4 protein-coding genes and 1 pseudogene (1 of these 5 running past the window's edge) are annotated in these 57,671 nt (G+C 74.8%); all 5 read left to right on the top strand.

The window, feature by feature from the left end; all coding sequences use genetic code 11:
• Positions 1-11,815, top strand: the 3' portion of a protein-coding gene (locus ACIG3E_RS30955; protein WP_399622871.1) for a type I polyketide synthase. 3,215 nt of this gene lie to the left of the window's left edge; only the last 11,815 of its 15,030 coding nucleotides appear in the window; the start codon falls outside the window, past its left edge; the stop codon is at positions 11,813-11,815.
• A 121-nt stretch (positions 11,816-11,936) separates the two neighbouring features.
• A complete protein-coding gene (locus tag ACIG3E_RS30950; RefSeq protein ID WP_399622981.1) occupies positions 11,937-26,066 on the top strand; it encodes a type I polyketide synthase in 14,130 nt (4,709 codons plus the stop codon).
• 231 nt (positions 26,067-26,297) lie between these two features.
• Positions 26,298-41,879 (top strand): type I polyketide synthase, encoded by a 15,582-nt coding sequence (locus tag ACIG3E_RS30945; RefSeq protein ID WP_399622870.1) that lies wholly within the window; start codon positions 26,298-26,300, stop codon positions 41,877-41,879.
• A 24-nt stretch (positions 41,880-41,903) separates the two neighbouring features.
• Positions 41,904-52,106: pseudogene (locus ACIG3E_RS30940) on the top strand (type I polyketide synthase); the annotation flags it as partial.
• Positions 52,107-52,197: 91 nt separating this feature from the next.
• A partial coding sequence (locus tag ACIG3E_RS30935) for an SDR family NAD(P)-dependent oxidoreductase (RefSeq protein WP_399622869.1) occupies positions 52,198-57,671 on the top strand: 5,474 nt, incomplete at its 3' end.

Raw genomic sequence — 57,671 nt, 5'->3', positions numbered from 1 at the left:
GGCCCAGTGGCCGCCGCGCGGCGCGGAGGCCGTGGGCGTCGAGGGCCTCTACGAGGAGTTCGCGGCGGCGGACGTCCAGTACGGCCCCGCCTTCCAGGGGCTGCGCGGCGCCTGGCGGCGCGGCGACGAGGTGTTCGCCGAGGTGAGCGTCCCCGAGGACCGGCGCGACGAGGCGGGCCGCTTCGGCCTGCACCCCGTGCTCCTCGACGCGGCGCTCCAGGCGGCGCACCTGGCACAGGACGGCTCGGACGGCTCGCACGGGCCGGACGGTTCGGACGGCGACGAAGGCGGCGCGCCCCGGCTGCCGTTCTCCTGGAGCGACGTCTCCCTGTACGCGACCGGGGCCAAGTCCCTGCGCGTACGCCTGACCCGTTCCGGAAGCGGCGGCGACACCGTCTCCGTGCTGCTGGCCGACGAAACCGGCGCGCCCGTCGCGCGCATCGGCGCGCTGGTGTCCCGCACCGTCGACGCCCGCCGGAGCCTCGCCGCGCAGCGCACCCGTGTCCCGCACCTGTACCGCGTCAACTGGGTCGCGGCGCGGGCCGACGGCACGGTCCGCGCCGACTCGTGGGCCGTCTTCGGCGCGGGCGCCGAGCGTGTGGCCCGCGCCCTGAGCGAGGACGGCGTCGACGTCACCGCGTACCCGGCCCTCGCCGACCTGGCCGCGGCGGTCGCCGACGGCACCGCGCCCGCGCCGGGCGTCGTGGTCGCGGCCCCGGACCTCACGGCGGCCCCGGACCTCACGGCCCCGGACCTCACGGCCCAGGACCCCACGGCGGCCGCCGACGACATCGCGGCCGCCGTGCACGCCACCACCCGTGACGCCCTCGCCCTCGTCCAGGCGTGGCTCGCCGACGCGCACCTCGCCGACGCGCGCCTGGTCGTCCTGACGCGCGGCGCCGCCGCCGTCACCCCCGACGAGCCGGTACCCGGCCTCGCCCACACCGCCGTGCTCGGTCTGCTGCGCTCCGCGCAGTCCGAGGAGCCCGGCAGGTTCGTCCTCGCCGACGTGGACGACGCGCCCGAGTCGCTGCGGGCGCTGCCCGCCGCGTACGCGCACGGCGAGCCGGAGTGCGCCGTGCGCGCCGGTGCCGTGCTCGTCCCCCGGCTCACCCGCGACCTCGGCGAACCCGCCGAGGCCCCCGCCGCCCTGAACGCGTCCGGCACCGCCCTGGTGACCGGCGCGCCCGGCGGTCTCGGCGGCCTCGTCGCCCGGCACCTCGCCACCGCGCACGGCGTACGGCACCTGCTGTTCCTCGGACGCCGCGGCCCCGAAGCGCCCGGCGCCACCGAACTCGCCGCGCACATGGCGGAGTTGGGTGTCGGCATCGACATCGTCGCCTGCGACGCCGCCGACCGGGACGCCCTCGCGGCGGCCCTGGCCCGCGTACCCGACGAGCACCCGCTCACCGCGGTCGTCCACACCGCGGGCGTCTTCGACGACGGCATCACCTCCTCGCTCACCGCCGAGCAGCTGGACCGCGTCCTGCGGCCCAAGGTCGACGCCGCCGTGAACCTGCGCGCGCTCACCGCGGCCGCCGACCTCGACGCGTTCGTCCTCTTCTCCTCCGTCGCGGGCGTCCTCGGCGGCGCCGGACAGGGCAACTACGCGGCGGGCAACACCTTCCTCGACGCCTACGCGCACGCCCTGCGCGGCCAGGGCGTGCCCGCGACCTCCCTCGCCTGGGGCCTGTGGGCCGAACGCGGTGGCATGGCCGGGCAGATCACCGCCGAGGACCTGGACCGGATGACCCGCTCCGGCGTCGCCCCGCTCGCCACCGAGCAGGGCCTCGGCCTCCTTGACGCCGCGCTCGGGCTCCGCGCCGCCGCCCTCGTGCCGGTGCGCCTCGACACCGCCGCGCTGCGCACCGCGCACGGCCCGCACCTGCCGCCGCTGCTCGGCGGCCTCGTCCACGGCCCCGCCCGGCGCGCCGTCGCCGACCGGGGCGGCGCGGACGGCGACACGCCCGCCCTGGTCCGCGGCCTGCGCGGCCTCGCCGCCGACGAGCGCGAGCGCGCGCTCCTCGACCACGTGCGCGGCCAGGCCGCCGCCGTCCTCGGCTACGCCTCCGGCGACGACGTGGACGCCGAGCGCGCCTTCCGCGACCTGGGCTTCGACTCCCTGACGGCCGTCGAGCTGCGCAACCGCCTGAAGGAGACGAGCGGCCTGCGGCTGCCCGCGACCCTCGTCTTCGACTACGCCAACCCCCTCGCCCTCGCCCGCCACCTCGCCTCCGAACTGACCGACGGCGACGGCGACAGCGAGACGACGGCGGGCACGACGCCGGGCGGCGCCCTCGCCGCGCCCGCCCACGCGCACACCGACGAACCCATCGCCATCGTCGCCATGAGCTGCCGCTTCCCCGGCGGCGTGGCGAACCCCGAGGACCTGTGGCGGCTCGTCGGCGCGGGCGCCGACGCCACCTCCGGACTGCCCGAGGGCCGCGGCTGGGACACCGCCAACCTGTACGACCCCGACCCCGACCACCAGGGCACCACGTACTCGCGCGGCGGCGGCTTCCTGCACGAGGCGGGCGAGTTCGACGCCTCGTTCTTCGGGATCTCGCCGCGCGAGGCCCTGGCGATGGACCCCCAGCAGCGGCTCCTCCTGGAGACGGCGTGGGAGGCCTTCGAGCGCGCCGGGATCGACCCGGCGACCCTGCGCGGCAGCGCGGGCGGCGTCTTCGTCGGCGCCTCGTCGCAGGGCTACGGCGAAAGCCTGCGGGAGGTCCCCGACGGCCTCGAAGGCCACCTGATGACCGGCAACTCCACCAGCGTCATCTCCGGCCGCCTCGCCTACTCCTTCGGCCTCGAAGGCCCGGCGGTCACCGTCGACACGGCCTGCTCGTCCTCGCTCGTGGCCCTGCACCTCGCGGCGCAGGCCCTGCGCCAGGGCGAGTGCTCCCTGGCCCTCGCGGGCGGCGCCACGGTCATGTCGGCGCCCGACACCCTCGTCGCGTTCAGCCGCCAGCGCGGCCTGGCCGCGGACGGCCGCTGCAAGCCGTTCGCTGAAGGCGCCGACGGCTTCGGCGTCGGCGAGGGCGTCGGCATGCTCGTCCTGGAGCGCCTCTCCGACGCCCGCCGCAACGGCCACAAGGTCCTCGCGGTCGTACGGGGCTCCGCCATCAACCAGGACGGCGCCAGCAACGGCCTCACCGCCCCCAACGGGCCCTCGCAGCAGCGCGTGATCCGTGCCGCCCTCGCCAACGCCCGCCTGACGGCCGCCGACGTGGACGCCGTCGAGGCCCACGGCACGGGCACGTCGCTCGGCGACCCCATCGAGGCCCAGGCCCTCATGGCCACGTACGGAAAGGACCGGCCCGGCGACCGGGAGCCCCTGTGGCTCGGCTCCGTCAAGTCCAACATCGGGCACGCCCAGGCGGCCGCGGGCGTCGCGGGCGTCATCAAGATGGTCATGGCGATGCGGCACGGCATCCTGCCGAAGACGCTGCACGCCGAGACGCCGACGACCGAGGTCGACTGGTCCGAAGGGGCCGTCGAGCTGTTGACCGAGGAGCGCGAGTGGACCGCGCCGGAGACGGGACGGCCGCGGCGCGCGGGCGTCTCCTCCTTCGGCATGAGCGGCACCAACGCGCACGTGATCGTGGAGCAGGCACCGGTGGAGGAAGCCCTTCCCGCCGACGCCGGCGACGGGCCCGCACCGACCCCCGCACCGTCGGTGGTCCCCGGCCTCGTCCCGCTGGCCCTGTCGGCGAAGAGCGAGAACGCGCTGCGCGCACAAGCGGACCGGCTCCGGGAGCGCTTGCTCGCCGAAGCGGACCACGACGACACCGAGAAGATCGGCCTGACGGACCTCGGCTGGTCCCTGACGATGACCCGTTCGCGGTTCGAGCACCGGGGCGTCGTCCTCGGCCGCGACCGCGAGGAACTCCTCGCCGCCCTTGAGCGGCTCGCCGAGGGCGACGCCACGGCCGATGGCGTGGTCACGGGCCGCGCGGTGAGCGGTGCGGGTCGTACGGTGTTCGTGTTCCCGGGGCAGGGGTCGCAGTGGGCCGGGATGGCGCGCGAACTCCTCGATGAGTCGCCGGTGTTCGCGGAGCGGATGCGGGAGTGCGCCGATGCCCTGTCGGAGTTCGTGGACTGGGATCTCCTTGAGGAGCTGGGCGGGGAGCACTTCGACCGTGTCGACGTGGTTCAGCCTGTGCTCTTTGCGGTGATGGTGTCGTTGGCTGCTGTCTGGCGTGCGGCGGGTGTGGAGCCCGCCGCTGTGGTGGGTCACAGTCAGGGTGAGATCGCGGCCGCGTGCGTGGCAGGCGCGCTGTCGCTGCGGGATGCCGCCCGCGTCGTCGCGCTGCGCAGCCTGGCGATTCGTGAGCTGTCGGGCAAGGGCGGCATGGTGTCGGTGCCGCTGCCCGAGGCCGAGGTCCGTGAGCTGATCGCGGGCTGGGAGGGCCGGATTGAGGTCGCGGCCGTCAACGGACCTGCCCAGGTGGTGGTGTCCGGCGAGCCGGAGGCCTTGGAGGAGCTGGTCGCGCAGTGCGTGGGCCAGGACGTTCGCGCCCGTACGATCCCCGTGGACTACGCGTCGCACTCCTCGTACGTGGAGGAGATCGAGGCGCAGATCGGCCAGGCGCTTGAGGGTGTGAGCCCGCAGGAGGCTCAGGTCCCGCTGTACTCCACGCTCACCGGCTCGTGGCTGGACACAACGCCGATGGACGCGGGTTACTGGTACCGCAACCTGCGCCAGACCGTCCTCTTCGAGCACGCCACCCGCGGCCTCCTCGCCGAGGGCCACGGTCTGTTTCTGGAGATGAGCCCCCACCCGGTCCTCACCGTCCCCGTTCAGGCCACCATCGAGGCCGCCGGGCGCGAAGGAGCGGCCGTCGCCCTGGGGTCCCTGCGGCGCGACGAAGGCGGGGCGGCCCGCCTCACGGCCTCGCTCGCCGAGGCCCACGCGCGCGGTGCCGAGCTGGACTGGAAGGCGTTCTACCCGGGCGCCGGAACCGTCGTCGACCTGCCCACCTACGCCTTCCAGCGCCAGCACTACTGGCTGACCGAGGACGAGGCGCCGGGCGCGGAGCCCGTACTCGCCGTGGACGAGGTGGAGGCGCGCTTCTGGGAGGCCGTGGAGCGCGAGGACCTGGCGGAGCTGACGGCGGAGCTGGAGATCGCGGAGGACTCGGCCGCGGGCCTCGGGTCCGTCCTGCCCGCCCTGTCCTCGTGGCGGCGGCAGCGGCGCGAGCGGTCGGCCCTGGACGCCTTGCGCTACCGCGTGACCTGGAAGCCGCTGGCGCACAGCGCCCTGCCGACGTCCGGGCTCACCGGCCGGTGGCTGGTGGTGCTGCCCGAGAACGCCGCGAAGCACTCGTGGGCCGCGGGCGCCGTCGCGGCCCTGACGCGGGCCGGTGCGGAGGCGGCCGAACTGCGGCTCACCTCGGACGAGTTGACGCGTGAGGCGCTGGCCGAGCGGCTGCGTGACCTCCCCGGCGGGGAGCTCGCCGGTGTGGTCTCGCTCCTCGGTCTCGACGAGAGCCCCGTCGACGGGCACGAGGCCGTGTTCGCCGGGCTCGCGGGGACCGTCGCGCTGGTGCAGGCCCTCGGCGACGCCGGGATCGGCGCCCGCCTGTGGACGGTGTCGCACGGCGCCGTCGCCACCGGCCGCGGCGACCGGGCCGTCAGCCCCGACCAGGCCCAGCTGTGGGGCCTCGGCCGGGTCGTGGCCCTGGAGCACCCGGACCGCTGGGGTGGTCTGGTCGACCTGCCGCCGTCGTACGACCCCCGCACCGGCGCGCGCTTCGCCGCAGCCCTCGCGGGGCCCGGCGGCGAGGACCAGCTCGCGGTGCGGAACACCGGCGTCTTCGTGCGCCGCTTCGCGCACGCCCCGCTGCCCGAGGACCGGGGCGCGGAGCCCCAGTGGTCGCCGCGCGGCACCGCCCTGATCACCGGCGGTACGGGCGCGATCGGCGGCCACGTGGCGCGCTGGCTGGCTCGCGAGGGCGTCGAGCACCTCGTGCTCACCAGCCGCCGCGGCCTCGATGCCCCGGGCGCGGCCGAACTGAAGGCCGAACTGGAGGAGCTGGGCGCCGACGTCACCGTCGCCGCCTGCGACGTGGCCGACTGGGACGCCGTCGCGGGACTCCTCGACGAGCTGGCGGCGGACGGGCGCACCGTGCGCTCCGTCTTCCACGCGGCGGGCGCCGGTCAGGAGCAGCCGCTGCACACCATGACCACGGCGGACATCGCCGCCGTCCTGGAGGCGAAGGTCGCGGGCGCCGCGCACCTCGACGAGCTCCTCGACACCGGTTCGCTCGACGCGTTCGTGCTGTTCTCCTCCAACGCCGGAGTGTGGGGCAGCGGCAGCCAGGGCGCCTACGCGGCCGCCAACGCCCACCTCGACGCCCTCGCCGAGTGGCGCCGCGCCCGCGGCCTGACCGCGACCTCCGTCGCGTGGGGCCTGTGGGGCGGCGGCAGCGGCATGGCCGGTGCCGAGGCCGAGGAAGCGCTGCGGCGCGTCGGCGTCACGGCCATGGAGCCGGGGCTCGCGGTCGCCGCGCTCGCCCAGGCGGTGGCGTACGACGAGACGTTCGTGGCCGTCGCGGACGTGGACTGGGAGCGGTTCGCGCCCGCCTTCACGTCGGTGCGGCCCAGCCCGTTCATCGGCGACCTGCCCGAGGTGCGGCGCGCCCTCGAAGGACCGGAGACCGCCGCCACGCCCGCCGCGGCGCACGCGGCCGCGGGTTCCGAGTGGGCCGAGCGGCTCGCCGCCCTGCCGGTGCCGGAGCGTGAGCGGGTGGCCCTCGACCTCGTACGGGCGCACGCCGCGGCCGTACTCGGCTACGCGGGCGCGGAGGCCGTCGAGCCCGACCGCGCCTTCCGCGAGCTCGGCTTCGACTCCCTGACGGCCGTCGAGGTCCGCAACCGGCTCACCGCCGCGACCGGCCTCAAGCTGCCCACCACCCTCGTCTTCGACTACCCCAACGCCCGGCTGCTCGCCGCCCATCTGCGCCGCGAGGCGCTCGGCGACGCGCCGGGCACCACCGGGACGCGCGCCGTCGCGCCCGCGCCCGCCGACGACCCGATCGCCATCGTGTCGATGAGCTGCCGCTACCCGGGCGGCGCCACCAGCCCGGACGCCCTGTGGCGGCTCGTGTCCGAGGGCACGGACGCGATCTCGGTGTTCCCCGCCGACCGGGGCTGGGAGACCACCGGCGCGGCGGCGTACCGCGCGGAGGGCGGATTCCTCTACGACGCCGCCGAGTTCGACGCCGCGTTCTTCGGCATCTCGCCGCGCGAGGCCCTCTCCATCGACCCCCAGCAGCGCCTCCTCCTGGAGGCGTCGTGGGAGCTGTTCGAGCGCGCGGGCATCGCCCCCGCCTCCGTACGCGGCCACCAGACCGGCGTCTTCATCGGCTCCGGCTACCAGGGCTACGGCGAGGGCGTCCAGGACCTGCCCGAGGGCGTCGAGGGCTACCTGCTCACCGGCAGCGCCGGAGCCGTGGTCTCCGGCCGTCTGTCGTACGCGTTCGGGCTCGAAGGCCCGGCGGTCACGGTCGACACTGCCTGCTCGTCCTCGCTGGTCGCGCTGCATCTGGCGGCGCAGGCGCTGCGCCAGGGCGAGTGCGACATGGCCCTCGCGGGCGGTGTCACCGTGATGTCGACGCCCACCGCCTTCGACGAGTTCAGCAAGCAGCAGGGCCTCGCTGCCGACGGCCGGTGCAAGCCGTTCGCCGAGGCGGCGGACGGCACCGGCTGGGGCGAGGGCGTCGGCCTGCTCCTCCTGGAGCGCCTCTCCGACGCGCGCCGCAACGGCCACGAAGTCCTCGCGGTGGTCAAGGGCTCCGCCGTGAACCAGGACGGCGCGAGCAACGGCCTGACCGCCCCGAACGGGCCCTCCCAGCAGCGCGTCATCCGTGCCGCCCTCGCCAACGCCGGGCTTTCCGCCAGCGATGTGGACGCGGTGGAGGCCCACGGCACGGGCACGACCCTGGGCGACCCGATCGAGGCCCAGGCCCTCCTCGCCACGTACGGCCAGGAACGGCCGGAGGACCGGCCGCTGTGGCTGGGTTCGGTGAAGTCCAACATCGGCCACACCCAGGCCGCTTCGGGCGTCGCCGGTGTCATCAAGATGGTCCTCGCCCTGCGTGAGGGCGTCCTGCCGCAGACGCTCCACGTGGACCGGCCCAGCTCGCACGTGGACTGGTCGGCGGGTGCCGTCGAGCTTCTGACGGAGGCCCGTGAGTGGGCCGAGCGTGCGGACGCACCGCGCCGCGCGGGCGTCTCGTCCTTCGGCGTGAGCGGTACCAACGCCCACGTGATCGTCGAGCAGGCACCGGTCGAAGAGCCCGCTGAGCTCGTGGAGTCCGTCGCGCCGGTGACGGCCGTGCCGTGGCTGGTCTCGGCGCGCAGCGCGGACGCGCTGCGGGCGCAGGCCGAGCGGCTCCGGAACCACATCACGGACGACCCCGCCCTGGACGCCGTCGACCTGGGCTGGTCGCTCCTGTCGGGCCGGTCGCCGCTGGAGCACCGGGCCGTGGTCCTGGGCCACGGCAGGGAGGACCTCCTGACGGGCCTGGAGTCGCTCGCGTCCGGCGGGCGCGGGGCCGTCACGGGCTCGGTCGTCGAGGGCCGCCTCGGTGTCGTCTTCACCGGCCAGGGCAGCCAGCGCATCGGGATGGGCCGTGAGTTGTACGAGACGTTCCCGGTGTTCGCGGATGCTTTGGACGAGGTGTGCTCCCATATTGACCAGTGGATAGAACGTTCGCTCCAGAGCGTGATGTTCGGTACGGACGCGGACCTGCTGGAGCAGACCGGTTACGCCCAGCCCGCATTGTTTGCCGTCGAGGTCGCCCTCTACCGTCTCGCCGAGTCCCTGGGCGTACGCCCGGAGATCGTGGGCGGTCATTCGATCGGTGAGCTGGCTGCCGCGTACGTAGCCGGGCTGTGGTCCCTGGAGGATGCGGCTCAACTGGTCGCTTCTCGGGGCCGGTTGATGCAGGCCCTGCCCGAGGGCGGCGCCATGCTGGCCGTGCAGGCCACGGAAGCGGACGTGCTTCCCCTCCTGACGGACCGCGTGGGCGTGGCGGCGGTGAACGGCCCCGCTCAGCTGGTGCTCTCCGGTGAGCGCGCGGCTCTGGAAGGCTTGGAGGAGACCCTGCGAGGCGAGGGCCGCAAGGTGAAGTGGCTGAAGGTCAGCCACGCCTTCCACTCGCCCCTGATGGACCCGGCCCTGGATGACTTCCGCAAGGTCGCGGCCAAGCTGACGTACCAGGATCCGACACTCCCGGTCGTCTCCAATCTCACCGGTGAACTGGCGGATCCCGCAGAGCTGAAGGACCCGGAGTACTGGGTCCGTCACATCCGTGAAGCGGTCCGTTTCCACGACGGTCTGAAGGCGCTCCAGGGGCAGGGTGTCTCGACCCTGCTGGAGCTGGGTCCGGACGCCGTTCTGACGGCCATGGCGCATGACACGCTCACGGATCCGGCCGCGCAGGCGGGCCTGGTCGGTGCGCTGCGCAAGGACCGCCCCGAGGCCGAGGCGTTCCTCGCTGCCCTCGCGCAGCTGCACGTACGCGGCGTAGAGGTCGACTGGGCACCGCTGTACGCGCCGGTCGAGACGCGGCGCCGTGTCGAGCTGCCCACGTACGCCTTCCAGCGCGACCGCTACTGGCTGACGTCGGGCCCGGCCGCCACCCGTATGGGCGGGGTCGCCGCCGACGAGGTGGAGGCGCGGTTCTGGGAAGCCGTGGAGCGGGAGGACCTGGAGTCGCTGAGTGCCGAGCTGGGCGGCGGAGCCGACGGTGGCGCGCTGGGCGCGGTGCTTCCGGTCCTGTCGTCGTGGCGGCGGCAGCGGCGTACGGCCTCGACGTTGGACGCCCTGCGCTACCGCGTGGCCTGGAAGCCGCTCGGCCACGCGCCCGCCGCGCGGCTCGACGGCACGTGGCTGCTCGTCGTGCCGGACGGCGGCGCGGACGCCGCCGACTGGGCGGCCTCGGTCGAGCACGCGCTCGACGGGCTCGGCGCCGAAGTGCGCACGGTCGTCGTACCGGACATCGAAGGCGCCGACCGCGACGGACTCGCGGAGCGGCTGCGCAAGGAGGTGGCGGCCGGAGACGGCGCGCTGACCGGCGTGCTCTCGCTGCTGGCCGCGGACGAGGAGCCGCACGCCGTGCGCGGCGGGGTGAGCCGCGGGCTCGCCGCGACCGTGACCCTGGTGCGGGCCCTGCACACCGCGGACCTGGACGCCCCGCTCTGGCTCGCCAGCCGGTCCGCGCTGACCGTCGGCGGCGTGGACCCCGCGCCCCGGCACGCGCAGGCGGCCCTGTGGGGCCTGGGCCGCGTGGTGGCCGTGGAGTACCCGCGGCTGTGGGGCGGCCTGGTCGACCTGCCGGAGACCGTCGACGAGCGGGCCGCCGCCGGGCTCGCCGGTGTCGTCGGCGGCGCGTGGGCCGGTGAGGACCAAGTGGCCGTACGAGGCTCCGGGGTGTTCGCGCGCCGCTTGGAGCGGGCACCGCTCGACACCGCAGCGGCGGGGGAGTGGACGCCGGACGGCACCGTCCTGGTGACCGGCGGCACGGGCGCCATCGGCGGACACGTCGCGCGCTGGCTCGCGGAGCAGGGTGCCCGGCACCTCGTCCTGACGAGCCGCCGGGGCGCGGAGGCCCCGGGTGCCGCCGAACTCCGGGCGGAGCTCGAGGAGTTGGGGGCCGAGGTCACGATCGCCGCCTGCGACGTGGCCGACCGCGACGCGCTGGCGGGCCTGCTCGACGCGATGCCCGACACCGCCCCGCTGACCGCCGTCTTCCACACGGCGGGCGTCCTGGACGACGGCGTACTCGACGGAGTGACGGCGGAGCGGATCGCCACCGTCTTCCGTGCGAAGGTCGAGTCGGCCCGCCACCTGGACGAGCTGACGTCCGGGCTCGACCTGTCGGCGTTCGTGCTCTTCTCGTCCTTCGCCGGGCTCTCCGGCGGTACCGGGCAGGGGAGTTACGCCGCCGCCAACGCCGCGCTCGACGCGCTCGCCGAGCACCGCAGGGCGCGCGGCCTCACCGCGACCTCCGTCGCCTGGGGCGCGTGGGACGGTGGCGGCATGGCCGCCGACCGGGCGCGGGGCGGCGCCGTGCCGCCCATGGAGCCGGGGCTCGCGGTCGCCGCGCTCGGCGGGGCCCTCGGCCAGGACCAGGCCGTCACGGTCATCGCCGACGTCGACTGGGAGCAGTACCTGGCAGGCGGCCCGGCGCTCGCGCCCAACCCGCTCTTCGCCGACCTGCCCGAGGCCCGCGCCCTCCAGGAGCGCACCGCCCGCACGGACGGCGAAGCGGCCGACGGCACGGAACCCGACCTCGTACGGCAGCTCGCGGCGCTCTCCGGGCCCGAGCGGGACCGGCTCCTGGAGGACCTGGTCCGCACGCACGCAGCGGACGTCCTCGGCTACCCGGGGCCCGAGCGGGTCGAACCCGGCCGTGCCTTCCGGGAGCTGGGCTTCGACTCCCTCACCGCCGTCGAACTGCGCAACGCGCTCGGCGCGGCCACCGGGCTGCCCCTGCCCACCACCCTCGTCTTCGACCACCCCACGCCCGTGGCGCTCGCCGCCTACCTCAAAACCGAACTGGCCTCGGGCGACGGCGAGTCGGCGGCGCTCCTGTCCCAGCTCGACACGCTGGAGCTGGGGCTCGCCGAGAGCGCGCCGTCGGACGACGAGCTGGCCACGATCGCCGAGCGGCTGCGGGCGCTGCTCGACCGGTGCACCCGTGGCGCGGACGACGACGAGGACGCGCAGGTCGCGGAGGAGCTGGAGTCCGCGACGGACGACGAGATGTTCGACTTCATCAGCAAGGAGTTCGGGATCTCCTGATGTGCCGCCCCGCCTTCCCCTGACGCGGCACCCCGCAATCCCCTGATGTGCCGCCCCCGCCCCGGCGCGGGGGCGGCGCACCGCACTCTCCCCCCCTTGTCTCTAGGAGCTAGGCCAGATGGTGAACGACGACAAAATCCGCCGCCTTCTCAAGCAGGTGACGGCGGATCTGCACACGACTCGTCGGAGAGTGCGCGAACTCGAGTCGAAGGACGCGGAGCCGGTCGCGATCATCGCGATGAGCTGCCGCTTCCCCGGCGGCGCGAGCACTCCCGAAGCACTGTGGGAGCTGGTGCGGGACGGTGTGGACACCGTGTCCGCGTTCCCCGGCAACCGCGGCTGGGACGTGGCCGGGCTCTACCACCCCGACCCCGACCACCAGGGCACCACGTACACCCGCGAGGGCGGGTTCGTGTACGACGCCGACGCGTTCGACGCGGGCTTCTTCGGGATCTCGCCGCGCGAGGCACGCGCCATGGACCCGCAGCAGCGGCTGCTCCTGGAGACCGCGTGGGAGGTCGTCGAGCGCGCGGGCATCGACCCGCAGAGCCTGCGCGGCAGCCGCACCGGCGTGTTCACCGGCACCAACGGCCAGGACTACACGGCCGTCGTCGCCGAGGCCGCCGACAGCGTCGAGGGATACTCCGGCACCGGCAACACCGCGGCCGTCGTCTCCGGCCGCCTCTCCTACACCCTGGGCCTGGAAGGCCCGGCGGTGACCATCGACACGGCCTGCTCGTCCTCGCTCGTCGCGCTGCACCTGGCCGCGCAGGCGCTGCGGCAGGGCGAGTGCGGTCTCGCCCTCGCGGGCGGCGTGTCCCTGATGTCGACGCCCACCGCGTTCGTGGAGTTCAGCCGCCAGCGCGGCATGGCCGCCGACGGCCGCTGCAAGGCCTTCGCGGAGGCCGCGGACGGCACCGGCTGGGGCGAGGGCGTCGGCCTGCTCCTCCTTGAACGCCTCTCGGACGCGCGGCGCAACGGCCACGAAGTGCTCGCGGTCGTACGGGGCTCCGCCGTCAACCAGGACGGTGCCAGCAACGGCCTGACCGCCCCCAATGGGCCCTCCCAGCAGCGCGTCATCCGCGCCGCCCTCGCCAACGCCCGCCTCACGGCCGCCGACGTGGACGCCGTAGAGGCCCACGGCACCGGCACCACCCTCGGCGACCCCATCGAGGCCCAAGCCCTGCTCGCCACGTACGGGCAGGGACGGCCCCGCACCCGGCCGCTGTGGCTCGGCTCCGTCAAGTCGAACATCGGGCACACCCAGGCCGCCGCGGGCGCGGCCGGTGTCATCAAGATGGTCATGGCGATGCGCGACGGGGTCCTGCCGCAGACGCTGCACGTGGACCGGCCGAGCATGCACGTGGACTGGTCCGCGGGCGCCGTCGAACTCCTCATCGAACGCCGCGCGTGGCCGCGGCAGGAGGACGCGCCGCGCCGCGCGGGCGTCTCCTCCTTCGGCGTCAGCGGCACCAACGCCCACGTGATCATCGAAGAGGCCCCCGCCGCCGAGCCGCAGGGCCAGCCGGACGAAGGCCGCGCCCCGGCCGCCGAAGCGGACACCGGCGCGGCCGCCGCCCCCGCCACCGCCCCGGACGCGCGCCCCGCCGTCGGCCCCACGGTCTGGCCGCTGTCCGGCCGCACCGCGAAGGCCCTGCGCGCCCAGGCCGCCCGGCTGCGCGAACGGCTCCTCGACGACCCCGCCCTCGCCGCCGACGCCGACGCGCGCGCCGACCTCGGCTGGTCCCTCGCCACCGGCCGCTCCGCCTTCGAGCACCGGGCCGTGCTCATCGGCGAGGACCGCGACCGGCTCCTCACCGCCCTGGAGTCCCTCGCCGCCGAAGGGCCCGCCGCCCCCGGCACGGTGACCGGCTCGGTCGCCGAGGGCCGCCTCGGCGTCGTCTTCACCGGCCAGGGCAGCCAGCGGACCGGCATGGGCCGTGAGCTGTACGAGGCCTTCCCCGTCTTCGCGGCCGCGCTCGACGAGGCGTGTGCCCATATAGATCCGTGGATAGAACGTTCGCTCCAGAGCGTGATGTTCGGTACGGACGCCGAACTCCTGGAGCAGACCGGCTACACCCAGCCCGCCCTCTTCGCCATCGAGGTCGCGCTCTACCGGCTCGCCGAGTCCTTCGGCGTACGCCCCGAGGTCGTCGGCGGCCACTCGATCGGTGAGCTGGCCGCCGCCCACGTGGCCGGGCTCTGGTCGCTCAAGGACGCGGCCCGACTGGTCGCCGCGCGCGGTCGGCTGATGCAGGCCCTGCCCCGCGGCGGCGCCATGCTCGCCGTCCAGGCCGCGGAGGCCGACGTCGCCCCGCTCCTGGAGGAGGTCGCCGAGTGGGCGGGCATCGCCGCCGTCAACGGCCCCGCCCAAGTGGTGGTCTCCGGCGACCGCGGCGTCCTGGAGGACCTCGCCGTGCGGCTGCGCGCCGACGGCCGCAAGACCCGCTGGCTCAAGGTCAGCCACGCCTTCCACTCGCCCCTGATGGCCCCCATGCTCGACGAGTTCCGGCAGGTCGCGCGGGAACTGACGTACCAGGACCCGACGCTGCCCGTCGTCTCCAACGTCACCGGACGCCTCGCCGCCGCCGACGAGCTGAAGGACCCCGAGTACTGGGTGCGGCACGTGCGTGAGGCGGTCCGCTTCCACGACGGCCTCGGCGCCCTCACCGGCTTCGGCGCGACCACCCTCCTCGAACTGGGCCCCGACGCGATCCTCACCGCGATGGCCCACGACACCCTCACCGGCCCCGAGGCCCAGGCCGGACTCGTCCCGGCGCTGCGCCGCGACCGGCCCGAGCCCGACACCTTCCTGACCGCGCTCGCCCGTCTGCACGTGCGCGGCGCCACCGTCGACTGGACCCCGCGGTACGCGCCCCTCGGCGCGCGCCGCCGCGTCGCGCTGCCCACGTACGCCTTCCAGCACCAGAGTTACTGGCTGGACACGGCAGCCCCCGCCGCGCCGGGGCAGGCCGTGGGCGCGGCCCCCGCCGACAGCGCCGAGGCGCGCTTCTGGGAGGCCGTGGAGCACGAGGACCTCGGCGAGCTCACCGGCGCCCTCGACGTGCCCGGCGACGCCCCGCTCAGCGACGTCCTGCCTGCCCTGACGGCCTGGCGGCGCAAGCAGCGCACCACCTCCGCGCTCGACTCCTGGCGCTACCGCGTCACTTGGAACCCGCTGCCGCCGCAGGCCTCGACGTACGGCTCCGCGCTGACCGGCACCTGGGCGCTGCTCGTCCCCGACGGCCTCGCCGACCAGCCGTGGAGCGCCGCCGCCGAGCGTGCCCTCGCCGCGGGCGGCACCCGCGTCGTCGTGGTGCGCGTACCGGAGGGCGCGAGCACCGACCGCGCCGCCACCACCGCACTGCTGCGGCAGCAGGAGGCGGCGGAGTGGAACGGAGTCCTGTCGCTCCTCGCCCTGCCCGGGGCCGAGCGGTCCGACACCGGCGCGGAGGCGCCGCTCGCCGCGCTGCGCACGGCCGTCCTCCTCCAGGCCCTCGGCGACGCGGGCAGCACCGCCACCGTCTGGGCCGCGACCCGCGGCGCGGTGTCGACCACGCCCGCCGAGGCCCCCGCCGACCCGGCGCAGGCCGCGGTGTGGGGGCTCGGCCGCGTGGCCGCGCTCGAGTACCCGCAGACCTGGGGTGGCCTCGTCGACCTGCCCGAGACCACCGATGCCGGTGCCGTCACCGGACTCACCCAGGCCCTCGGCGCCCTGGAGGGCGAGGACCAGGTCGCCGTGCGCGGCTCCGGCGTGCTCGTCCGCCGCCTCGTGCGGGCCTCCCTCGGCGAGGCGCCGGGGACCGAGTGGACGCCGCGGGGCACCGCCCTGATCACTGGCGGTACGGGCGCGCTCGGCGCGCACGTGGCCCGCTGGCTGGCCCGCGAGGGCGCCGACCACCTCGTCCTCACCAGCCGCCGCGGCCTCGACGCGCCCGGCGCCGCCGAACTGAAGGCGGAACTGGAGGACTTGGGCACGGCCGTCACCGTCGCCGCCTGCGACGTCGCCGACCGGGACGCGCTGGCGCGGCTCCTCGCGGAGATCCCCGAGGGCACGCCGCTGACCGGTGTGTTCCACACCGCGGGCGTCCTCGACGACGGCGTCCTCGACGGCCTCACCGAGGACCGCGTCGCGGGCGTCTTCCGGGCGAAGGTGGAGTCGGCCCGCCACCTGGACGGGCTGACATCCGGCCTCGACCTGTCGGCGTTCGTGCTCTTCGCGTCCTTCGCCGGTGTCGTCGGCGGCTCGGGCCAGGGCACGTACGCCGCCGCCAACGCCGCACTGGACGCCCTCGCCGAGACCCGGCGCGCCGCCGGGCGCGCCGCGACGTCCGTGGCCTGGGGCCCCTGGGGCGGCACCGGCATGGCCGCCGAGGGCGCGGCCGCCGAACGCCTCAAGCACGGCGTGATGCCGCCCATGGACCCCGGCCTCGCGATCGCCGCGCTGCACCAGGCGCTGAGCCACGGCCAGACGCTGACCTCCGTCGTGGACATCGACTGGGCCCAGTACGCGCCCGGCTTCACCGCCACGCGGCCCAGCCGCCTCTTCGCGGACATCCCGGAGGCACGCGCGGCCCTCACACCGCCCGCCGAGCCCACCGGCGCCCCGGGCGCGGCGACGGGCGCCGCCTCCGCGAACGCGCTCGCCGACCAGCTCGCCGCCCTCGCCCCCGAGGACCGCGAAGCCGCCGTCCTCGACCTGGTGCGCCGCCGCGCCGCCGACGTCCTCGGCTATCCGAGCGTCGACGACATCCAGGTCAACCGCGCCTTCCGCGAGCTGGGCTTCGACTCCCTCACGGCGGTCGAGCTGCGCAACCTCATCGGCGCGGCCACCGGCCTCAAGCTGCCCACCACGCTGGTCTTCGACTACCCCACGCCCGCCGCGCTCGCCGCCCACCTGCGGACCGAGCTGCTCGGCGACGAGGCCGCGACCGCCCTGCCCGCCCCCGTCACCGGCGGCGGAGCCACGGACGAGCCCCTCGCCATCGTCGGCATGAGCTGCCGCTTCCCCGGCGGCGTCCGCAGCCCCGAGGACCTGTGGCGGCTCGTCGCCGACGGCGTCGACGCGATCGCCGAGTTCCCCGCCGACCGGGGCTGGGACACCGGCGCGCTCTACGACGCGGACGCGGACCAGACCGGTACCTCGTACGTCCGCCAGGGCGGATTCCTCTACGACGCCGGACAGTTCGACGCCAAGTTCTTCGGCGTCAACCCGCGCGAGGCGCTCGCCATGGACCCGCAGCAGCGGCTCCTCCTGGAGACGGCGTGGGAGGCCTTCGAGCGCGCCGGGATCGACCCGGCCGGGCTCGGCGGCAGCCAGATCGGCGTGTTCGCGGGCACCAACGGCCAGGACTACACCGCGGGCGTCGACCACGTGCCCGACGAGGTCGAGGGCTACCTCGGCATCGGCAACGCCGCGAGCGTCGCCTCCGGCCGCATCTCGTACACCTTCGGCCTCGAAGGCCCCGCGGTGACGGTCGACACGGCCTGCTCGTCCTCGCTCGTGGCCCTGCACCTGGCCGCGCAGGCCCTGCGGCAGGGCGAGTGCACCATGGCGCTCGCGGGTGGCGTCTCGGTGATGTCGACCCCGGCGACCTTCGTGGAGTTCAGCCGCCAGCGCGGCCTGGCGACCGACGGCCGCTGCAAGGCGTTCGCGGAGGCGGCGGACGGCACGGGCTGGGGCGAGGGCGTCGGCCTGCTCCTGGTCGAGCGGCTGTCCGACGCGCGCCGCAACGGCCACAAGGTCCTCGCCGTCGTACGGGGCTCCGCCGTCAACCAGGACGGCGCGAGCAACGGCCTGACCGCCCCCAACGGCCCCTCCCAGCGCCGCGTCATCCGCGCCGCCCTGGCGAACGCGGGCCTGAAGCCGGGCGACGTCGACGCCGTCGAGGCCCACGGCACCGGCACCACCCTCGGCGACCCCATCGAGGCCCAGGCCCTCCTCGCCACCTACGGCCAGGAGCGCGCGACGGCCGAGCCGCTGTGGCTCGGCTCCATCAAGTCCAACATCGGCCACACGCAGGCCGCCGCCGGTGTCGCCGGTGTGATGAAGATGGTCATGGCGATGCGCCACGGCGTCCTGCCCAAGACGCTGCACGTGGACGCCCCCACCACCGAGGTGGACTGGTCGGCGGGCGCGGTCGAGCTCCTCACCGGCGCCCGCGACTGGCCCGCGCGTGGCGACGGCACGCCCCGCCGCGCGGGCGTCTCCGCGTTCGGCGTGAGCGGCACCAACGCCCACGTCGTCGTCGAGCAGGCACCGGACGGCGAGCCCGCGCCCACCGCGGACGGCGGCGCCGCGCTCACGCCCGTGCTGCCGCTTGCCCTGTCGGCCAAGTCCCCCCAGGCCCTGCGCGAGCAGGCGGACCGGCTCCTGACCCGGCTGCGGGCGGACGTCGGCGCCGCACCGGCGGACGTCGGCCTGTCCCTCGCCACGACCCGCTCGCGCTTCGAGCACCGCGGCGTGGTGCTCGGCCGGGACCGCGAGGAACTGCTCGCTGGGCTCCAGGACCTGGCCGCCGGAGCCACCACCGGCGTGCGGGCCGTGTCCGGCCGCGCGCCGGACGGCCCGGTCCGACCCGTGTTCGTCTTCCCCGGCGAGGCCGCCGACTGGACCGACACCGTACGCGAATTGCTCGACGAATCCCCGGTGTTCGCCGCCCGCATGCGCGCGTGCGCGGACGCGCTCGCCGAGTTCGTGGACTGGAACCTGTTCGACGAGCTGGCCGGAGACCGGCTCGACCGGGCGGACGTGGCCGGGCCGGTGCTCTTCGCCGTCCTCGTGTCGCTGGCCGCCGTGTGGCGGGCGGCCGGTGTCGAGCCCGCCGCCGTGGTCGGCCACGGCGTGGGCGAGATCGCCGCGGCCTGCGTGGCCGGAGCCCTGACCCTGCGCGACGCGGCCCGCGTCGCGGCCCAGGGGGAGCAGCCCGACGAGGCCGCGCTCGCCGCCCTCGCCCCGCGCCCCGCCGACGTACCCCTGTACTCCACGACCACGGGGGAGTGGCTGACCGACAGCACCCCCATGGACGCCGGGTACTGGCGCCGCAACCAGCGGCAGGAGCCCCTCTTCGAGCAGGCCGTCACCGGTCTGCTCGCCGCGGGCCACGGCCTGTTCGCCGAGGTCGGCCCGCAGCCGGTCCTCGGTGACGCGCTGCGCGCGGCCGTCGAGGCCGACGGCCGTCCCGCGGTCGTGCTCGGCGCGCCGCGCGGCACCGAGGGCGGCACGCACCGCCTCGTGGCCGCGATCGCCGCGGCCCACGTCCACGGCGTCGAGCTGGACTGGGCGGCCCTCTTCCCGGGTGCCCGCGCCGACGTCGACCTGCCCACGTACGCCTTCCAGCACGAGCACTTCTGGCTCGTCGACGGGCGCGCCCCGGGCGGTGCGGCACAGCCCGCCACCGACGACACGGACGCCCGCTTCTGGGAGGCCGTGGAGCGCGAGGACCTTCAGCAGCTCGCCGCCGAGCTGGGGGTGGCGCCGGAGTCCACCGCCGACCTCTCTTCCGTGCTGCCCGTCCTGTCGTCGTGGCGGCGGCAGCGCCGCGAGCGGTCCACCGTCGACGCCTGGCGCTACCGCGTCACCTGGAAGCCCCTGTCCGGCGGCCTGCCCGCCCCGGCCCTCACCGGCCGCTGGCTGGTCGTCGTACCCGAGGGTGCGGCCACGCACCCGTGGACGGAGGGCGTCACCGACGCCCTGACCCGCGCCGGAGCCGAAGCCGTCGAACTCCGCGTTGCAGAAGCCGAGTTGACGCCCGAAGCCCTGGCTGAACGGCTGCGCGCGCACACGCCGGACGGGGACGCGCTGGCGGGCGTCGTCTCCCTGCTCGCCCTCGATGAGACGCCCCTCGCGGACCACCCGGCCGTGCCCGCCGGGCTCGCGGGCACCGTCGCGCTGGTGCGTGCCCTTGAGGACACCGGAGCCGAGGCCCGCCTGTGGGCCGTCTCGCACGGCGCCGTCTCCACCGGCCGCAGCGACCGCCTGACGAGCACCGCCCAGGCCCAGCTGTGGGGCCTTGGCCGCGTCGTCGCCCTGGAGCACCCCGAGCGCTGGGGCGGCCTCGTCGACCTGCCGCAGGCCCCCGACGTCCGCGCCGGGGCCCGGCTCACCGCCGTCCTCGCGGGCGTCCCCGCGACCGACGGCGACTCCGGCGCCGAGGACCAGCTCGCCGTGCGCGGCTCGGGCGTCTTCGCCCGCCGCCTCGCCCACGCACCCCTGGACACACGCCCCACGCAGGTGTGGGCGCCGCGGGGCACCGCCCTGATCACCGGCGGTACGGGCGCGCTCGGCGCGCACGTGGCCCGCTGGCTGGCCCGCGAGGGCGCCGACCACCTCGTCCTGACCAGCCGTCGCGGCCTCGACGCGCCCGGCGCCGCCGAACTGAAGGCGGAACTGGAGGACTTGGGCACGGCCGTCACCGTCGCCGCCTGCGACGTGGCGGAACGCGAAGCCGTCGTACGGCTCCTCGACGGCCTCGCGGACGACGGACACACCGTCCGCTCCGTCTTCCACGCCGCGGGCGTCAGCCCCGCCCTCGCCCTCACCGACACCACCCCCGCCGACCTCGACGAGGCGCTGGCCGCCAAGGCCGCGGGCGCCGCCCACCTCGACGACCTCCTCGCCGACGCCGAGCTCGACGCCTTCGTGCTCTTCTCGTCCATCGCCGCCGTCTGGGGCAGCGGCGGCCAGGCCGGATACGGCGCCGCCAACACCTTCCTCGACGCCCTCGCCGAGCGGCGCCGCGCCCGCGGCCTGACCGCGACCTCGCTCGCCTGGGGCGCCTGGGGCGGCACCGGCATGGCGGCCACCGCCGAGGCCGAGGAAAACCTGCGCCGCCGCGGCGTGGGGCTGCTCGTGCCGGACCTCGCCATCGGCGCGCTCGCCCAGGCCCTCGCCCTCGACGAGACCTGCCTGACCGTGGCGGACGTGGACTGGGAGCGGTTCGCACCCGCGTTCACCGCCGCCCGGCCGAGCCCCCTCCTCGGCGCCCTGCCCGAGCTGCGCCCCCGGCCGACCGGTCGCGCCACGGCCGCCGCGGCGGGCGACGCCGCGCCCCTGTCGGCGTGGGCCGCCGAGCTCGCGGGCCACCCGGAGGCCGAGCGGCAGCGCCTCGTGCTCGACCTCGTGCGGACCGAGGCGGCCGCCGCGCTCGGCTACGCGGGCGCCGAGGCCGTCGAACCCACCCGCGCCTTCCGCGAACTGGGCTTCGACTCCCTCACGGCGGTCGAGCTGCGCAACCGGCTCACCGCCGCCACCGAGGTCCAGCTGCCCGCCACCGCGGTCTTCGACCACCCGTCGCCGGACGTCCTCGCCCGCCACCTCCTGGGCGAACTCACCGGCGCCACCACCGCCGCCGCGGCCCCCGCGCCGCTGGCACAGCCCGCCGACGTCGCCGACGACCCGATCGCCATCGTGTCGATGAGCTGCCGCTTCCCCGGCGGCGCGAACACCCCCGAGGCGCTGTGGCAGCTCCTCGTCGACGGCACGGACGCCATCTCCGTCTTCCCCGCCGACCGCGGCTGGGACCTCGAAGGCGCCGCGCGCTACAAGCCCGAGGGCGGCTTCGTCTACGACGCCTCCGAGTTCGACGCCGGACTCTTCGGGATCTCCCCGCGCGAGGCCCTGGCGATGGATCCGCAGCAGCGGCTCCTCCTGGAGACCGGCTGGGAGCTGTTCGAACGCATCGGCATCGCCCCCAAGTCCCTGCGCTCCAGCTCCACCGGCGTGTTCATCGGCTCGGGCTTCCAGGGTTACGCGACCGGGCTCGACAGTGTCCCCGAAGGCGTCGAGGGACACCTGATGACCGGCACGTCCGGCAGCGTCATCTCCGGCCGCCTCGCCTACTCCTTCGGCCTGGAGGGCCCGGCCGTCACCGTCGACACGGCCTGCTCCTCCTCGCTCGTCGCCCTGCACCTGGCGGCGCAGGCGCTGCGCCAGGGCGAGTGCGACCTCGCGCTCGCGGGCGGCGTCACCGTCATGGCGACCGCGGGCGCCTTCGACGAGTTCTCCCGCCAGGGCGGACTCGCGGGCGACGGCCGCTGCAAGCCGTACGCCGAGGCCGCCGACGGCACCGGCTGGGGCGAGGGAGCGGGCCTGCTGCTCCTTGAGCGCCTGTCCGACGCGCGCCGCAACGGCCATGAAGTGCTCGCGGTCGTACGGGGCTCCGCCGTCAACCAGGACGGTGCGTCGAACGGCCTGACCGCCCCCAACGGCCCGTCCCAGCAGCGCGTCATCCTCCAGGCCCTCGCCAACGCCCACCTCGCCCCCGAGCAGATCGACGCCGTCGAGGGCCACGGCACGGGCACCGCGCTCGGCGACCCGATCGAGGCCCAAGCCCTCATCGCCACCTACGGCCAGGACCGGCCCGCCGACCAGCCGCTGCTCCTCGGCTCGGTGAAGTCCAACATCGGCCACACCCAGGCCGCCGCCGGTGTCGCCGGTGTCATCAAGATGGTCATGGCCATGCGCCACGGCGTCCTGCCCAGGACCCTGCACGTCGACCGGCCGAGCACCCACGTGGACTGGTCGGCCGGAACCGTCGAGCTGCTCACCCAGGCCCGCGACTGGCCCGACCGGGGCGGCTCGCCGCGCCGCGCGGGCGTCTCCTCGTTCGGCGTCAGCGGCACCAACGCGCACGTCGTCGTCGAACAGGCGCCCCGCCGCGGCAAGTCCACCACCGAGCCGTCCCGGCCCGCGGCCGCCGCGGGAACCGGCGTAGTGCCGTGGCAGGTCTCGGCGCGCAGCGCGGACGCCCTGCGCGCCCAGGCCGGGCGGCTGCGGGAGCGCCTCGTCGCCGACCCCGCCCTCGCCACGGACCCGGCAGCCCTCGCCGACGTGGGCTGGTCCCTCGCCACGGGCCGCTCGCTCCTCGAACACCGGGCCGTCGTCCTCGGCCGCGAGCGGGCCGACTTCCTGACCGGCCTCGACGCACTGGCCTCCGGTACGCCCTCGGGCGCCGTCGCGGGCACGGTCGTCGAGGGCCGCCTCGCCGTCCTGTTCACCGGCCAGGGCAGCCAGCGGATCGGGATGGGCCGTGAGTTGTACGAGGCCTTCCCGGTGTTCGCGGACGCCCTGGACGAGGTGTGTGCTCATATAGATCTCTGGATAGAACGTTCGCTCCAGAGCGTGATGTTCGGTGCGGACGCGGACCTGCTTGAGCAGACCGGTTACGCGCAGCCCGCGTTGTTCGCTGTCGAAGTCGCCCTCTTCCGGCTTGCGGAGTCCTTCGGTGTACGTCCGGAGATTGTCGGCGGTCATTCGATCGGTGAGCTGGCTGCGGCGTATGTGGCGGGGCTGTGGTCTCTGGAGGATGCGGCTCAACTGGTCGCGGCTCGGGGCCGGTTGATGCAGGCCCTGCCCGAGGGTGGGGCGATGCTGGCCGTGCAGGCCACGGAAGCGGACGTGCTGCCGCTGCTGTCGGACCGCGTGGGTGTGGCCGCTGTCAACGGTCCGACGCAGCTGGTGCTCTCCGGAGAGCACGCGGCTCTGGAAGGCTTGGAGGAGACCCTGCGGAATGAGGGCCGGAAGGTGAAGTGGCTGAAGGTGTCGCATGCCTTCCACTCGCCCCTGATGGACCCGGCGCTCGACGACTTCCGTAAGGTCGCGGCCAAGCTGACGTACCAGGATCCGACGCTCCCGGTGGTCTCCAACGTCACCGGTGAACTGGCTGAGCCTGCCGAGCTGAAGGACCCCGAGTACTGGGTCCGTCACATCCGTGAGGCGGTCCGCTTCCACGACGGCGTGAAGGCTCTCCAGGGGCAGGGTGTCTCGACGTTCCTGGAGTTGGGCCCCGACGCCGTCCTCACCGCGATGGCCCACGACACGGTCACGGACCCCGCCGCGCAGGCGGGCTTGATCGCCGCCGTCCGCAAGGACCGCCCCGAGCCTGACAGCTTCCTGACGGCCCTGGCGCAGCTGCACGTACGCGGCGCCGAGGTCGACTGGACCCCGCTGTACGCACCGGTCGACGCGCGGCGCCGCGTCGAGCTGCCCACGTACGCCTTCCAGCACGAGCACTACTGGCTGGAGACGGCGGCGGACGCGGACGGCCCCGTGGCGGCGGACGAGGTGGAGTCGCGGTTCTGGGAGACGGTGGAGAGCGAGGACCTCGCCGAGCTCGCCAAGACCCTGGCCGTGCCGGACGACGCACCGCTGACCGACGTCCTGCCCGCCCTCACGGCCTGGCGCAGGCAGCGGCGCGAGAGCTCGGCGCTCGACAGGTGGAGCTACCGCGAGTCCTGGACGCCGCTCACCGAGACGGCGGCCGGTGACCTCACGGGCACCTGGCTCCTCGTCGTGCCGGAGGGCCGCGCGGACGCGCCGTGGAGCACGGCCGTCGCCGACCTCACGGCCGAGCGCGGCGTGCGCCTCACCATCGTGGAGGTGCCCGGCCACGCCACCGACCGCCACACCGTCGCGGAACTCCTGCGCGCGGCGGCCGGAGCCACCGCCCAGGACTTCGACGGCGTACTGTCGCTGCTCGCCGCCGACGAAACCGCCGACGAACCCACCCACAGGGCGGCCGACGGCGACGTCGCGCTCGCCCTCGCGCTGATCCAGGCCCTTGGCGACGCGGGCGTCGACGCACCCCTGTGGTGCGCGACGCGCGACGCCGTCGCCGTGGGCGCCGCCGACGGCCACACCGCTCCGGAGCGGGCCGCGCTGTGGGGCCTCGGCCGCGTCGCCGCCCTGGAGTACCCCGAGCGCTGGGGCGGCCTCGTCGACCTGCCCGAGGCGGCGGACACCGCGGCCGTGGCCCGGCTCGCCCGCGTCCTCGGCGGCGCCTGGGCCGGTGAGGACCAGGTGGCGGTGCGCGGCTCCGGCGCGTTCGTGCGCCGCGTGGTGCGCGCGCCCCTCGACGACGCGCACGCCACCGGCTGGACCCCGCGCGGCACCGTGCTCGTCACCGGCGGTACCGGCGCCCTGGGCGGGCACGTGGCGCGCTGGCTGGCTCGCGAGGGCGCCGAGCACCTGGTGCTCACCAGCCGTCGTGGCGCCGAGGCGCCCGGCGCCGAGGAACTCCGGGCCGAACTGGAGGAGTCGGGCGTCCGCGTGACCCTCGCGGCCTGCGACGCCGCCGACCGCGACGCGCTCGCCCGCGTCCTCGACGACGTCCACGCCGACGCGCCGCTCACCGCCGTGTTCCACGCGGCGGGCGTCCTCGACGACGGCGTCCTCGACGGGATGACCGCCGAGCGGTTCGCCACCGTCTTCCGCGCCAAGGCCGAGTCGGCCCGGAACCTGGACGAGCTGACCGCGGGCCTCGACCTGTCGGCGTTCGTGCTCTTCTCGTCCTTCGCCGGAGTGGCAGGCGGCCCCGGACAGGGCAGCTACGCCGCCGCCAACGCCTTCCTCGACGGGCTCGCGCACGCCCGCAGGGCCCGGGGCCTGACCGCCACCTCCGTGGCGTGGGGCCCGTGGGCGGGCAGCGGCATGGCCGCCGAGGGCGTCGCCGCCGAGCGGCTGCGCGGCGGGATGATCCCGCCGCTCGACCCGGACCAGGCCGTCGCGGCCCTCCACCGGCTCCTGGCCCACGACCGCACGGCCGTGCTGGTCGCCGACATCGACTGGCCGCAGTACGCGCCCGCGTTCACCACGGTCCGGCCGAGCAGGCTCTACGCCGAACTGCCGGAGGTACGGCGCCTCTCCAGTGCCGTCACCGAGGGCGGCACCGGGCAAGGGGCCACAGGCGCGACCCCGGACCTGGCGGCGCGGCTCGCCGCCCTGGGCAGGCCCGAGCAGGAGCGGCTGCTGCTCGACCTGGTCTGCGAGCAGGTCGCGGCCGTACTCGGCTACAGCGGCGCGGCGGCCGTCGAACCCACCCGCGCCTTCCGCGAGCTGGGCTTCGACTCCCTCACCGCCGTCGAACTGCGCAACCGCGTCAACGCCCTCACCGGCCTGGTCCTGCCCGCCACGGTGGTCTTCGACCACCCGACGCCCACGGCCCTTGCCGACTGCCTGCGCACCGAACTCGCCCCCGACGCCGCCGACCCCGCGGCCCTGCTGCTCGGCGACCTGGACCGGCTCGAAGGCAGCCTCGCCGCCGTCGGATCGGCCGACGAGATCACCCGTACGAAGGTGGCGGTGCGGCTCCAGGCGGCGCTCGACCGCTGGAAGAACGGCGCCGCCGTCGGCGGGGGTGCCTCCGGCGCGGCCGACGACAGCGGCACCGGCGGCGACGTCAGCGAGCAACTGGCGTCCGCGAGCGACGACGAGATGCTCGAATTCATCAAGAAGCAACTCGGCAGGGGTTGAAAGGACCGGTAGCTTTGGGTAACGGTAGTTAATTGAACTGACAGCCCCTATCCGCCCCCTTTATCGCACCCGCCTCCGGCCGCATTTCGCGGAAATCCGGTAGGGGCGGGTAGGGGGAGGGTAGGGGTTGTTGGTCTTATAGCGCCCTCATAGCGTCATCGAGAAAACGGCTGCGGACAGGTCCGTTGTATGCCAGCAGGTGCGGCACACGTCCTGAACAGGTGACATTTGATGGCGAATGAAGAGACGCTGCGCGACTATCTCAAGTGGGTTTCGGCGGACCTGCATCAGACGCAGCAACGTCTGAAGGACGTCGAGGCCGCTGCGCAGGAGCCCATCGCGATAACCGCGATGAGCTGCCGATTCCCCGGCGGTGTGGGCGGCCCGGAAGATCTGTGGCGACTGCTCGCCGACGGGCGCGACGCCATTTCGGGGCTGCCCACCGACCGCAACTGGGACCTGGACTCGCTCTACGACCCGGATGGAGCCGGAAAGCAGGGCACCAGCTCCACGGCCCACGGTGGATTCCTGGACCGGGTCGCCGAATTCGACGCGGCGTTCTTCGGCATATCCCCGCGCGAGGCCCTGGCGATGGACCCGCAGCAGCGGCTCCTCCTGGAGACCGCGTGGGAGGCGTTCGAGCGCGCGGGCATCGACCCCGCGACGGTCCGCGGCAGCCGCACCGGCGTGTTCGTCGGCACCAACGGCCAGGACTACGCCCCGCTCCTCTTCGAAGCCGAGGAGGACGTCGAAGGCTATGTGAGCACCGGCAACGCGGCCGCCGTCGAGTCCGGCCGCATCGCCTACACCCTCGGCCTCGAAGGCCCCGCCCTCACCGTCGACACGGCCTGCTCCTCGTCCCTGGTCGCCCTGCACCTCGCCGTGCAGGCGCTGCGGCAGGGCGAGTGCGGCATGGCCCTCGTGGCGGGCGTCACCGTCATCTCCACGCCCGGCGTGTTCACCGAGTTCAGCCGCCAGCAGGGCCTGGCCGCCGACGGCCGCTGCAAGGCGTTCGCCGCCGCCGCCGACGGCACCGGCTGGGGCGAGGGCGTCGGCATGCTCCTCGTCGAGCGCCTCTCCGACGCGCGCCGCGCGGGCCGCCCCGTCCTCGCGGTCGTCCGCGGCTCCGCCATCAACCAGGACGGCGCCAGCAACGGCCTCACTGCCCCCAACGGGCCCTCCCAGCAGCGCGTCATCATGCAGGCCCTCGCCAACGCCCGCCTCACGGCCGCCGACGTGGACGCCGTCGAGGCCCACGGCACGGGCACCACGCTGGGCGACCCGATCGAGGCCCAAGCCCTGCTGGCCACGTACGGCCAGGAGCGGCCCGAGGGCGGACAGCCCCTGTGGCTGGGCTCCATCAAGTCCAACATCGGCCACACCCAGGCCGCCGCGGGCGTCGCGGGCCTCATGAAGATGGTCCTGGCCATGCGCCACGGCGTCCTGCCGCGGACCCTGCACGTGGACGAGCCCTCGCCCGAGGTCAACTGGACGGCGGGCGCCGTCGAACTCCTCACGGAGGCCCGGGAGTGGGCCGCGCGCGAGGACGGCGGCCCGCGCCGCGCGGGCATCTCCTCCTTCGGCGTCAGCGGCACCAACGCCCACGTCATCGTGGAGCAGGCGCCGCCCGCCGAGGAGCCGACGGTCGAAGAGGCCTCCGCGACGCCCGTGATCCCGGGCGTGGTGCCCCTCGCCCTCTCCGCGAAGACGCCCGAGGCGCTCCACGCCCAGGCGGGCCGACTGCACGCCCATCTCCTCGCCCACCCCGAGTCCGGCACCGACGACCTGGCCTGGACGCTCGCCGTGGCCCGCTCCCGGTTCGAGCACCGGGGCGTCGTCCTCGGGCGCGACCGGGAGGAACTCCTCGCGGGTCTTGAGCGGCTTGCCGACGGTGATGGTGCTCTCACGGGCCGTGCGCTGGGTGGCGTGGTCCGTCCGGTGTTCGTGTTCCCGGGGCAGGGGTCGCAGTGGGCCGGGATGGCGCGCGAACTTCTCGACGATTCTCCGGTGTTCGCGGAGCGGATGCGGGAGTGCGCGGATGCGCTGTCGGAGTTCGTGGACTGGGACCTGCTTGAGGAGCTGGGCGGCGACCGGTTCGACCGTGTCGACGTGGTTCAGCCTGTGCTCTTTGCGGTGATGGTGTCGCTGGCTGCGGTGTGGCAGGCGGCTGGTGTGGAGCCTGCCGCTGTGGTGGGTCACAGTCAGGGTGAGATCGCTGCCGCGTGCGTGGCGGGTGCCCTGTCGCTGCGGGATGCCGCCCGCGTGGTGGCGCTGCGGAGCCTGGCGATTCGCGAGCTGTCCGGTAAGGGCGGCATGGTGTCGGTGCCGCTGCCCGAGGCCGAGGTCCGTGAGCTGATCGCGGGCTGGGAGGGCCGGATTGAGGTCGCGGCCGTCAACGGCCCGGCCCAGGTGGTTGTCTCTGGCGAGCCCGAGGCCCTCGAAGAGCTGGTCGCGCAGTGCGTGGGCCAGGACATTCGCGCCCGTACGATTCCGGTGGACTACGCGTCGCATTCGTCGTACGTGGAGGAGATCGAGGCGCAGATCGGCCAGGCGCTGGAAGGCGTGAGTCCGCAGGCCGCCGAGGTCCCGCTGTACTCGACGCTCACCGGTGCCTGGCTGTCCGATGACACCCTGATGGACGCGGGTTACTGGTATCGCAACCTGCGCCAGACGGTCCTCTTCGAGCATGCCACCCGCGGCCTCCTCGCTGAAGGCCATGGTCTGTTCCTGGAGATGAGCCCGCACCCGGTCCTGACGGTCCCGGTGCAGGCCACCATCGACGCGACCGACAGCCCGGCCGCCACCCTCGGCTCGCTCCGGCGCGACGAGGGCGGCGCCGACCGCCTCGCGGCCTCGCTCGCCGAAGCCCACGTGCACGGTGCCGAACTGGACTGGAAGGCCCTCCTCCCCGGCGCCCGCGCCACCATCGACCTGCCCACCTACCCCTTCCAGCGCGAGCGCTACTGGCCGAAGGCCGCCCCGGCGGGCGCCGGTGACGTGGTGTTCGCGGGGCTGCGTGCCGCCGGGCACCCGCTGCTCGGGGCCGCCGTGTCGCTCGCGGGCGCGGAGGGGCACCTCTTCACGGGGCGGCTCTCGACGCAGACCCACCCCTGGCTCGTGGACCACGCGGTGGACGGCGCGATCCTGCTGCCCGGCACCGCGTACGTCGAACTCGCCCTGCGCGCGGGCGACGAGGTCGGCTGCGGCCACCTCGAAGAGCTGACCCTGGAAGCCCCACTCGTCGTTCCGGAGCAGGGCGCCGTCCAGCTCCAGATCTCCGTGGGCGGCCCCGACGGGTCCGGGCGGCGCGAGCTGAGCCTGTTCGCGCGCCCGCAGGACGACGCCGACGACACCCCCTGGACGCGGCACTTCACCGGCAGCCTGCTGCCCACTGCCCCCGCGGAGTCGTCCGCGGCGGCCGCGGAGCTGGCGGCGTGGCCGCCCGCGCGGGCCGAACGCCTCGACGTGTCCGACCTGTACGAGCGTCTCACGGCCAACGGCCACGGCTACGGCCCGCTCTTCCAGGGCCTGCGCGCCGCCTGGCGCCGGGGCGACGACGTCTACGCGGAGATCGAACTCCCGCAGGAGGCGCACGCCGACACGGAGGCCTTCGGCCTGCACCCGGCGCTCTTCGACGCCGCGCTGCACGCGATCGGCCTCGGTGACTTCATCGAGCGGACCGACCGCGCGCACCTGCCGTTCGTCTGGTCGGACGTCACCCTGCACGCCACCGGCGCGACCACCCTGCGGGTGCGCGTGACCTCGGCGGGCACGGACACCGTGGCCGTGCTGGCCGCCGACGCCACCGGGCAGCCCGTGGTCTCCGTAGGGTCCCTCGCGCTGCGCGCCCTGTCCGAGGAGCAGCTGACCGGCGGGCCCCGCCTCGACGCGCTCTTCCAGGTGGAGTGGACGCCCGTCGACGCCCCGGCGACGACGGACGAGCAGCGCGCCTCCGTAGCGCTCCTGGGCGACGACGCCTCCGGCGCACCGCTCTCCGCGCGGCGGACGTACGCCGACCTGGACGCCCTCACCGCCGCGCTCGACGAGGGCGCCGACCTGCCCGCGACCGTGCTCCTGCCACTGTTCCCGGAGAGCCCGTCCGCCGCTGGGGCCCCTGGCGCGGTCGAACTCGACGCCGTACGACCCCTGTTGGCGCGTGCGCTCGACGCCGTGCAGGGCTGGCTCGGTGACGAGCGGTTCGAAGCGTCCCGCCTCGCCGTGGTGACGCGCGGCGCCGTCGCGGCGGGCACCGACGCGCCGGACCCCGTGGCCGCCGCCGTCTGGGGCCTGCTGCGCTCGGCGCAGTCCGAGCACCCGGACCGCTTCGTCCTGCTCGACCTCGACCCGGCCGGGGCCGACGACGCCCTGGTGGCCGCCGCGCTCGCCACCGACGAGCCCGAACTCGCGCTCCGCGAGGGCGCGCTGCGCGCCCCGCGCCTGACCCGCGTACCGCTGCCGGAGACCACGGAGGCCGCAGAGGCCTCGTGGGGCGACGGCACCGTCCTGATCACCGGCGGCACGGGCACCCTGGGCGGCCTGGTGGCCCGCCACCTCGTGACCCGGCACGGCGTACGCGACCTGCTCCTCGTCTCGCGCCGGGGCGAGGCCGCGCCCGGTGCCGCCGCGCTCCGCGCGGAACTGGAGGAGGCGGGCTCCCGCGTGCGGCTCGCCGCCTGCGACACGGCCGACCGGGCCGCGCTCGCCGCCCTCCTGGACGAGACCGGCGCCGGGCTCTCGGCGGTCGTGCACGTGGCCGGTGCCCTGGACGACGGCGTGGTCACCGCCCTGACGCCCGAGCGCCTGGACACCGTCCTGCGGCCGAAGGCCGACGCGGCGCTGCACCTGCACGAGCTGACGGCGGGCCTGAACCTCTCCGCCTTCGTCCTGTTCTCCTCGGCCGCCGGTGTCTTCGGCACCCCCGGCCAGGCCAACTACGCGGCCGCCAACGCCTTCCTCGACGCCCTGGCCCACCGTCGCAGGGCCCAGGGCCTGCCCGCGACCTCCCTCGCCTGGGGCCTGTGGGCCCAGGCCAGCGAGATGACCGCCCACCTGGGCGCGGGCGAACTCGACCGCAGGACGCGTGCCGGAGCGGCCCCCCTCACCAGCGCCGAGGGCCTCGCCCTCTTCGACGCCGCCCACGCCGCGGACCACCCCCTGACCGTGCCGGTCCGCCTGGACCTCGCGGGCCTGCGTGCCCGGGCCGCGTCCGACGGCGTGCCGCCGCTGCTGCGCACCCTGGTCCGCGCGCCCCAGCGGCGCACCGCGGCCGGGGCCGGGCAGCAGGAGGGCTCCGCCCTCGCCCAGCACATCGCGGCCCTGCCGGAGGCGGACCGCGAGGAGGAAGTCCTCACGCTGGTGCGCGGCCACGCCGCCGCCGTCCTCGGCTACCCGTCCGCCGACGCCATCGCGCCCGACCGCGCCTTCCGCGAGGTCGGCTTCGACTCGCTCACCGCCGTCGAACTGCGCAACCGCCTCACCGCCGCGACGGGCCTGCGCCTGCCCGCGACGCTCGCCTTCGACTACCCGGCCGCCACCGTCCTCGCCCGCCACATCCTCGAAGAGCTCCTGGGCACGGCCGCGGCGGCCCGGCCGCGGGGCGCGGCCCTGACGACGGCGGGCGCGGCCCCCGAGGACGACGACCCCATCGTGATCGTCTCCATGAGCTGCCGCTACCCGGGCGGCGTCACCACTCCCGAGGACCTCTGGCGCCTGGCCGCCGACGGCGTCGACGCCATCGGCGACCTGCCCGCCGACCGGGGCTGGGACGTCGACGCGCTCTACGACCCCGACCCGGACAGCGCCGGTTCTTTCTACACGCGCGAGGGCGGCTTCCTCTACGACGCCGCCGACTTCGACCCGGCCTTCTTCGGCATCTCGCCGCGCGAGGGCCTGTCGATCGACCCCCAGCAGCGGCTCCTCCTGGAGACCACCTGGGAGGCGTTCGAGCGCGCGGGCATCGACCCGGCGACGGCGCGCGGCAGCGCGACCGGCGTGTTCGTCGGCGTCATGTACAACGACTACGCCACCCACCTCCTGAGCGCCCCCGGCGGCCTCGACGACCTGGAGGGCTACGTCGGCAACGGCAGCGCCGCGAGCGTCGCCTCCGGCCGCATCTCGTACACCTTCGGCCTCGAAGGCCCCGCCGTGACCGTCGACACGGCCTGCTCGTCCTCCCTGGTCGCCCTGCACCTGGCGGCGCAGGCCCTGCGCCAGGGCGAGTGCGACATGGCCCTCGCGGGCGGCGTCGCCGTCATGTCGACCCCCGGTACGTTCATCGAGTTCAGCCGCCAGCGCGGGCTCGCCGCCGACGGCCGCTGCAAGTCCTTCGCGGCCGCCGCCGACGGCACCGGCTGGGGCGAGGGCGTCGGACTGCTGCTCCTGGAGCGCCTGTCCGACGCCCGCCGCAAGGGCCACCGGGTCCTGGCGGTCGTCCGTGGTTCCGCCGTCAACCAGGACGGCGCCAGCAACGGCCTCACCGCCCCCAACGGCCCGTCCCAGCAGCGCGTGATCCGCGCCGCCCTCGCCAACGCCGGGCTCTCCACGGAGGACGTGGACGCGGTCGAGGCCCACGGCACGGGCACCACGCTGGGTGACCCGATCGAGGCGCAGGCCCTCATCGCGACGTACGGCAAGGAGCGTCCGGCCGAGCGTCCGCTGTGGCTGGGTTCGCTGAAGTCGAACATCGGGCACACGCAGGCCGCCGCCGGTGTCGCCGGGGTCATCAAGATGGTCATGGCGATGCGGAACGGAGTACTCCCGCAGACCCTGCACGTGGACGAGCCGACCCCGCAGGTGGACTGGTCCGAGGGCGCCGTCGAGCTGCTGACGGAGGCCCGTGAGTGGGCCGAGCGGGACGGTGGCGGCCCCCGGCGCGCGGGCGTCTCCTCCTTCGGCGTGAGCGGCACCAACGCCCACGTCATCGTGGAGCAGGCCCCGCCCGCCGAGGAGCCGACGGTCGAAGAGGCCTCCGCGACGCCCGTGCTCCCGGGCGTGGTGCCCCTCGCCCTCTCCGCGAAGACCCCCGAGGCGCTGCGGGCCCAGGCGGCCCGGCTGCGCGCCCACCTCCTCGCGGACACCGAGCCGGTCCTCGGCGACCTGGCCTGGACGCTCGCCTCGGCCCGCTCGCGGTTCGAGCACCGGGGCGTCGCCCTCGGCCGCGACCGGGACGAAATCCTCGCCGCCCTTGAGCGGCTCGCCGAGGGCGAGGGCGCCGCTCAGGGCGTGGTCACCGGGCGCGCGCTGGGCGGGACGGTCCGTCCGGTGTTCGTGTTCCCGGGGCAGGGTTCGCAGTGGGCCGGGATGGCGCGTGAACTGCTCGATGAGTCGCCGGTGTTCGCGGAGCGGATGCGTGAATGCGCGGACGCGCTGTCGGAGTTCGTGGGCTGGGAGCTCCTTGAGGAGTTGGGCGGCGACCGGTTCGACCGTGTCGACGTGGTTCAGCCGGTGCTCTTCGCGGTGATGGTGTCGCTGGCTGCTGTCTGGCAGGCGGCTGGGGTGAAGCCTGCGGCTGTCGTCGGTCACAGTCAGGGTGAGATCGCTGCCGCGTGCGTCGCGGGTGCCCTGTCCCTGCGGGACGCGGCCCGCGTCGTCGCGCTGCGGAGCCTGGCGATTCGTGAGCTGTCGGGTAAGGGCGGCATGGTGTCGGTGCCGTTGCCCGAGGCCGACGTACGGGAGCTGCTGACGGCGTGGGGTGACCGCGTCTCGGTCGCCGCCGTCAACGGCCCCACCCAGGTCGTGGTGTCCGGCGAGCCGGAGGCCCTGGAAGAGCTGGTCGCGCAGTGCGTCGACCAGGACATTCGCGCTCGTACGATCCCCGTGGACTACGCGTCGCACTCCTCGTACGTGAAGGAGATCGAGGCCCAGATCGGCCAGGCGCTGGAAGGTGTGAGTCCGCAGGCCGCCGAGGTCCCGCTGTACTCCACGCTCACCGGCTCGTGGCTGGATGTCCCCATGGACGCGGGTTACTGGTACCGCAACCTGCGCCAGACGGTCCTGTTCGAGCACGCCACCCGCGGCCTGCTCGCCGAGGGCCACGGCCTGTTCCTGGAAATGAGCCCCCACCCGGTCCTGACGGTCCCGGTACAGGCGACGATCGACGCGACCGACAGTCAGGCCGCCACTCTCGGTTCACTCCGCCGCGACGAGGGCGGTGCAGCCCGCCTCACGGCCTCGCTCGCCGAAGCCCACGTCCACGGCGCCGAACTGGACTGGAAGGCCCTCCTGCCCGGCGCGCGTATCGTCGCCGACCTGCCCACCTACGCCTTCCAGCGGCAGCACTACTGGCCCGAGTTCGCGGACGCGGACGACGCCGAACCGCTCGCCGTGGACGAGGTGGAGTCCCGGTTCTGGGAGGCCGTCGAGCGCGAGGACCTGGAGCGGCTCGCCGCCGAGCTGGAGGTGGCGGACGGCTCCGCCGCCGAACTCGGCGCCGTCCTCCCGCTGCTCTCCTCCTGGCGGCGGCAGCGCCGCGAGCGGTCCGAGATCGACGCCTGGCGCTACGCCGTGACCTGGAAGCCGCTGGCGAACAACGCCCTGTCGACGTCCGCCCTGTCCGGGCGGTGGCTGGTCGTCCTGCCCGAGAGCGCGGCGGACCACCCGTGGACGGCGGGCGCCAGCGACGCCCTGGCCCGGGCTGGCGCGCACGCGGTGGAACTGCGGCTCACAGACGCGGAGTTGACGCGTGAGGCGCTGGCCTCCCGGCTGCGGGAGTTCGCCGGTGCGGAGTTCGCCGGGGTGGTGTCGCTGCTCGGCTTCGAGGAGTCGGCGCACGCGGAGCACGCGGGCGTACCTGCCGCGCTGGCCGGGACGGTGGCCCTGGTGCAGGCCCTCGGTGACGCGGGGATCGCGGCGCGGCTCTGGGCGGTGACCCGGGGTGCCGTGTCGACCGGCCGCAGCGACCGCGTGGAGAGCCCGGCGCAGGCCCAGTTGTGGGGCCTCGGCCGGGTCGTGGCCCTGGAGTACCCGGAGCGCTGGGGCGGTCTGATCGATCTGCCGCAGGCGTACGACACCCGGGCGGGCGCGCGCTTCACGGCCGCCCTCGCGGGAATCGAGGACGAGGACCAGCTCGCCGTGCGCGGCTCCGGCGTCGCCGTACGCCGCCTCGTGCGGTCCGAGCCCACCGCCCAGGCCAAGCCCTGGACCCCGCGCGGCACGGCCCTGATCACCGGCGGTACGGGCGCGATCGGCGGGCATGTGGCGCGCTGGCTGGCCCGCGAGGGCGCCGAACACCTGGTGCTCACCAGCCGCCGCGGCCTCGACGCGCCCGGCGCGGTCGAACTCCGGGCGGAGCTTGAGGAGTTGGGGGCCGAGGTCACCGTCGCCGCCTGTGACGTGGCCGACCGGGAGGCCGTCGTACGCCTCCTCGACGCACTGGCCGCCAAGGGCCACACCCTGCGGTCCGTCTTCCACACGGCGGGTGTCGGGCAGACGCAGCCGCTGGACGGCATGTCCGCCGCCGACATCGCCGAGGTGTTCGGCGCGAAGACGGCGGGCGCCGCGCACCTCGACGAGCTGCTCGACTCCGAGGAGCTCGACGCGTTCGTGCTCTTCTCGTCGAACTCCGGCGTGTGGGGCGGCGGCGGTCAGGGCGCCTACGCGGCCGCCAACGCCTACCTCGACGCCCTCGCCGAATCCCGCCGGGCCCGCGGCCTGCCCGCCACCTCCGTCGCCTGGGGCCTGTGGGCTGGCGGCGGCATGGCCGGGGACGAGGGCACCGAGCACCTGCGCCGCCGCGGCCTCGCGGCGATGGCGCCGGAGCGGGCGATCGCCGCACTCGCCGGGGCCGTCGCGCACGACGAGACGTTCGTGGCCGTGGCCGACGTGGACTGGGAGCGGTTCGCGCCCTCGTTCACGTCGGTGCGGCCCAGCGCCCTCATCGGCGACCTGCCGGAGGCGCGCCGCGCGCTCGCCGAGCCCGACGAGGCCCGGTCCGGCACGGGCAAGCAGGGCGCCCCGGGCTCCGAGTGGGCCGAGCGGCTCGCCGGTCTCGCGGCGGCGGAGCAGGAGCGGCAACTCCTCGACCTCGTACGCGGGCAGGCAGCCGCCGTGCTCGGCTACGCGGGCGCCGAGGCGGTCGAGCCGACGCGCGCCTTCCGCGAGCTGGGCTTCGACTCGCTGACCGCAGTCGAGGTCCGCAACCGGCTCGCTGCGGCCACCGGCCTGAAGCTGCCCACGACCCTCGTCTTCGACTACCCGACGTCCGCCGTCCTCGCCGGATACCTGCGCACGCAGTTGGTGGGGGAGTCCGAGGCCGCCCCGGTCGCGGCCGGGCGCGCGGCGGACGTCGACGACGACCCGATCGCCATCGTCTCCATGAGCTGCCGCTACCCGGGCGGGGTCACCAGCCCCGAGGCCCTGTGGCACCTGCTCGCCGAGGGCGCGGACGCGATGTCCGACTTCCCCGGCGGCCGCGGCTGGGACCTCGACGCCCTCTACGACGCCGACCCCACCAGCCGTGGCACCAGCTACGCCCGGCAGGGCGGATTCCTCTACGACGCCGACCAGTTCGACCCCGTCTTCTTCGGCATCTCGCCGCGCGAGGCCCTCGCCATGGACCCGCAGCAGCGGCTCCTCCTGGAGACCTCCTGGGAGCTGTTCGAGCGCGCGGGCATCGACCCTGCGACCCTGCACGGCAGCCAGGCGGGCGTGTTCGTCGGCGCCTCCTCGCAGGGCTACGGCTCCGGCCTGCGCGAGACTCCTGAAGGCGTCGAGGGCTACCTCCTGGCGGGCGGCGCGACGAGCGTCATCTCCGGCCGCCTGGCCTACTCGTTCGGCCTTGAGGGCCCGGCGGTGACCGTCGACACGGCCTGCTCGTCCTCGCTGGTCGCCATGCACCTGGCGGCGCAGGCCCTGCGCCAGGGCGAGTGCGACCTCGCGCTCGCCGGTGGCGTGGCCGTCATGTCCAACCCCGGTGCCTTCATCGAGTTCAGCCGCCAGCGCGGCTTGGCCGCTGACGGCCGTTGCAAGGCCTTCGCGGAGGCGGCGGACGGCACCGGCTGGGGCGAGGGCGTCGGCCTGCTCCTCCTTGAACGCCTCTCCGACGCCCGCCGCAAGGGCCACACGGTCCTCGCGGTCCTCCGTGGCTCCGCCGTCAACCAGGATGGCGCCAGCAACGGCCTGACCGCCCCCAACGGCCCCTCCCAGCAGCGCGTCATCCGTGCCGCCCTCGCCAACGCGGGCCTCACCGCCGCCGATGTCGACGCCGTCGAGGCCCACGGCACGGGCACCACCCTGGGCGACCCCATCGAGGCACAGGCCCTCCTCGCCACCTACGGCCAGGAGCGCCCGGCCGAGCGGCCCCTGTGGCTCGGCTCGGTGAAGTCCAACATCGGTCACACCCAGTCCGCCGCCGGTGTCGCCGGTGTCATCAAGATGATCCTCGCCATGCGCGAGGGCGTCCTGCCGCAGACGCTGCACGTCGACCGCCCGAGCACCCACGTCGACTGGTCGGTGGGTGCCGTCGAACTCCTCACGGAAGCCCGTGAGTGGACCGAGCGCGGGGACGCGCCGCGCCGCGCGGGCATCTCGTCCTTCGGCGTCAGCGGCACCAACGCCCATGTGATCGTGGAGCAGGCGCCCGCTGAGGAGCCGACGGAGGCCGCCGTGCCGGTCGCACCGGTCACGGCCGTGCCGTGGCTGGTGTCGGCGCGCAGCGCGGACGCGCTCCGGGCGCAGGCCGAGCGCCTGCGCGTGCACGTGGCCGACCATGACGAGCTCGACCCGGTCGACGTGGGCTGGTCGCTCCTGTCGGGCCGTGCGGTGCACGAGCACCGGGCGGTGGTCTTCGGCCGGGAGCGGGAGGAGTTCCTGTCCGGCCTCGAAGCACTCGTGCCCGGGGCGGTGGTCGAAGGCCGCCTCGGCGTGCTCTTCACCGGCCAGGGCAGCCAGCGCATCGGCATGGGCCGCGAGCTGTACGAAACCTTCCCGGTGTTCGCGGACGCGCTGGATGAGGTGTGCTTCCATATTGACCAGTGGATAGAACGTTCGCTCCAGAGCGTGATGTTCGGTGCGGACGCGGACCTCCTTGAGCAGACCGGTTACGCCCAGCCCGCGCTGTTCGCCGTCGAGGTCGCGCTCTACCGTCTCGCGGAGTCCTTCGGTGTACGTCCGGAGATTGTCGGCGGGCATTCGATCGGTGAGCTGGCGGCCGCGTACGTAGCCGGGCTGTGGTCGCTTGAGGATGCGGCTCAACTGGTCTCGGCACGTGGGCGGTTGATGCAGGCCCTCCCGGAGGGCGGGGCGATGCTGGCCGTGCAGGCCACGGAAGCGGATGTGCTGCCCCTCCTGACGGACCGTGTGGGTGTGGCGGCGGTGAACGGCCCTGCTCAGCTGGTGCTCTCCGGTGACCGCGCGACTCTTGAGGGCCTGGAGCAGACCCTGCGCGATCAGGGCCGGAAGGTGAAGTGGCTGAAGGTCAGCCACGCCTTCCACTCGCCGCTGATGGACCCGGCGCTGGATGACTTCCGTAAGGTCGCGGCCCAGTTGACGTACCAGGAGCCGACGCTCCCGGTCGTCTCCAATCTCACCGGTGAGCTGGCGGATCCCGCCGAGTTGAAGGACCCGGAGTACTGGGTGCGGCACGTCCGTGAGGCGGTCCGGTTCCACGACGGTCTGAAGGCGTTCCAGGGGCAGGGTGTCTCGACGTTCCTGGAGCTGGGCCCCGACGCGGTGCTCACCGCGATGGCCCACGACACGTTCACCGAGCCCACCGCGCAGGCGGGCTTGGTCGCGGCTGTCCGCAAGGACCGCTCGGAGGCCGACACGTTCCTGAGGGCCCTCGCGCAGCTGCACGTACGCGGCATCGAGGTCGACTGGGCGCCGCTGTACGCCCCGGTCGAGTCGCGGCGCCGCGTCGAGCTGCCCACCTACGCCTTCCAGCACCAGAGCTACTGGCTCCGGCAGAGCGCGGGCGCGGCCGACGTCGAGTCCGCCGGGCTGGTGTCGGCGGGGCACCCGCTGCTGGGCGCCGGGATGCCGCTGGCGGACTCGGACGGCTACCTCTTCACCGGGCGTCTGTCCCTGGCCGCCCAGCCGTGGCTGGCCGACCACGCGGTGGCCGGACGCGTGCTGCTGCCGGGCACGGCCTTCGTGGAGCTGGCCACGTACGCGGGCGGCCAGATCGGCCACGGCGTACTCGACGAGCTGACGCTCGGCGCACCCCTGGTGCTGCCCGAGCGCGGCAGCATCCAAGTGCAGCTGCGCGTCGAGGCCCCCGACGACACCGGGCGCAGGGCCCTCAGTCTGCACTCGCGGCCGGAGCCGGGCGACGGCGCCGAAGGCCTGTCGGCCGACGCCTGGACCAAGAACGCCACCGGCACCCTGACCGAGTCCGCCGCGGACGCGCCCGCCGCGTCCGACGACCTGACGTCCTGGCCGCCCCGCGACGCGGAGCCGCTCGCCGTCGACGGGCTCTACGAGGAACTGTCCGCGGCGGGCTACGACTACGGGCCGGTGTTCCAGGGGCTGCGTGCCGCCTGGCGGCGCGGCGACGAGGTGTTCGCCGAGGTCGCGCTGGAGGAGGACGAGCAGACGCAGGCCGGTTCCTTCGGCCTGCACCCGGCGATCCTCGACGCTGCCCTGCACGCCCGGGCCGCCGGTGCGGCGGCACGGACGGAGTCCGGCACGGAACCGGCCACCGGCGGGCTGCCCTTCACCTGGACCGGCGTCACCGTGCACGCCACGGGCGCCGCCGCGGTCCGCGTCCGGCTCGCCCCGAACGGCACGGACGGCGTCTCCCTGGACGTCGCGGACACCACGGGCACACCGGTCGCCTCGGTCGACGCGCTGGTCTTCCGGCCCATGTCGAAGGAGCTCATCGAGCGGATGAGCGGCCAGCACCCGCACGCGGACTCCGTCTTCCACGTCGAGTGGAAGCCGCAGGCCCTGACGGCGGCCGAGCCGGTGGCGTTCACTTCGTACGAGGAGCGGTACGCCGGTGGTGAGGAGTCGGCGGCCGTGGTGTGGCAGGCCGGTGCGTCCGGTGCCTCCGGTGGTGAGCCGCAGGCCGAGGCCGTGTCGGCGCGCCTCGCCGAGGCGCTGGGTGTCGTACAGGGCTGGCTGGCCGACGAGCGGTCGGCGTCCTCGCCCCTCGTCGTCGTCACGCGCGGCGCGGTGGCGGCCGGTGCGGCGGTGCCGGATCCGGTGGGCGCCGCCGTGTGGGGCCTGGTGCGTTCGGCGCGCTCGGAGCACCCGGGCCGCTTCGTCCTCGTGGACACCGACACCGATGGGGGAACCGGGATCGACGCGTCCGTGCTCGGCGCCGTCCTGGCGTCGGGCGAGCCGGAGGCGGCCGTCCGGGGCGACTCGCTCTGGGTTCCCAGGCTCTCCCGGGTCGCGCCCCCAGTCACCGACGGCACCCCGTGGGGCCAGGGCTCCGTCCTGGTGACGGGCGCGTTCGGCGGCCTGGGGCGGGTCGTGGCACGGCACCTGGCCGAGCGCCACGGCGTGCGCGACCTGCTGCTCGTCTCCCGCAGGGGAGAGGCGGCGGTCGGTGCCGGTGAACTGCGCGACGAACTCCAGGCGCTCGGCACCCAGGTGACGGTCGCCGCGTGCGACATCGCCGACCGGGACGCCATCGCCGCGCTCCTCGACGAGCACGGCGCGGACCTCTCGGCGGTCGTCCACGTGGCAGGCGTCCTGGACGACGGCGTGGTCACGTCCCTCACTCCGGAGCGGGTGCGGTCGGTGCTGCGGCCGAAGGTGGACGCGGCGCTGCACCTGCACGAGCTGACCGCGGGGCTCGACCTGTCGGCGTTCGTCCTGTTCTCGTCGGCGTCCGGCGTCTTCGGCGGGCCAGGGCAGGCCAACTACGCGGCGGCCAACAGCTTCCTCGACGCCCTCGCGGCCACCCGCCGCGCCCAGGGGCTCCCGGCGACCGCCCTGGCCTGGGGCCTGTGGGCCCAGGACAGCGCCATGACGGGCAACCTGGCCGACGCCGACCTCCAGCGCATGGCGCGCGGCGGAGTCCTCGCGCTCGACACGGACGAGGCCCTGGCCCTGCTCGACCTCGCCCCGGCGAGCGAGCACCCGGCGCTCGTCCCGATCCGCGTCGACACCGCCGCGCTGCGCGGCCAGCCGCAGGAGACGCTCTCCGCGCTCTTCCGGGGCCTGGTCCGGCCCGCCGTGCGGCGCGCCCGCGGCGCGGACACCGGCGCCGCGGCCGCGCCCGCCGACCGTACGGACTCCCTGGCGGCACGCCTCGCGGGCCGCTCCGGCGCCGAGCGCGACCGGATCCTGCTCGACCTCGTCCGTACGCACGTGGCGGGAGTGCTCGGCTACGCGTCGCCGAACGCCGTCGAGCTGAGCCGGGGCTTCCTGGAGCTCGGCTTCGACTCCCTGACGGCCGTGGAACTGCGCAACCGCCTCAACGCCGAGACCGAGCTGCGGCTGCCCAGCACGCTGATCTTCGACTACCCGAACCCGGCCGCCCTCGCCGAGCACCTGTCGGAGGAACTGCCCACGACCGTCGCCACCGCCGACGCCGTCCCGGTCGCCCCCGGTGACCTGGACACGGAGCTCGACCGCCTGGAGAGCGTCCTCAAGGCCGTCGGCGGCGGCACGGACGGCACCGAACGCGACCGCGTCGCGGGGCGCCTCCGGTCGCTGCTCACCGCCTGGGACACCACACGCGACACCGCCGCCGCCCCGGCCGCGGAGCAGCGGCAGGAGCTCGAGGACATCGAAGGCGCGACCGCCGACGAACTCTTCGACCTGCTCGACAACGAGCTCCACACCCCCGCAGAGACAAGCCCGAACACCAGCTCAGACACCGGCTCGGACACAGACCGGCCCGACCGCTTCGAGGAGGCGCTGTAAATGGCGAACGAGGAGAAGTACCTCGACTACCTGAAGCGGGCGACGACCGACCTGCGCGACGCCCGCCGCCGGGTGCGGGAACTGGAGGACGCCCGCCAGGAGCCCATCGCGATCGTCGGCATGAGCTGCCGCTACCCCGGTGGCGTGAACACGCCCGAGGACCTGTGGCGGCTCGTCGCCGACGGCACCGACGCGATCTCCGCGTTCCCCACCGACCGCGGCTGGGACACGGACGACCTGTTCGACCCGGACCCCGACAAGCAGGGCACCAGCTACACCGCGGAGGGCGGCTTCCTCTACGACGCCCCCCAGTTCGACGCCTCGTTCTTCGGCGTCTCTCCGCGCGAGGCCCTGGCGATGGACCCGCAGCAGCGGCTCCTCCTGGAGACCGCGTGGGAGGCCATCGAGCGCGCCGGTATCGACCCGGTCTCGCTGCGCCGCAGCCGCACCGGCGTCTTCGCGGGCGTCATGTACTACGACTACGCGACCCGTCTGCACGCCCTGCCGGAAGGCGTCGAGGGCTACATCGGCACTGGCAACGCGGGCTCCGTCGTCTCCGGCCGCGTCGCCTACACCCTCGGCCTCGAAGGCCCCGCCGTCACCGTCGACACGGCCTGCTCGTCCTCCCTGGTCGCCCTGCACCTGGCCGCGCAGGCGCTGCGGCAGGGCGAGTGCTCCCTCGCCCTCGCGGGCGGCGTGACCGTGATGCCCACGGCGGGCACCTTCATCGACTTCAGCCGCCAGCGCGGCCTGTCGACCGACGGCCGCTGCAAGTCCTTCGCCGCCTCGGCGGACGGCACCGGCTGGGGCGAGGGCGCGGGCCTGCTCCTCCTGGAGCGCCTGTCCGACGCGCGCCGCAACGGCCACAAGGTCCTCGCGGTCGTCCGGGGCTCCGCCGTCAACCAGGACGGCGCGAGCAGCGGCCTGACCGCCCCCAACGGCCCCTCGCAGCAGCGCGTCATCCGCGACGCCCTGGCCAGCGCGGGCCTCGCCGCCGCCGACGTGGACGCGGTCGAGGCCCACGGCACCGGCACCACCCTCGGCGACCCCATCGAGGCCCAGGCCGTCATCGCGACGTACGGCAAGGAGCACTCGGCGGACCGCCCGCTGTGGCTGGGCTCGCTGAAGTCCAACATCGGCCATACGCAGGCCGCGGCCGGTGTCGCCGGTGTCATCAAGATGGTCATGGCGATGCGCGAAGGCGTCCTGCCGCAGACCCTGCACGTCAACGAGCCGACCCCGCAGGTGGACTGGTCGGCGGGGACCGTCGAGCTGCTGACGGAGGCCCGTGAGTGGGCCGAGCGGGACGGTGGCGGCCCCCGGCGCGCGGGCGTCTCCTCCTTCGGCGTGAGCGGTACCAACGCCCATGTCATCGTGGAGCAGGTACAGGAGCCCGAGGAGCCCGAGCCCGCCGTCGACGGCCAGGACGCCGCGCCCTCCGTGGTACCCGGCGTGATCCCGCTGGCTCTCTCGGGCCGCACCCCGGAGGCCCTGCGCGCCCAGGCGGCCCGGCTGCGCGAGCACCTGCTCGCCGACACCGGCCTCGAACCGGCCGACGTGGCCTGGTCCCTGGCGGTGGCCCGCTCGCGCTTCGAGCACCGGGGCGTCGTCCGCGGGCGCGACCGGGACGACCTCCTCGCCGGGCTTGAGCGGCTTGCCGACGGTGGTGGTGCTCTCACGGGCCGTGCGCTGGGTGGCGTGGTCCGTCCGGTGTTCGTGTTCCCGGGTCAGGGGTCGCAGTGGGCCGGGATGGCGCGTGAACTTCTCGATGAGTCGCCGGTGTTCGCGGAGCGGATGCGGGAGTGCGCGGATGCCCTGTCGGAGTTCGTGGACTGGGATCTCCTTGAGGAGTTGGGCGGCGACCGGTTCGACCGCGTTGACGTGGTCCAGCCTGTGCTTTTCGCGGTGATGGTGTCGTTGGCTGCGGTGTGGCAGGCGGCGGGTGTGAAGCCCGCCGCTGTGGTGGGTCACAGCCAGGGTGAGATCGCGGCCGCGTGTGTGGCGGGTGCGCTGTCGCTGCGGGATGCGGCTCGGGTCGTGGCGCTGCGGAGCTTGGCGATTCGCGAGCTGTCGGGCAAGGGCGGCATGGTGTCGGTGCCGCTGCCCGAGGCCGAGGTCCGTGAGCTGATCGCGGGCTGGGAGGGCCGGATCGAGGTCGCGGCCGTCAACGGCCCGGCCCAGGTGGTGGTGTCCGGCGAGCCGGAGGCCTTGGAGGAGCTGGTCGCGCAGTGCGTGGGCCAGGACGTTCGCGCTCGTACGATCCCCGTGGACTACGCGTCGCACTCCTCGTACGTGGAGGAGATCGAGGCCCAGATCGGCCAGGCGCTGGAGGGTGTGAGCCCGCAGGCCGCCGAGGTCCCGCTGTACTCGACCCTGACCGGCGCCTGGCTGTCCGATGACACCCTGATGGACGCGGGTTACTGGTACCGCAACCTGCGCCAGACGGTCCTGTTCGAGCACGCCACCCGAGGCCTGCTCGCCGAGGGCCACGGTCTGTTCCTGGAGATGAGCCCCCACCCGGTCCTGACGGTCCCGGTACAGGCGACGATCGACGCGACCGACAGCCAGGCCGCCACCCTCGGCTCCCTCCGGCGCGACGAAGGCGGCGCCGACCGCCTCGCGGCCTCCCTGGCCGAGGCCCACGTCCACGGCGTCGAACTGGACTGGAAGGCCCTCTTCCCCGGCGCCCGCACGATCGTGGACCTGCCCACCTACGCCTTCCAGCGCGACCACTACTGGATGCTCGCCCCGGACCAGGACGCGGACGGTGACGCCGCGCTGGCCGTGGACGAGGTGGAGGCGCGTTTCTGGGAGGCCGTGGAGCGCGAGGACCTGGAGCAGCTGACCTCCACGCTCGTGGATGTCGACGAGACGTCGCTGAGCGCGGTCCTCCCGGGCCTCGCGTCCTGGCGGCGGCAGCGGCGCGAGCGGTCGACGATCGACGGATGGCGCTACCGCGTGACCTGGAAGCCGCAGGCGGGCGGCCTGCCCGTGCCCGCGCTCGAGGGCCGCTGGCTGGTCGTCGTACCGGAGGGCGCGGGGGACCACCCCTGGACGCCCGGCGTCGTCGAGGCGCTGACGCAGGCCGGTGCGGAGGTCGAGGAACTGCGCCTCGCGACACAGGAGTTGACGCGTGAGGCGCTGGCCTTCCGGCTGCGGGAAGCCGCTGGCACGGAGTTCGCCGGGGTGGTGTCGCTGCTCGGCTTCGAGGAGTCGGCGCACGCGGAGCACGCGGGCGTGCCCGCCGGTCTGGCGGGAACCGTGGCCCTGGTGCAGGCCCTCGGCGACGCGGGCGTCGACGCCCGGCTCTGGGCGGTCACCCGGGGCGCGGTGTCGACCGGCCGCAACGACCGGGCGGAGAGCCCGGCGCAGGCCCAGCTGTGGGGCCTCGGCCGGGTCGCGGCCCTGGAACACCCGGACCGCTGGGGCGGTCTGATCGACCTGCCGTCGGCGTACGACACGCGCGGCGCGTCCCGGTTCACGTCGATCCTCACGGGGCTCGGCGACGAGGACCAGCTCGCGGTGCGGGACACGGGCGTCTTCGTGCGTCGCTTCGCGCACGCGCCGCTCGACGGCCCGGCGGTGGAATGGGCGCCGCGCGGCACCGCGCTGATCACCGGCGGTACGGGCGCGATCGGCGGCCATGTGGCGCGCTGGCTGGCCCGCGAGGGCGTCGAGCACCTGGTGCTCACCAGCCGTCGCGGCCTCGACGCGCCCGGCGTCGTCGAACTCCGGGCGGAGCTTGAGGAGTTGGGGGCCGAGGTCACCGTCGCGCCCTGTGACGTGGCCGACCGGGAGGCCGTCGTACGCCTCCTCGACGCACTGGCCGCCGACGGGCACACCGTCCGCTCCGTCTTCCACGCCGCCGGTGTCAGCCCCTCGTACCCCCTCGCGGACATGTCCGTCGCCGACATCGCCGAGGTGTTCGGCGCGAAGACGGCGGGCGCCGCGCACCTCGACGAGCTGCTCGACTCCGAGGACCTCGACGCGTTCGTGCTCTTCTCGTCGAACTCCGGCGTGTGGGGCGGCGGCGGTCAGGGCGCCTACGCGGCCGCCAACGCCTACCTCGACGCCCTCGCCGAATCCCGCCGGGCCCGCGGCCTGCCCGCCACCTCCGTCGCCTGGGGCGCCTGGGGCGGCAGCGGCATGGCCGCCGAGGAGCAGGCCGAGGAGCACCTGCGGCGCCGGGGCGTGACGGCGATGGCGCCGGAGCGCGCGGTGGCGGCGCTGGCCCAGGCCGTGGCGCACGACGAGACGTTCCTGGCCGTCGCGGACGTGGACTGGGAGCGGTTCGCGCCCTCGTTCACGTCGGTGCGGCCCAGCCCGTTCATCGGCGACCTGCCGGAGGTGCGCCGTGCGCTCGCCGAGCCCGAGACGGCCTCCCCGGCCGGGGCCAAGGGCGCGGGCTCGGAGTGGGCCGAGCGGCTCGCGGGCCTCGCGCGGCGCGAGCAGGAGCGCCAGCTCCTCGACCTGGTACGCGGGCACGCCGCGGCCGTGCTCGGCTACGCGGGCCCGGAAGCCGTCGAACCCGGTCGGGCCTTCCGCGAGCTGGGCTTCGACTCGCTGACCGCCGTCGAGGTCCGCAACCGCATCGCGACGGCCACCGGCCTGAAGCTGCCCACGACCCTCGTCTTCGACTACCCGACGTCCGCCGTCCTCGCGGGATACCTGCGCACGCAGTTGGTGGGGGAGTCCGAGGCCGCCCCGGTCGCGGCCCGGCGCGAGGCCGAGGCCGAGGCCGACGACGACCCGATCGCCATCGTCTCCATGAGCTGCCGCTACCCGGGCGGCGCCACCAGCCCCGAGGCCCTGTGGCGCCTCGTCGCCGAGGGCACCGACGCGATCTCCGTCTTCCCCACCGACCGCGGCTGGGGCCCCGACGGGCTCTTCCAGCCGGAGCAGAGCGGCTCCGACGACACGAGCTTCGCCGCGCGGGGCGGCTTCCTCTACGACGTGTCCGAGTTCGACGCCGGGCTCTTCGGGATCTCCCCGCGCGAGGCCCTGGCGATGGACCCGCAGCAGCGGCTCCTCCTGGAGACCTCCTGGGAGCTGTTCGAGCGCGCGGGCATCGCGCCCTCGGCCCTGCACGGCAGCAGCACCGGCGTGTTCGTCGGCGCCTGCTCCCAGGGCTGGTCGGCGGGCCTGGCCCACGCCCCGGAGGGCGTCGAGGGCTACCTGATGACGGGTGACGCGACGAGCGTCATCTCCGGCCGCCTCTCGTACAGCTTCGGGCTCGAAGGCCCGGCGGTCACGGTCGACACGGCCTGCTCGTCCTCGCTGGTCGCGCTGCATCTGGCCGCGCAGGCGCTGCGCCAGGGCGAGTGCGACATGGCCCTCGCGGGCGGCGTCACCGTCATGGTGAGCCCCGCCGCCTTCCTGGAGTTCAGCCGCCAGCGCGGCCTCGCGGGCGACGGCCGGTGCAAGCCGTTCGCCGAGGCGGCGGACGGCACCGGCTGGGGCGAGGGTGTCGGCCTGCTCCTCCTGGAGCGGCTCTCGGACGCCCGCCGCAACGGCCACGAAGTCCTCGGCGTCGTCCGGGGCTCCGCCGTGAACCAGGACGGCGCCAGCAACGGCCTGACCGCCCCCAACGGCCCCTCCCAGCAGCGCGTCATCCGCGCTGCCCTCGCCAACGCGGGCCTCACGGCTGCGGACGTCGACGCCGTCGAGGCGCATGGCACGGGCACCACCTTGGGCGACCCCATCGAGGCGCAGGCCCTCCTCGCCACCTACGGCCAGGACCGGCCGGAGGACCAGCCGCTGTGGCTGGGCTCCATCAAGTCCAACATCGGCCACACCCAGTCCGCCGCCGGTGTCGCCGGTGTCATCAAGATGGTCATGGCGATGCGCGAGGGCGTCCTGCCGCAGTCCCTGCACGTCGACCGGCCGAGCACGCACGTCGACTGGTCGGCAGGCGCCGTGGAACTCCTCGCCGAGGCGCGCGAATGGACCACTCGCCACGACGGCGGCCCGCGCCGCGCGGGTGTCTCCTCCTTCGGCGTGAGCGGCACCAACGCCCACGTCATCGTGGAGGCCTCGCTGGTGGCGGAGCCCGCGGAGCCGGTCGAGCCCGCCGAGCCCGTGACGACGGCGGTGCCGTGGCTGGTGTCCGGCCGCAGCGCGGAGGCCCTGCGGGCGCAGGCCGACCGGCTGCGCGAGCACGTGGTGACGCACACCGGCCTGGACCCGGTGGCCGTCGGCCGGTCGCTGCTCTCGGGCCGCTCCGCGCTCGAACACCGAGCCGTGGTCCTGGGCCGCAGCAGCGACGAACTCCTCGTCGGCCTGGAAGCACTGGCGTCCGGCGGCCCCGGCGTGGTGTCCGGCTCGGTGATCGAAGGCCGCCTCGGCGTGGTCTTCACCGGCCAGGGCAGTCAGCGGATCGGGATGGGTCGTGAGTTGTATGAGACGTTCCCGGTGTTCGCGGACGCGTTGGACGAGGTGTGTGCTCATATAGATCTCTGGATAGAACGTTCGCTCCAGAGCGTGATGTTTGGTACGGACGCGGATCTGCTGGAGCAGACGGGCTATGCGCAGCCCGCGTTGTTCGCCGTGGAGGTGGCGCTCTTCCGTCTCGCGGAGTCCTTCGGTGTCCGTCCGGAGATTGTCGGCGGTCACTCGATCGGTGAGCTGGCTGCGGCGTATGTGGCTGGGCTGTGGTCGCTTGAGGATGCGGCTCAACTGGTCGCGGCGCGGGGTCGGTTGATGCAGGCGCTGCCCGAGGGTGGGGCGATGCTGGCCGTGCAGGCCACGGAAGCCGATGTGCTGCCGCTGCTGTCGGACCGTGTGGGTGTGGCTGCTGTGAACGGCCCGTCCCAGCTGGTGCTCTCCGGTGATCGGTCGGCTCTCGAAGGCCTGGAGCAGACGCTGCGCGGCCAGGGCCGGAAGGTGAAGTGGCTGAAGGTCAGCCATGCCTTCCACTCGCCCCTGATGGAGCCCGTCCTGGACGACTTCCGGCGCGTGGCGCAGCAGTTGACGTATCAGGAGCCGACGTTGCCGGTGGTCTCCAACCTCACTGGTGAGGTGGCGGAGCCTGCCGAGTTGAAGGACCCGGAGTACTGGGTGCGGCACGTCCGTGAGGCGGTCCGTTTCCATGACGGCGTGAAGGCGCTTCAGGGGCAGGGTGTCTCGACGTTCCTGGAGCTGGGCCCCGACGCGGTGCTCACCGCGATGGCGCACGACACGTTCACCGAGCCCACCGCGCAGGCGGGCTTGGTCGCGGCTGTCCGCAAGGACCGCTCGGAGGCCGACACGTTCCTGAGGGCCCTCGCGCAGCTGCACGTACGCGGCATCGAGGTCGACTGGGCGCCGCTGTACGGGGGCGCGGAGGCGCGCGGCCGGGTCGAGCTGCCCACGTACGCCTTCCAGCGCCGGCGCTACTGGCCGAGCGCGGCCACCGGCGCGGGTGGCGGCGACGTGTCCGCAACCGGTCTGGTCGCGGCGGGGCACCCGCTCCTGGGCGCGGCGGTGCCGCTGGCGGACTCGGACGGCCACCTCTTCACCGGGCGGCTTTCGCTGGCGACGCATCCGTGGCTGGCGGATCACGCGGTGGCGGGCCGGGTGTTGCTGCCGGGTACGGCGTTCGTGGAGCTGGCCGTGCGGGCCGGTGACGAGGTCGGCTGCGGCGTCCTTGAGGAACTGACGCTGGCGGCCCCGCTGGTGCTGCCGGAGCGTGGTGCCGTACAACTCCAGGTCAGTGTGGGCGCCGAGGACGCCGACGGGCGGCGCGCGGTCGTCCTGCACTCCCGTGAGGAGCGCGAGGACCACGCGGCCGACGGCGGCTGGACCGCGCACGCCACCGGTGTGCTCGCCGACGGCGGGCTGCGGCAGCCGGAGTTCCGGCTCGCCGAGTGGCCGCCGCGCGACGCCGCAGAGGTCGATGTCGAGGGCCTCTACCAGCACTTGACGGACCTTGGCTTCTCCTACGGGGAGGCGTTCCAGGGGCTGCGTGCCGCCTGGCGGCGCGGCGACGAGGTGTTCGCCGAGGTCGCGCTCCCGCAGGAGCAGGCCGACAGCGCGCAGGCCTTCCGGCTGCACCCGGCCCTCCTCGACGCGGCCCTGCACGTGCTCGGCCTCGGCGTGCTCCGGGACACGGAGGCCGAGGGCGAGGGGGCGCGGCTGCCGTTCGCCTGGAGCGGTGTCTCGCTGCACGCGACCGGGGCGTCCACGCTGCGCGTCCGGCTCGCCCCCGCGGGCGGCGACGGCGTGTCCCTCGCCGTCGCGGACGGGCTCGGCGACCCGGTCGCCACGGTCGACTCGCTGGTCTTCCGGCCGGTCGCGGTGGACCGGCTCGGCGGCGGCGCGGCCGACGACTCGATGTTCCACGTGGAGTGGCGCCCGCAGTCCCTGGCCTCCGCCGCCGATGTCTCACTGGCCGCGTACGAGGAGCTGGCGTACGAGGAGCTGGCCGCGAGCGAGGGACTGCCGGACGCCGTGGTGTGGCGGGCCGGTGCAGCCGAGGGCGCGGTGAGCCCGGAGGCCGTGTCGGCGCGCCTCGCCGAGGCGCTGGGCGTGGTGCAGGGCCTGCTGGCCGACGAGCGGCTGGCGGCGCTGCCGCTGGTCGTGGTGACGTGCGGCGCCGTCGCCACCGGCGACAGCGCGGTGGATCCGGTGGGCGCGGCCGTGTGGGGCCTGGTGCGCTCGGCGCGCTCGGAGCACCCGGGCCGGTTCGTCCTCGTGGACACCGACACCGACACCGGCGCGGGCTTCAGCGGCGGCTCCGGTACCGGTTCCGTGTCCGGCCTGGACGAGTCGATGCTCGCGAGCGTGCTCGCGTCCGGCGAGCCCGAGGTCGCGGTGCGCGACGGCGCGGTGTTCGTGCCGCGCCTGTCCCGGGTTCCGGCCACCGGCGGCGGCGACGCGCCGTGGGGTGCGGGCTCCGTCCTCGTCACGGGCGCGTTCGGCGGCCTGGGCCGCGAGGTGGTGCGGCACCTGGCCGGGCACCACGGCGTGCGCGACCTGCTCCTCGTCTCGCGCCGCGGCGCGGAGGCCACGGGGGCGGCCGAACTGCTCGACGAGCTCGCCGAGTTCGACGCCGAGGTGACGGTCGCCGCCTGTGACGTGGCCGACCGCGACGCCCTGGCCGCACTCCTGGACGACAAGGGCGCCGACCTCACGGCGGTCGTGCACGTGGCGGGCGTCCTCGACGACGGCGTCGTCACGTCCCTCACCCCCCAGCGCCTGGACACCGTGCTGCGCGCCAAGGTGAACGCGGCGCTCAACCTGCACGAACTCACCGAGGGACGCGACCTGTCGGCCTTCGTCCTGTTCTCCTCCGCCGCCGGAGTCCTCGGCGGCGCGGGCCAGGCGAACTACGCCGCGGCCAACAGCTTCCTCGACGCCCTCGCGGCCTCCCGCCGGGCCCAGGGCCTCCCCGCGACCTCGCTGGCCTGGGGCATGTGGGCCCAGGACAGCGCGATGACCGGCGGCCTCGCCGACGCCGACCTCCAGCGCATGACCCGCGGCGGCGTCGCCCCGCTGTCGACCCGGGAGGGCCTGGCCCTCCTGGACGCGGCGGTCGGCGCGGCCGACGCGCCCGCCGCCCTCGTGCCCCTCCGCCTGGACCTGGCGTCCCTGCGGGCCGCGGCGGACACGGACGTCGACGGCGTACCGGCGCTGCTGCGCGGTCTGGTCCGCACTCCGGCCCGGCGCGCCGCGGCCGGCGCGGCCACGGCCGAACCGGCGGGCCAGGCACTCCTGATCGCCCGCCTCGCGGGGCTCGACGCGGCCGGGCGCGACAAGGTGCTCACCGAACTGGTCTGCACCCACGTGGCGGCCGTCCTCGGCTACGAGTCCGCGGCGGCCGTGGAGGCCCACCGTGCCTTCCGGGAGCTCGGCTTCGACTCGCTCACCGCCGTCGAGCTGCGCAACGCCGTGAACGGCGCCACCGGCCTTCGGCTGCCCGCCACGCTGATCTTCGACTACCCGACCCCGGCCGCCCTGGCGGCCCACCTCGCCACCGCACTGCCGCTCGGCGACGCGGCGGACGGCGGCGGCCTGTCCGTGCTCGACGAGCTGGACCGCCTGGAGTCGGCCCTGCTCGCGATGGAAGCGGACAGCATCGCCCAGTCGAAGATCACCATCCGGCTCCAGACCCTCCTGTCGCGCTGGAGCGCCCCCCAGGGCCAGACGGCCAGGTCCGGCAGTCCCGCGGACGAGGACGACCTGGACCTGGACGCGGTCTCGGACGAGGAACTCTTCGACGCGCTCGACGACGAACTCGGCCTCACCTGACGTGCCCGCAGCATCCGAAAGACCCGAAGTGAACCGTACGACCAGCGCGACCAGCGCGGCCTTTATCAACACCACGAGGAGCTGACCAGAGATGTCGAACGAGGAGAAGCTTCGGGACTACCTCAAGCGGACGACATCCGACTTGCGTCAAGCTCGTCGCCGTCTGCGCGAGGTGGAGGAGCGGGACCAGGAGCCCATCGCGATCGTCGCGATGAGCTGCCGCTACCCCGGCGGCGTCCGCACTCCCGAGGAGCTGTGGCGGCTCGTCGCGCAGGGCACCGACGCCCTGACGCCGTTCCCCACCAACCGCGGCTGGGACGCCGACGCGCTCTACGACCCGGACCCCGACCACTCCGGTACGTCCTACGCCCGCGAGGGCGGCTTCCTGCACGAGGCCGACGAGTTCGACGCCTCGTTCTTCGGGATCTCGCCGCGCGAGGCGCTGGCCACCGATCCGCAGCAGCGGCTGCTCCTGGAGACCTCCTGGGAGGTGTTCGAGCGCGCGGGCATCGACCCGGCCTCGCTGCGCGGCAGCCGCACCGGCGTCTTCGCGGGCGTCATGTACCACGACTACGCCTCGCGTCTGCACTCCGTGCCCGAGGACGTCGAGGGCTACCTCGGCACCGGCGCGTCCAGCAGCATCGTCTCCGGCCGGGTCGCCTACACCTTCGGCCTCGAAGGCCCCGCCGTCACCATCGACACGGCGTGCTCCTCCTCGCTCGTGGCCCTGCACCTCGCCGTGCAGGCGCTGCGCCAGGGCGAGTGCTCCCTGGCGCTCGCGGGCGGCGTGACCGTGATGTTCACGCCCGGCACCTTCGTCGACTTCAGCAAGCAGCGCGGCCTCGCCCTCGACGGCCGCTGCAAGCCGTACGCCGAGGCCGCCGACGGCACCGGCTGGGGCGAGGGTGTCGGCCTGCTCCTCTTGGAGCGGCTCTCCGACGCGCGCCGCAACGGCCACGAGGTCCTCGCGGTCGTACGGGGCTCCGCCGTCAACCAGGACGGCGCCAGCAATGGCTTGACCGCGCCCAACGGCCCGTCCCAGCAGCGCGTCATCCTCCAGGCCCTCGCCAACGCCCACCTCGCCCCCGAGCAGATCGACGCCGTCGAGGGCCACGGCACGGGCACCACCCTGGGCGACCCGATCGAGGCCCAAGCCCTGCTCGCCACGTACGGCCAGGAACGGCCGGAGGGCCAGCCCCTGTGGCTGGGCTCCATCAAGTCCAACATCGGGCACACGCAGGCCGCGGCCGGTGTCGCGGGCATCATGAAGATGGTCATGGCGATGCGCGAGGGCGTCCTGCCCCGGACGCTGCACGTGGACCGCCCGAGCACCCACGTCGACTGGTCCGCCGGTGCGGTGGAACTGCTCACCGAGCCGCGCCCGTGGGCCGCGCGCGAGGACGGCGTGCCGCGCCGCGCCGGTGTCTCCTCCTTCGGCGTGAGCGGCACCAACGCCCACGTCATCGTGGAGCAGGCCCCCGTCGAGGAGCCTGCCGAGACCGTGGAGCCGGTCGCGCCGGTGACGGCCGTGCCGTGGCTGGTGTCGGCGCGCAGCGCGGAGGCGCTGCGGGCGCAGGCCGAGCGGCTGCGCGACCACGTCGCGGGCGACCCCGGCCAGGACCCCGTGGACGTCGGCTGGTCGCTGCTGTCCGGCCGCGCCCTGCACGAGCACCGGGCGGTCGTCCTCGGCCGCACCCGCGAGGAGTTCCTGACCGGCCTGGAGTCACTGGCCACCGGCGGCCCGGCCGCTGTGACGGGCGCGGTGGCCGAGGGCCGCCTGGGTGTCCTCTTCACCGGCCAGGGCAGCCAGCGTCTGGGCATGGGCCGCGAGCTGTACGAGACCTTCCCGGTCTTCGCGGCTGCGCTGGACGAGGTGTGCTTCCATATTGACCAGTGGATAGAACGTTCGCTCCAGAGCGTGATGTTCGGTGCGGACGCGGACCTGTTGGAACAGACTGGCTATGCGCAGCCCGCGCTGTTCGCCGTCGAGGTTGCGCTCTACCGTCTCGCCGAGTCCTTCGGCGTACGCCCGGAGGTCGTGGGCGGTCATTCGATCGGTGAGCTGGCTGCCGCGTACGTAGCCGGGCTGTGGTCTCTGGAGGATGCGGCTCAACTGGTCGCGGCGCGGGGCCGTTTGATGCAGGCCCTGCCCGAGGGTGGGGCGATGCTGGCCGTGCAGGCCACGGAAGCGGACGTGCTGCCCCTCCTGTCGGATCGTGTGGGTGTGGCTGCTGTGAACGGCCCGTCCCAGCTGGTGCTCTCCGGCGAGCGCGCGGCTCTCGAGGGCCTGGAGCAGACCCTGCGCGGCCAGGGCCGGAAGGTGAAGTGGCTGAAGGTCAGCCACGCCTTCCACTCGCCCCTGATGGACCCGGCGCTCGATGACTTCCGTAAGGTCGCCGCCAAGCTGACGTACCAGGAGCCGACGCTCCCGGTGGTCTCCAATCTCACCGGTGAACTGGCGGAGCCCGCCGAGTTGAAGGACCCGGAGTACTGGGTCCGCCACATCCGTGAAGCGGTCCGCTTCCACGACGGTCTGAACGCCCTCACCGGCTTCGGCGTCGGCACCCTCCTCGAACTCGGCCCGGACTCCGTCCTGACCGCGATGGCGCACGACACGCTCACCGAGCCCGAGAGCCAGTCGGGGCTCATCGCGGGCCTGCGCAAGGACCGCCCCGAGGCCGACGCCTTCCTCACGGCGCTCGCGCAGCTGCACGTGCGCGGCATCGCCGTCGACTGGGCACCGCTGTACGCCCCGGTCGAGTCGCGGCGCCGCGTCGCCCTGCCCACCTACGCCTTCCAGCGGCAGAGTTACTGGCTGCACGCCCCGGCCCTCACCGGCGACGTGACCTCGGCCGGGCTCGCCGCCGCCGACCACCCGCTGCTCGGCGCGGCTGTGGAGGTGGCCGGGAGCGAGGCGCGCCTGTTCACGAGCCTGCTGTCGGCTGACGCGCACCCCTGGCTCGGTGACCACGTCGTCGCCGGGCGGACGCTGCTGCCCGGCACGGCCTTCGTCGAGCTGGCCGTGCGGGCCGGTGACGAGGTCGGCTGCGACCTGCTCGAAGAGCTGATCCTGGAAGCCCCGCTCGTGCTGCCCGAGGACGGCGGCGTACAGCTCCAGCTGTGGGTGGAGGAGCCGGACGAGTCCGGCCGCCGCACCTTCACGCTGCACTCGCGGCGTCAGAACGACGTACCGGACGAGCCGTGGATCCGGCACGCGGCGGGCGTCCTCGCCGTCGCGGAGGCCGGTCGTGCCGCGCGGCAGGACGCCGACCTCGCGCAGTGGCCGCCGACCGGTGCCACCGCCGTGGACACCGGTGAGCTCTACGCGGGCTTCGCCACCGCGGGCCTCGGCTACGGGCCGGTCTTCCAAGGCGTACGAGCGGCCTGGCGGCGCGGCGACGAGGTCTTCGCGGAGGTCGCCCTTCCGGAGGCCGAGCGCGACGAGGCCGGTGCGTACGGCCTGCACCCGGCGCTCCTCGACGCGAGCCTCCACGGCCTTGCCTTCAGCGCGGTCGGCGCGGACGGGGCGGGCGCGCGGCTTCCGTTCTCCTGGACCGGTGTGTCGCTGTACGCGAGCGGCGCCGCGACGCTGCGGGTCCGGCTGACACCCGCCGAATCCGGAGCGGTGACCCTGATCGCCGCGGACGAGACCGGCCAGCCGGTCGCCGCCGTGGACTCCCTCGTCCTGCGGGCCCTCGCGGCCGGTGAACTGGACGCCGCGTCCGGCACCGACGACGACTCGCTGTTCCGGGTCGACTGGAGTGTGGTGTCCGCGCCCGGCGTGACGGCCGGTGCCGCGTATGCGGTGCTGGGCGCGGACGAGTGGGGTCTGCGGGGCGCTCTGGAGGGCGCCGGTGCGACGGTGGCGGCGTACGCGGATGTGGCGGCGCTCGCGGAGGCGGTCGGGGGCGGCGCTGCCGTACCGGAGTCCGTCTTCGTCACGTGCGTCGGCGGGGAGCACGCGGGCGGCACGGCCGCCGCGGTGCGCACGTCCCTCGGTAAAGCCCTGACGGTGGTGGGGGAGTGGCTGTCCTTCGCGGGCGGTGAGGAGTCGCGTCTGGTCGTGGTGACGTCCGGTGCGGTGGGTGTGGGCGCCGGTGACGTGGTGTCGGCTGCCGGGCTGGTGGACGCTCCGGTGTGGGGTCTGCTGCGGTCCGCGCAGTCGGAGAACCCGGGCCGGATCGTCCTGGCCGACGTCGACGGCACCCAGGCCGCTCTCGCGCTGCTGCCCGGCGCCCTGGACCTCGACGAGCCGCAGCTCGCGGTGCGCGGCGACGTGGTGTGGGCGCCGCGCCTGATGCGTGCCGCCACGGGCGTCGCGACCCTCGCCACCCCGGCCGGACAGTCCTGGCAGCTCGGCGTCACGGACCGGGGCACGCTGGAGAACCTGGCGCTGCTGCCCGTCGCCGAGGACGCCCCGGAGTGGGCCGGACGGCCGCTGGGCGCGGGCGAGGTGCGCGTCGAGGTGCGCGCGGCGGGCGTCAACTTCCGCGACGCGCTGATCGCCCTGGGCATGTACCCGGGCGACGCGGTGATGGGCACCGAGGGTGCCGGTGTCGTCGTGGAGGTGGGCTCCGAGGTGAGCGGCCTCGCCGTCGGCGACCGCGTCCTGGGCCTCATCGACGGCGGCTTCGGCCCGCTCGCCGTGGCCGACGAGCGCATGGTCGCGCGGATCCCCGAGGGCTGGTCCTTCGCACAGGCCGCGTCCATACCAACGGTGTTCCTGACCGCCTACTACGCGCTGCGCGACCTGGCCGACCTCCAGGAGGGCCAGTCCCTCCTGGTCCACGCGGCCGCCGGTGGCGTGGGCATGGCCGCGGTGCAGCTGGCCCGGCACTTCGGCGCCGAGGTGTACGGCACGGCGAGCGCGGGGAAGTGGGACGTCCTGCGGGACCTCGGCGTCGAGGACTTCCGCATCGCCTCCTCGCGGACCCTGGACTTCGAGGCGGCCGTGCTCGCGGCCAGCGACGGCCAGGGCGTGGACGTGGTGCTCAACTCCCTGGCCAGGGAGTTCGTGGACGCCTCGCTGCGACTGCTGCCGCGCGGCGGACGCTTCGTGGAGATGGGCAAGACGGACCTGCGCGACCCCGAGGCCGTCGCCGCCGCCCACCCGGGCGTGGCGTACCAGAGCTTCGACCTCGCCGAGATGTCGCCCGACCGCATCCAGGAGATGCTGACCGAGGTCCTCGGCCTGTTCGAGCGGGGGGTGCTCAAGCCGCTGCCGGTGAAGGCCTGGGACGTGCGGCGGGCGCCGGAAGCGTTCCGCTACCTCAGCCAGGCCCGGCACGTCGGCAAGGTCGTGCTCACCCTGCCGCCGGTCTTCAGGGCCGAGGGAACCGTGCTCGTCACGGGTGCCTTGGGTGGTCTGGGCCGGGTTGTGGCCCGGCACCTGGCCGGTGAGCACGGCGTACGGGACCTGCTGTTGGTCTCCCGGCGCGGTGAGGACGCTCCCGGTGCGGGTGAAGTCCGTGCCGAGCTGGAGGAGTTGGGCGCCAGGGTGCGGATCGCGGCGTGTGACGTCGCTGACCGCGAGGCGCTGGCCGCGCTCCTGGACGGGGTGCGTTC

It is taken from the genome of Streptomyces sp. NPDC053474 (assembly GCF_044544845.1).
GTDB lineage: Bacteria > Actinomycetota > Actinomycetes > Streptomycetales > Streptomycetaceae > Streptomyces.
This window is presented reverse-complemented; position numbering and strand designations above follow the sequence as displayed.

Excerpts from the sequence above, each read along its gene's own strand:
- ACIG3E_RS30945 (WP_399622870.1), top strand. The coding sequence starts at position 26,298 with ATGGCGAATGAAGAGACGCTGCGCGACTATCTCAAGTGGGTTTCGGCG.